This is a genomic window from Nocardioides sp. NPDC000445 (genome assembly GCF_040300245.1).
In the GTDB taxonomy this organism is placed as follows: domain Bacteria; phylum Actinomycetota; class Actinomycetes; order Propionibacteriales; family Nocardioidaceae; genus Nocardioides.
On the sequence record NZ_JBEPDH010000008.1, the window covers coordinates 166728 to 223479 of the forward strand.

Here is a 56752-nt window from a genome sequence, read left to right on the forward strand (position 1 = left end):
CAGCGACACGTCGGGCTCGGCGATCTTGACCATCGCGTGCAGGCCGGGGACCCGGAAAGAGACGTTGCCGAAGTCGGTGGACCCGGCGAGCAGGTCCGGGACGACGCCCGGCGCGAGGACGGTGTGGTTGCGCTCCTGGTAGCGGCGGTTCCACGCTTGCGCCAGCCCGCTGTTGTTGCGGATCGGCAGGTAGACCGGCGACTCGTCCCAGCTGAACTCGACACCGCAGCCCGTCATCAGCGCCGCGCCCATCGCCATCTCCTCCAGCCGCTGGGAGAGGATCTTGAGCGTCTCGGGGTAGGCGGAGCGTACGTAGAACTCGATCGTGGCGTGCTCCGGGATCACGTTGGGACGCAGGCCGCCGTCGGTGATGATCGCGTGCACCCGGTCGGTCGGAGGCATCTGCTGCCGGTTGAGCGCGACGCCGGTGTAGAGCAGGTTGGCGGCGTCCAGGGCATTGCGCCCCATGAACGGCTGGATGGAGGCATGCGCCGGCACCCCGACGTACGTCACCTTCAGCTGCCTGCGGCCCAGGAAGACCGGCTCGGAGCTGTCGTAGGTGAACGGGTGGACCATGATCGCCGCGTCGACGCCGTCGAAGGCACCCTTCTGCGCCATCAGCTCCTTGCCGCCACCGCCCTCCTCGGCAGGGGTGCCGAGCCAGATCACCCGTCCGCCGAGGCGGTCGATCACGCTCGCGATGGCCAGGAACGCGCCCACGCCGACCGTGGCGATCAGGTTGTGGCCGCAGCCGTGGCCGATGCCGGGGAGCGCGTCGTACTCGGAGAGCACGGCGATCGTCGGGCCGTCCTTGGCGCCGCCCGCCGAGGCGTAGAGGGCGGTCGGGAGACCGTAGGCGCCACGGGCCACCTCGATGCCGTGAGCCTCGACGAACTCGGCCAGCCCGGCCGAGCTCCGGTGCTCCTCGAAGCCGGTCTCCGGGTGCTCGGCGAGGTCGTGGGAGACCGCGAGCAGCTCCGGGCCCAGGTCCACGAGCTTGTCGCGGATCGCATCCAGGATCCCCCTCGGCGCACCCGCCGAGGTCGACTCGGCGGCCTTCGTGATGAGCGCCTTGGCGTCCGCTTCGTCGCGGAGCTGGTTGACCAGGAACGGGTTCGGCTGCTGCGGCTGGCTCATGTGGCCAGAGGCTATCGGTGATGTGTCATCGATCGCTGAGGGCCCAGCCGTCGGCGACGATGCGTGCCTCGTCGGCCGGTCGGGAGGAGTCGAACGACGTACGCCGCCCCTCGCTGACCACGATGCCGTCGACGTAGATCCCGCGACCCTGGGAGGACGAGTCGGTCTCGTAGGTCCACCGCACCGTGGTGGTGCCGTCCGGGAGCTCGGCGCGGCCGCACAGCCATCGCCGACCGCCGTAGCCGTTGACCGCCTCGCTGGTCTCCCACCTCCAGTCACCACCCTCGAGCGTCCAGGGAAGCGGGCTGAAGGTGGTGCCGTCGGTGGAGTACTGCAGCCGGCCGAAGTCGAAGCGTGGCTCGGTGTCGAAGTAGTAGTCGAAGCGGAGCCTCGCGCCGTCGGTGGCCGCGAGCGGCACGTCGAGCGTCGCCTTCTTCGCGTTCGTGCGCCCCGAGAACCACGACGTACGTCCCCTCACCGGCCTGACCGCCGAGGCCATGCCGAGCGCGTCGGAGACGGCACGCCGGGAGGGGTTGTTGCTGCCCCAGTCGCGGCTGGGGTGGACGCGGTTGGTCATCAGCACGACGAGCTGGTGGCCGATCGGGTCCATCACGATGCTGGTGCCGGTGTAGCCGGTGTGGCCGAAGGAGACCGGGGACCAGATGGGCCCGTGGTACCAGGTCGTGGCGAGCTCCCAGCCGAGGCCACGGGAGCTGGTGAACCGGGCTCCGGTGTAGTCGCGCAGCGACAGCCTGACCGTCTCCTCCTCGAGGATCCTGGTCCCGTTGTAGACGCCGCCGTTGAGGTACATCTGGCCGAACCTGGCCATGTCGGCCGCGGTCGAGAAGACGCCCGCGTGACCGGCGACGCCACCGAGGGCCCAGGCGTTCTCGTCGTGCACCTCGCCACGGATCATCGGGCGACCGGCCCAGGGCTGGAACTCGGTCGCGGCGACCCGGTCGCGGCGGTCGGCGGGCGGGTTGTACATGGTGTCGCGCATCCCGAGCGGCTCGGTGACGTGGTCGCGGACGTAGACGTCGAGCGTCTTCCCCGAGAGCCGCTCGACCAGGAGCCCGAGGGTGATCAGGTTGATGTCGGAGTAGCGGTAGATCTGCTCGGGCGCATGCGTCGGCGTCGTGTCCATGATCGCCGCGACCCGCTCCTCGTACGTGTCGTAGCCCGCCCACAGCGACGGCGACGGGCCGGCGAGCAGGCCGGAGACGTGGGTGAGGAGGTGGCGTACGAGGATCGCGTCCTTGCCGTGCGGCGCGAACTCGGGCAGGTAGGTGACCACCGGCGCCTCGAGGCCGAGGCTGCCCTGCTCCATCAGCTGGAGGATCGCGGTCGTGGTGAAGAGCTTCGACATCGAGGCGATGTCCCACATCGTGTCCAGCCCGGCTGCGACCTGCTGGTCGGCCGGGAGCTCGACGACGGTGGTGCCGTCGAGGCCGTATCGGAGCGCCTTGCCCACGCTCTCGTGGGCGACGATGACGCCGTCCTTGACCGCGATCGCGGTGGCCCCTGCGTACAGGGGGTGGGCGGGGTTCTCCGTCGTCGGTTCGAGGAACCGGGTCAGCTCGGTGCGGATCCTCGCGATGTGCGCCGGGTCCAGGCCGACCTGGCGGGCGTGCCCGGGACGCAGGACGGTGCGTGGGGTGAAGGTCAGCTCCTCCGGCGTGATCGTCGGCGGCCGGCCGGCCAGCGAGGCAAGTGCCCTGGTTGCCTTGGTGGGGTCCTCCGGGGTCGAGGCCACCGCGGCACCGCCGAGGAGAGTCATCGCGACTCCGCTCAGGGTGCCGCCGAGAAGCGTGCGCCGAGAGGTCATGAGCATGTCCGGAGACGGTGTCATACCCCGATACTGCCGCTCCGGCGCGAGCTTCGTGCGTGAAAGGAAATTTTCTTTCACGGTCTAGGTGTCAGAGCGTCGGCCAGTGCTCCGCCCACGGCTTCGTCTGCTCCAGCTGAGCAGCGACCTGCAGCATCAGACCGTCGTCGCCGAGCTGACCGGAGAGCTGGATGCCCAGCGGAAGTCCGGCGGCGGTCCGGTAGGTCGGCACCGAGATCGCCGGGCGTCCGGTGATGTTGGCGAGCTGGGTGTAGGGCACCCAGCCGAGGTTCTCGGCGACCAGCTGGTCGATCATCCCGGTCGCGCGCATGACCCGCCCGCCGTGCACCTTGTGCAGCACCCGTGCCGCGGTCTGGAGCGCCTTGGGCGTGGTCAGCTGCCCGACCTTCAGCGGCGGCTTCGCCAGCGTCGGAGTCAGCAGCAGGTCGTACGTCTCGTGGAACGCGCTGAGGCGGCGTACATGGTTGCGGCGGTTGATGTGTGCCAGCTCGACGGCGACCACTCCCCCGGCCCGGCCGAGCTCGGCCACGGCAAGGGTGTCGGCCTCGAAGTCGGCGTTCTTGGCTCCGACGCGGAGCTTGGCCTCGGCGACCTCCGCAGCGGCGGAGGCGAACCAGATGGTGAGGAAGTCGCGGCCGAGCTCGGCGGCGTCGTAGGGCGCCTCGACCTCCTCGACGTCGTGGCCGAGTGCTTCGAGGGCCTTGGCCGCGTCCTCGACGGCCGCGATCGCCTCCGGGTCGGGCGTGGTGATGGAGGACGTCGAGGTGAAGCCGATCCGAAGCTTGCGCGGCGCGGCCGCGATCGCCTCGGAGAAGGCCGCGCCGGGGTGCGGCGCGTGGATCATCGCCATCGGCCGGTCACCGATGAGCGCGTCGTAGAGCCCGGCCGCGTCGCGGACCGTGCGGGTCACCACGCCCTGGACGACGAAGCCGTTGGAGGCATCCAGGCTCTGCGGGCCCAGCGGCAGCAGCCCGCGGGTGGTCTTCAGACCGACCAGGCCGTTGCACGCCGCCGGGATCCGGATGGACCCGCCGCCGTCGTTGGCGCCGGCGGCCGGGACGATCCCGGCGCCCACCGCTGCCCCGGAGCCACCCGAGGAGCCGCCGGGCGTGTGGTCGGTGTTCCACGGGTTGCGGGCGGCGCCGAACAGCTCCGGCTCGGTGATCCCCTTCGACCCGAACTCCGGGGTGTTCGTCTTGCCGAAGATCACCAGGCCGGCGTCCAGCGCGCTCTGGGTGAAGTAGGAGTGCTCCTCGGCGACGTCGTCGACGAGCGACCGCGAGCCGTAGGTCGTCGGGTGCCCCTGATACTCCTGAGCCAGGTCCTTCACCAGGAACGGCACCCCGGCGAACGGCCCGCTCGGACCGTCGCCGGCGACCTGGGCGTCGGCCTCGGGAATGTCCGCGACGATCGCGTTGATCCGCGGATTCACCGCCGCCGCCCGCTCCCGCGCCGCGGCCAAGACCTCGGCCGCGGTCACCTCCTTGGCCGCGACCAGCTGCGCCAGCCCGGTGGCGTCGTACGTCAGATACTCATCGACCCGCATGAGCGCAGGTTAGCGGCCGGGGCGAGCTCCGCGCCCCCAAATGGCGTGCCGTTTCCGGAGTGCATGGCTATGTTCCGGGCATGACCATCACCAGCGGCGAAGCCGCCTCGACATCGGACGAGACCGCGATCGAGACGCTGGTGCATGCGTTCTTCTCCGCGTTCACCTCAGGACCGGACGCGGCCGCACGCCTGGACGATCTGCGCCGGATCATGCTTCCGGGCGCGACCGTGGTGCGCACGTGCGGCCTGCCGATCGAGGTCTACGACGTCGAGTCCTTCATCGCCCCGCGCCTCGCGCTCCTGACCAGTGGCGAGATCAGCGAGTTCGAGGAGTGGCCGGAGCCCGGTCGCACCGACGTCTTCGGCGACATCGCCCACTGGTGGGGCGCTTACGGGAAGCGCTGGCGCACGAACGACGAGGTCCACACCGGCAGGGGCATGAAGACGATGTCGTTCGTACGCACCGACGACGGCTGGCGGATCAGCTCCGCTGCCTGGGACGACGAGCGTTGATGGCCGGTCAGTTGAAGATCTCCCGGTAGTCACCCTCGACCCGGTCGCGCTTCCACAGGTCGATGCCGGTGGAAGCGGCGTACTCGTCGATCCTGGCCAGCTCCTCGGAGGTCAGCTCGGGGCCGGAGAGCGCGCCGATGCAGTCGGTGACCTGCTCGGGGCGGGAGGCGCCGATGACGACCGAGGTCATCCGCGGGTCACGCAGCGCCCAGGCGAGCGCCATCTGGGCGAGCGTCTGGCCACGGTCGACGGCGAGGGCATTGAGGGACTCGATGCCGGCAAGCGTCTCGGGCGTGAGTGCCTCCGGGGTCAGGAAGCGGGCCTTGGCAGCGCGCGAGTCCTCCGGGATGCCGCCACCACCGAGGTACTTGTTCGTCAGCAGACCCTGTGCCAGCGGTGAGAAGGAGATCGCCCCGGCCCCGACCTCGTCGAGAGTGTCCAGCAGGCCGTCGGTCTCGAGCCAGCGGTTGAGGATCGAGTAGGACGGCTGGTGGATCAGCAGCGGCGTACCGAGGTCACGCAGGATCGCCGCCGCCTCCCGGGTCAGCGCCGAGGAGTAGGAGCTCAGCCCGACGTAGAGCGCCTTCCCGGACCGCACGATCTGATCGAGGGCGCCCATCGTCTCCTCCAGCGGCGTGCTGGGGTCAGGACGGTGGTGGTAGTAGATGTCGACGTAGTCGAGCCCCATCCGCTTCAGCGACTGGTCGAGGCTGGAGATCAGGTACTTCCGCGAGCCGCCGATCTTGCCGTACGGCCCCGGCCACATGTCCCAGCCGGCCTTGGTCGAGATCACCAGCTCGTCGCGCAGGTGGGCGAAGTCGCCTCGCAGGTGACGCCCGAAGTTCTCCTCGGCGGACCCGTATGGCGGGCCGTAGTTGTTGGCCAGGTCGAAGTGGGTGATGCCCGCGTCGAAGGCCGTACGCAGGATCGCCCGCTGCCGCTCGAACGCCAGGTCGTCACCGAAGTTGTGCCACAGCCCGAGGCTGACCGCCGGCAGATCCAGGCCACTGTTGCCGGTCCGCCGATACTGCATCGCGTCGTAGCGCGACTCCGCAGGAACGTACGTCATGCGCCGGTCCCCTTTCCGGCGCGCAGCGCCACCTTGATCATCGGCCACTGCAGCGGCAGCCGCGCGACCGTACCGGCGAAGAACCCGGCCGACTTGGGCGTCCGCTTCCGGTTCGCCCGCTTCCCCGCGTCGACACTCATCTGCACGTTGGCCGGGAACACACCCACCAGCAGCGCGGCACTCGCGAGCCCCGCGATCCGGCGGGTCTTCGGGTGCAGCAGCCCCAGCCCGCAGACGATCTCCGCGACCCCGGAGACCTCCACCACCTTGCGCGCGTCCGGCAGCGCCGACGGCACGATCGGCTCGAACACCTGCGGCCTCACCAGGTGCAGGGTCCCCGACCCCAGGAACAGTGCGGCCAGCCCGACAAGCGGCAGATCGAGCCGCGAAGAAGATTCAGTGCTCACGGGTACGACTCTTCCACAGGCACAAAGAGGCTCACCTCGAGGCAGTCATCCCCGGGATCCGCTCAGCGCCGCTCCCACTGAACGCCCCGCCCTCAGATTGGCGGTGAAGGCTCGAATGTCCTCGACAAGACCCGGATGGGCGCCGTCGGCTGGAACCTCGACCTCGACGATCTCTGCGATGGCGGCCAGGGCCTCATCGACCAGTGCCTCCGCACCGCGGAGCCGCCACGAGGCGACCTCGGCCACCAGGTCGGCTCGGGTCAAGGCGGCGTGCTGGTAGACCCCGTCGACCGCGAGCGCCAGCTCACCGTCATTCGGCAGATGCCGTTGCGGGACGACGTCGTACGCCGGAGCGATCTCGATCGAGCCGTCCAGATGGTGCAACAACGAGATGTTCTTGGCATGCATGTCGAGGTTGCCGATGGCTGCGGCCAGTACCGTCATCGTGGCCAGCTTCCGCAGCGAGGTGGAGTCACCGAGAGAACTGAGCTCGCCGGCGACCCGCTTCAGGGAGACCTTGCCGCCGTACTTCTGGTACTTCTGGTCACCGCGCGCCCCCAGCACCTGGTTGAAGTCCTCCTGATGCACCCTGCTCGGGACACCATCCGTCCCATCGCCGCGGTCGTACCGTTCGATCACCAGCGCCGGCTCTCCGGCGAACTCCTCGATGAACGTCTCGTACGCGGTCAGCCCCAATGCCTGCGCGAACCGGGCGCCGTACTCCTCGTCGTAGATCATCGACGGGAAGTCGGACGTGACCGGCTTGAGGATATGTGTGGATGGATACCCGTCCAGCGCCCGATGCCAGCCGTCGTCGTTGCGGACCAGGACGATCTTGTCCTGCACGCCAGCGAGCGACGTCTTGCCTCCGGCCGGCTTGTTGGCGAGCGGGAAGGCGCCGACCTCACTGAGAAGATCCGCGACTCCTTGTTCACCGACAGGTTCGAGCTTCGGGGTCCGGGGTTCGCCGGGGACATCGGGGTCCCAGATCTGAAGGGCACCGGCGACATCTCGCCCGTACACCCGCAGCATCCCGATCACATCGCGCTCGTTGACACCGGCCATCGCCGCAAGCCTCGAGAGCATCCGCCCCTCAGGAAGCATCTCCGCGAAGAAGTTCTGTCGCCGTGGCTTGCGTCCCCGCGGTGCGACCGGGGCGAGCGGAACAGCCAGCGACAGGACCGTACTGTCCAGGCCGTACGCCTCGATCGCGTCTGCGGAGGCGACGAAGTCGTACGTCGCGCTCGACCCGACCAGCCGTCCGATCGGCTCGCCGTAGAGCTCGACCACGAGGTCACTCATCGTCATTCCGGGGGGCGATGGTCGCGGTCAGCTCGGTCCCAGTCTCCCGCATCAGAGCGAAGAGACGATCGACGAAGATCGACGGCTTGCCCGCCTCGATCTCCCAGATGTAGCGCTGCGTGGTCCCGATCCGCGACGCGAGCTCGCGCTGGCTCCACCCGTTGAGCAGGCGCGCCTGCTGCAGGATCCGCCCCAGCGACTCCGGGCTCGTGACCTTTCCGGTGTAAGTCATGCACACCTCCTACTACTACGATAACGTATTCAACATTGGTGACTACGAAAACGTAGTCAAACAGGCTGACTTCCTTTTCGTAGTCACGCGGATGGTCACGAAAACCATTCGCCCGCAGGTCGCGAGCGACCTACTGTTCTCGGCAACGGCTCGGCGACACTGAGCGGAATCGAAGGAGGCGAGGACAGTGGGATACGACATGCGCGGCGCAGCGGCGACTGTCCGACGCGTCCCCACGGAGCGATCCCGGTAGGTGCTCAGGCACCCCAGATCGCTTCCTCGACGCGGGCGTCCGGCGACGCCATGGGCCTCATCAGCCCCATGGCCTTGGTACGACTCCAGGCCCCAACGCCCTCGTGGTCCAACGGATCACGACGCCGGTCTACGAAGCCGGAGATGGAGGTTCGACTCCTCCCGAGGGCACAACCGTCTCAATCGGACCTGCGCACCCGTTCGAGAAGCACTCGTGTCACCCGTACCGAGGGGCGCGTAGAGACTCGGTATCCATCGACTTCAGTCGGAAACTCCCGGCCTCGCAACTTCCACACACATGTGCCGAAGCTGCGGCCTCAGACGCACGGGGGTCCGTCACTTCCGTGCATGTGCACGGAATCACCACCGACGATTCACCCAAGACTGATGCGGGAGTCCTGAGGTCAGCCAGTGACCCCAGGACTCCCGCGTCGTTCGACCCATTCGGCTACGCGCCTGCGGCGGCGCGCTCCTCGAGCTTCGTGAGGCAGATGTCGACGATCATGTCCTCCTGGCCGCCGACCAGACCCCGGCGGCCGCACTCCATGAGGATGTCGCGGGTGTCGACGCCGTAGCGGGCGCTTGCGTTCTCGGCGTGGCGAAGGAAGGAGGAGTAGACGCCGGCGTAGCCCATGGTGAGGGTCTCGCGGTCGACGCGTACGGGGCGGTCCTGGAGCGGGCGGACGATGTCGTCGGCGGCGTCCTGGAGCTTGAACAGGTCGCAGTTGTGCTTGAAGTCCGACAGGTTGGCGACCGCGATGAACGCCTCGATCGGGCAGTTGCCGGCACCGGCGCCGTGGCCGGCGAGCGACGCGTCGACGCGGTAGACGCCGTTCTCGACCGCGACGACCGAGTTGGCCACCGACAGCGAGAGGTTCTCGTGGGCGTGGATGCCGATCTCGGTCTCGTCGTTCAGCACGTCACGGTAGGCGCGGGCGCGGTCGCGGACGTCGTTCATCGTCAGGCGGCCGCCGGAGTCGGTGATGTAGACACAGTGGGCGCCGTAGGACTCCATCAGCTTCGCCTGCTGCGCGACGACGTCCACGGGCGCCATGTGGTTGAGCATCAGGAACCCGGAGACGTCCATCCCCATCTCGCGGGCGGCGGCGATGTGCTGGGCCGACACGTCGGCCTCGGTGCAATGGGTCGCGACCCGGACCGAGCGCACGCCGAGGTCATAGGCCCGCTCGAGGTCGTGGATGGTGCCGACGCCCGGGAGCAGCAGGGTGGTCAGGCGGGCGTTCTTGATGACCGAGGCCGCAGCCTCGATCCACTCCCAGTCGCTGTTGGAGCCGGGGCCGTAGTTGACCGAGCCGCCGGTCAGACCGTCGCCGTGGGCGACCTCGATGGCGTCGACGCCGGCCTCGTCGGCGGCGATGACGATCCGCTTGACGTCCTCGGGCGTGATCCGGTGGCGTACGGCGTGCATACCGTCGCGCAGCGAGACCTCTTGGACATAGATCGGGATGCTCACTTGCCAGCCTCCTTCGCAGCGGCGATCCGCTCGGCCATCTGCAGCGCGGCCGACGTCATGATGTCGAGGTTCCCGGCATAGGCCGGGAGGTAGTGCGCGGCGCCCTCGACCTCGAGGAACACCGAGACCTGATGCGTGGGCCGGGTCGTCTCACCCTCGGCGAGCAGGGTCTCGACCGGCTGATCCGACGGGATCGGGTGGACCTGCACCTTCTGCTTGAGCCGGTAGCCAGGAACGTACGCGGCGACGTCGCCGACCATCTTCTCGACGGATTCGGTGATCTCCGCGGTCAGCTCCTCCAGGGAGCGGGACCCGCCCTCGACCAGCGCGAAGACGGTGTCGCGCATGATCAGCGGCGGCTCGGCCGGGTTGAGGATGATGATCGCCTTGCCGCGCTTGGCTCCGCCGACCTGGACGATCGCGCCCGAGGTGGTCTCGGTGAACTCGTCGATGTTGGCCCGGGTGCCGGGGCCGGCGGACTTCGAGGAGATCGAGGCGACGATCTCGCCGTAGGCGACCGGGACGACCCGCGCGACCGCGGCCACGATCGGGATCGTCGCCTGCCCGCCGCAGGTCACCATGTTCACGTTCGGGGCGTCGATGTGCTCGTCGATGTTGACGGCCGGGATGACGTACGGCCCGATCGCCGCGGGCGTGAGGTCGATCAGCCGCTTCCCGTAGGGCTCCAGCGCGGCCGCGTTGGCGACGTGTGCCTTGGCCGAGGTTGCGTCGAAGACGATCTCGATGTCGTCGAACTCGGCCAGGTTGATCAGCCCGTCGACACCCTCGTGGGTGGCCGCGAACCCGAACTTCCGCGCCCGCGCCAGACCGTCGGAGTCGGGGTCGATCCCGACCATCGCGCCCATCTCCAGGTGCTGCGACGTACGCATCACCTTGATCATCAGATCGGTGCCGATGTTGCCCGACCCGATGATCGCCACTTTCGTCTTGTCTGTGCTTTCCGCTGGCATGAAGGTCACTTCCCTACGCTGAAGGCCACCGAGCCGAGGCCCGACACGGTGGAACGAACGGTGTTGCCCGGGGCGATCGGCCGCATCGGCCCGAGCGCACCGGAGAGGATGAGCTGGCCCGCACGCAGCGGCTCACCGAAGTCACGCGCGTAGCGAGCCAGCCACTGGACGGCGTTGACGGGGTCGCCCAGGCAGGCCGCCCCGGTCCCGGTCGAGACCTCCTCGTCGTCGATCGACATCGACATGGTGACCTCGCGAGGCTCGAACTCGTCGAGACGCCGGCGCTCGGTCCCGAGGACGTACGCACCCGCGGAGGCGTTGTCCGCGACGGTGTCGCCGAAGGAGATCTTCCAGTCCGCGATCCGGCTGCCGCAGATCTCGATCGCGGCGACGGCGTAGTCGATCGCCTCCCGGACCTGGTCGTAGGAGAGGTCGCCGTCGGCCAGGTCGGCCGCGAGCACGAAGGCGATCTCGGCCTCGGCCCGCGGCTGCAGGATGGCGTCGGCGGGGAGCACGCCGCCGTCCGGGTAGGCCATGTCGTCGAAGAGCACCCCGAAGTCGGGGGTGTCCACGCCGATCTGCTCCCGCACCGCCTTGGAGGTGAGCCCGATCTTGCGGCCCACGACCTTCGCCCCGCCGGCGAGCCGGGTGGCGGTGAGGCGCTCCTGGATCGCGTACGCCGTCTTCAGGTCGGTCGCGTCCAGCAGGTCCCGCATCGGTGGGACGGGCGTGCCCGTCGCCGAGGCGGTCAGCAGCCGATCTGCCGCGGCATCGACGGCAGCATCGGACGGGGAGGTCACTTCGTTCATGTGGCCACGGTCTCAGCAGATGGGCGAAAGAAGCGGGGTAGGCGTCCCGCTGACCGGTACGGTGATCTCATGCCGCACCAGCCCGCCGATCTCGACACCGTGCTCGGCAAGGCGGTGACCATCTTGCGGGCCTTCACGGTCGACGACCAGGTGCTCTCGCTGGCCGAGCTCGTACGCCGCACCGGACTCCCCAAGGCGACCGCCCACCGCGTCGCCGGTGACCTGGTCACCAACCGCCTCCTGGACCGCACCAACCTCGGCTACCGCCTCTCCGGCGGCCTCTTCGAGCTCGGCATGCGGGCCTCGGTCGAGCGCTCGCTCCTGGAGCTGGCGATGCCGTTCCTCCAGGACCTCTACGAGCGCACCCACGAGACCGTCCACCTGGGCGTACGCGAGGGCCACGACGTCGTCTACGTCGCCAAGATCGGCGGCCACCGCCAGGCGAAGTCGCCCTCCCGGCCGGGTGGCCGGATGCCGGTCCACTGCACCGCGATCGGCAAGGTCCTGCTCGCCTACGCCGATCCCGAGGCGCAGCAGGAGATCCTCAGCAGCCCTCTCGAGCGACGTACGCCTCACACGATCGTGGCGCCAGGCCTGCTGGAGCGGCAGCTCGCCGCCGTGCTCGAGAACGGCGTGGCCTTCGAGCGCGAGGAGTCCGCCGCCGGGCTGCAGTGCATCGCGGCCCCGGTCCTCGCCGACGGCGGCGACAAGGCGCTCGCCGCGATCAGCGTCACCGGCCCGGTGGGACGCTTCCGCCCCGAGGCGCACGTCACCATCGTCCGGGCCGCGGCCCAGGGCCTCTCCAGCCTGGCGAGTCGCCGCCGCTCTCTGTCCAGCTGAGGCAGCTCAGTCCGTGCGCGCCGGCGGCAGGTCGGCCAACCTGGCGTCGGGATGCGCCCGGACCGCGTCGAGGAGCTCCAGCCAGCCGCGGCCGACCTCGTCGAGCCGGTCCTCCGAGACGAGCCGGAAGGCAGCGGCGCGCAGCACCTCGACACCCACCTCGGGCGTACGCCCGGTGCTGCGCAGCGCCGCCAGCACCTCCTCGACCTGCTCGGCAGGTGCGGCGGGATCGCCCGCAAGCGCCCACTCCACCTCCCCCTCGGTCGCGACCCCACTCTCACTCACAGCTTGACCCAGTACCGCCGGGTGAGGCCGTAGCCGTACGCAGCCGCGTCGATGACGTCCTGGAGCTCGCCGCCCTGGGACTCGATGGTGCGCGCCGAGGCGCCGTTGTCCTCGTCGCAGGTGATCAGGACGCGCTCGAGGCCCAGCGCCCGGGCCTCGTCGAGCACGAGGCCCAGCGCTCGCCGGGCGTGCCCCTGGCGGCGGGACGAGGGCCGCACCGAGTAGCCGATGTGCCCGCCCACGTTCTCCAGGAACTCGTTGAGCTCGTGCCGCAGCTGGATGAACCCGACGACCTGGCCGTCGTCGGTGATCCAGAAGGACGAGGCATGCACCCGCCCTGCGGGCGGCGGGATCGTGAGGTTCCGGTCCCGCGCGGTCTTCGCGACCAGCCGCTCGCACGCCTCGCGGCTCACGTCGGCAGCCTCCTCGTCGGGGATGGCGGCGCCGTCGACATGAGCCCCTCCGAACTCGGCGACGGACGCCGCCCAGGAGTCGTAGAGATCGAGCGAGGGAAGGGCAAGTGCTGTCATGTCGCAAGCAGACCAGCCCACAGCCCGCCGGAACAAACCCTTATCGCAGAACGACGGGGATCAGCCGTCGATCACCACTGTCCCCTTCGCACGCGAGACGCACAGGATCATGTGACCATCGCGCTCGTAGTCGGCGAGCGCGTGGTCGCGGTGCTCGACCTCGCCCTCCAGCACCCGCACCCGGCAGGTGCCACAGAACCCCTGCTGACAGGAGTACGCCTGGGTCGGCCGCACCCGGCGGACGGCGGCCAGCGCCGACTCCTCGGCGCCGACCGCCACCTCGACGTCGGAGTCCTCGAGGCGCACCCGGAACGGGCGGCCACCGAGCACCGGTGGCGGCGAGAACCGCTCGTAGTGCAGCGTGTCGATCTGCGGGTCGGGGATCTGCGCGCGGATCGCGTCGATCATCGGCATCGGTCCGCAGCAGTAGAGGGCCGCACCCTCCGGAGCGAGCGAGATGATCTTCGCGGCGTCCGGCGTGCCCATCTCGTCGTCGGGCCACAGCTGGATCTCGTGGTCGCCGACGATCTCCCGGATCTCGGCCAGGAACGGCATCGTCTCGCGCGAGCGGCCGGTGTAGACGAACTCGTACGGCACACCCCGGCGCACCACGTCACGCAGCATCGGCAGGATCGGGGTGATCCCGATGCCACCGGCGACGAAGAGGTAGCCGGCGGGCGAGGCGACGAACGGGAAGGCGTTGCGCGGCCCCTTCAGGACGAGCCGGTCGCCGACGGCAAGGAAGTGCGCCTCGACGGAGCCGCCGCCTCCACCCGCGGTCGGCTCGATCCGCCGCACGCTGATCCGGTAGGCGGAGAGGTCGTCGGGGTCGGAGTTGAGCGAGTACTGCCGCAGCCGGCCGCTGGGCAGCACCACGTCGACGTGCGCGCCCGGATCCCAGGCCGGCAGGTCGGTGCCGTCCTCACGCTCGAACCAGATCGCCCTGACGTCGAGGCCCTCCTCGTCGATCCGGCTGACGCGTACGTGCAGGTCGCGGTCGATCCTGCCGAGCGGCTTGCGGCGCCGCCAGGATCGGTAGGCGGCCTTGGTCCAGTAGCCCCCGACGATCGCCTCGAAGCCCCGGTACAGCCGCGAGTCGGGGATGTCCGGGACCGTGTAGTGCGCAGGCTTGGTCACCCCGCCGTCTCCTGTGCCTCCGCGATGGCGTCGGCCCGAAGCGCCGCGGGCGACTTGGCCAGGTAGCTCACCGCCTGGGCGGTCGAGCCCTCCGCGGACGGGTCGTAGTTGGGCAGGAAGAACTTCCAGGTCGCCCACCCGATGCGTACGACACCCGGCACCAGCCCGCGACGCTCGGCGTCGATCAGCTTGAGCAGCCCCGCCTTCGGCCGCTTCGCCGGGTCGGGCTCGGTGGGGTCGTTGTTCATCAGGTAGCCGGCGCCTCGCCACCACAGGACGAGCAGGGCGGTGCCGCCGAGCAGGTAGGAGCGGATCCGACGGGAGTAGCGCCCATCGACGTGCTGGAAGACGTCGTAGGCCACGTTGCGGTGCTCGACCTCCTCGGCGCCGTGCCAGCGCAGCAGGTCGAGCATCGTCTCGTCGGCGCCGATCTCGTCGAGCGCGGGCGAGTTGAGCACCCAGTTGCCGAGCACGGCGGTGAGGTGCTCGAGACCCGCGATGATCGCGGCGCGCTCGATCAGCCACTCCTCCTTGGCCCGGCCGGTCAGGTCGCGGTCGCCGAGGATCTTGCGGAACAGGGCCTCGATCTCGGCCGCGAACGGACGTACGTCGAGACCGTTGTCGGTGAAGTAGTCCTGCACCTCCTGGTGGGCGGCGGCGTGCACGCCCTCCTGGCCGATGAAGCCGATCACGTCCTCGCGCAGCTGGTCGTCCTCGATCAGCGGCAGGATCTCGGAGAACACCTTGACGAACCACCGCTCGCCCTCGGGCAGCAGCAGATGCAGCACGTTGACGTAGTGGGAGGCGAAGACCTCGCCCGGGATCCACACCAGCGGCAGCTTGCTCCAGTCGAACTTCACGTTCCGCGGGTGGAGGGCGACCTTGGCCGGCTCGTGCCCGCGCTTGGTCTCCTTCGTCAGCTTGCTCATCGCACACCCTCCTTCTCGATGAAGGCCGCGATCTCGCCCGCGACCAGCTCCGGATCCGCGGCCACCACCCAGTGTCCGCCGTCGATGACCTGGGTGACCAGCGATGTCGCGTACGCCCGGGGTGCCTCGGTCTGGAGCGGCACCGTCACGTAGGCGTCGTCACGAGGGGCGATCACCAGCACCGGCACCTCCGTCGACCGCGGCGTCGGACGGAGCAGCTTGCCGAGGAAGTTGGCCCGGTAGAGCTCGACCCCGTTGACCTGGTCCTTCGTCGGCCGATCCTCGCCACCGACGAACTTGGCGAGCAGCCCCGAGCGCACCATGGCCTCGGGCAGCAGCGGCAGCTGGAACGCGAAGACGTACCAGGAGTGGGCCAGCTGCCGCAGCGAGCTCCCCAGGTGGGTCCGCTCGCGCAGCCAGGTGGTCGCCATCCCGAGGTCGGGCCCCGAGATCGAGACGTACGTCGCGATCCGGCTCCTCAGCGCCGGGTCGGTCACCGACTCCCAGGTCTGGATCGAGCCCCAGTCGTGCGCCGCGACGTGCACCGGCGCGTCGGGCGAGACGGCGTCGATGACCGCCTTGAAGTCTGCGGAGAGCTGCGCCAGGCGGTAGCCGGCGGTCGAGTCCGGAACCCCGGACTCCCCCGTGCCGCGTACGTCATAGGCGACGACGTGGAAGCGCTCGGCGAGCACCGTGGCGACCCCGTCCCAGACGGAGTGGTTGTCGGGGTAGCCGTGGACGAGCAGCACGGTCTCGGCATCGGCCGGCCCCTGCTCGTAGACGGCGAGCGCCAGCCCGTCGGTCGTGTCGACCAGCCGTTGTGTCACCTCGGTCACGCTTCCTCCTCCGTTCGCGGGTGTCTCACCGAACAGATTAATGAGACACCGTGTCCGCAAACAATAGCAAGCGCAGATCCGGACTCACCGAAAAGACCGGCCCGCCGCAGACGTGTCTGCGGCGGGCCGGGGAGAGAGCTGCGGCTACGAGGCGCTGTGGGAGTCGGCCAGGCGCGACTCCTCGGCGGCTTGCTCCTCGAGCTCCTTGCGGCGGCGCTCGACCTGCAGAGCGACCTCGGCAGGGTCGTCGATGAGAGCGGCCATGCCGCCTGGGACACGCTCGAGCGCCTCCCGGGCGAAGATCTGCTGCATGGTGGTGGTGCGCTCGGAGCGGTCCTTGCCGATGAACGACATCATCCAGTGCAGGGTCGCGGTGAGCCGGTTGCGGAACCCGGTCATGTAGGCCAGGTGCACTACGAGCCAGCCGAACCAGGCGAGGATGCCGGTGAGCCTGAAGTTGCCCATCATCAGGACCGCGTTGAAGCGCGAGATGGTGGCCATCGAGCCCTTGTCGAAGTACTTGAAGTCGCCGGGCTCCGGCTTGTTCTTCAGGCGGGCCTTGATCGTCTTGGCCGAATGCTTGCCCCCCTGGATCGCGACCTGCGCGACACCGGGCAGGTGGTTGAGGTTGATCATGTCGCCGACCACGAAGATCTCGGGGTGGCCCGGCAGCGTCAGGTCGGGGTTGACCGCGATCCGGCCGGCCCGGTCGAGCTCGGCGCCGGTCTGCTCCGAGAGCGTCTTGCCGAGGGGGGAGGCCTGGACACCCGCGGCCCAGATCTTGGCGATCGAGCCGATCCGCTGGGTCGTGCCGTCCTTGAACTTCATCTCGATGCCGAACTCGTCGACGTGGGTGACCATCGCGCCGAGGACGACCTCGACACCGGCCTTCTCCAAGGCCTTCTCGGCCTTGGCACCGAGCTTCTCGCCGAACGGCGGCAGCACCTGCGGCGCGGCGTCGACCAGGACCACCCGGGCCTTCTCCGACTGGATGTGGGTGAAGTCCTTCTTCAGCACCCGCCGGGAGAGCTCGGCGATCTGGCCGGCCATCTCCACACCGGTCGGGCCGGCACCCACGACGACGAAGGTGAGCAGGTCACCGATCGGCTCGCCGCGCGAGGCGGTCAGCTCGGCGATCTCGAAGGCCCCGAAGATGCGGCCGCGCAGCTCGAGCGCGTCGTCGATCGACTTCATGCCGGGCGCGAACTCGGCGAAGTGGTCGTTGCCGAAGTAGGACTGGCCGGCACCGGCAGCGACGATCAGCGAGTCGTAGGGAACGTCGATCTCCTGGTTGAGAATGCTCGCCTTGACCGTCTTGGCCTCGGTGTCGATCTCGTTGACCTCGCCGAGCAGCACGCTGGCGTTCTTCTGCCGGTGCAGGATGTCGCGGGTCGGCGGGGCGATCTCGCCCTGCGAGAGAATTCCGGTCGCCACCTGGTAGAGCAGCGGCTGGAAGAGGTGATGGGTCGTCTTCGCGATCAAGGTCACCTCGACGTCGTCGCGGCCCTTGAACGCCTTCGCGGAGAAGAGACCCCCGAAGCCTGAACCGATGATGACGACCCGGTGCTTTGCCTGGTCCGCTGACATTGCTTATACCCTCCGCTACCTCAACACAAGAGACCGTTTGAACGTTCCACTCACTATTCTGAACCATCACACCGGTTCTGTTCATCCCGGGGCGCACGACTGCTACGTCACAGTTGCCGCCACGCCGCTGAGCATGCGTACTCACCGCGTGTCCGTCGCTCGGCCGAACCATCTGACTTTAATCTGTGAGGGTGACCGGGACCTTGTGCCCTAGTGGTCCATGGCCCGGATCAGACACCTTCAAGTGCGGAAAATCCTTGCAACGAACAACACACAACGAGATCGTGTGTACGCCGACCCGCGAGATCGGAGGAGACCATGCCGTTGAGCCGGCCAGCTCTCCTGCTCCGCACCGGCTCCCGTGCCGTCCAGGACGCCCGCGTCTGGGTCCGGACGGCCTGCGAGGAGATCGACCGCACCGACCTCGTCGACTGTGCTGAGTTCGGCGTCTCCGAGCTGGTCTCCAACGCGCTCTTCCACGGCACCGCCCCGGTCACGATCCGGATGCGCGGCACCGTCGACCACCCCCGCGTCGAGATCCGGGACGGCTCGACCGAGCCGCCCCTGCTGCCGGTCCCGCTCGCGCTCGACGACGAGGACGAGGTCCTGCTGACGGTCGGTCGCGGCCTCTCGATCGTGGCCAGCGTCTCGGAGGCCTGGGGCGCCGACATCGACACATCCGGCAAGACCGTCTGGTTTACCCCCGCCACCGAGATCGACGAGGGGGACGGAGTCGAGGGCGTGATCACCGGGCCTCCCGGCGCTCCGCCAAAGCCCGAGCGCCTCGGCTCCGAGGCGGTCGAGGTCAGCATCCTCGGCGTACCTCTCTCCCTCTACCGGGGCTTCCAGCACCACTTCCGGGAGCTGAGACGGGAGGTACGCCTCCTCTCGCTCGCCCACGCCAACGACTACCCGCTCGCCGCCAGCCTCTCGGCCCTGTTCGGATCGCTGGAGCGCCAGCTCCTCGACGGCCTCGGCCACGGCCAGCTCTCCGGGGTGATCGGGTCCAGCTCCGGCCGCGACCGGGAGACGGCGGACCTGCACGTACGCATGCCGCGGTCCGCTGCCGAGACGATGCGCCGCTTCCTCGACATGCTCGACCTCATCGACGAGTTCTGCCGCCAGGAGCGGCTGCTCGTCCTGGCCCGCTCGCCCGAGCAGGTCTCCTTCCAGCGCTGGTTCCTCGGCGAATACCTCACCCAGGCCGCCGGCGGCCGCCCCACCCGGTGGAGCGCGGCGCAGATGACCGGGCTCCGTTAGAGGCCGTACGCTGTCGGCGTGCTGCGTGAGCATGGCGACCTGCTCGCCCCCATCGCCGTCGGCGGAGCGCTCGGCTCACTGGCTCGCTGGGGCCTCACCACCGTCCTCCCCCACGGCGGCCACTCCTGGCCGTGGGCGACCTTCCTCACCAACGTCTCCGGCTGCCTGCTGCTGGGCGCGCTGATGGCATTCGTCCTGGGCCCGTTGGCCACTGTCCCGTTCTGGGGCCGCTACCTGCGCCCGTTCCTCGGGGTCGGCGTGCTCGGCGGCTACACCACGTTCTCGACCTACGCGCTCGAGACGTACGTCCTGAGCGGGCCCGCGCCCGCGCTCGCGATGCTCTACGTGCTCGCCTCGGTGGTCTCCGGGATCGGCGCCGCCTGGCTCGGGCTGACGCTCGGCCGGGTGATCGTGCTCGACAGCGGCCGGAAGGTCGTGGTCGACGGCATCGACCCCGACCTCGATCCCGACCCTGCCCGAGGAGAGGACGGATGACCGCGCTCCTGGTCCTGGTCGGCGGCGCGATCGGGGCGCCGGCGCGCTACCTGACCGACCTCTACGTCAGGGAGTGGACCGGCACGGACTTCCCGTGGGGAACGATGGCGGTCAACGCCGTCGGCTCGCTCGTGCTCGGCCTGCTGGCCGGGTCGGCCGCGAGCGGCGTACTTCCCGGGTGGATGCTCACCTTGGCCGGAACGGGCTTCTGCGGGGCGCTGACGACCTTCTCGACCTTCTCCTACGAGACCGTCCGCCTGGCCGAGGACGGCCGGTGGCGTTCGGCCGCGCTGAACGTCCTCGGCTCCCTCGCGGTCGGGACCGCCGCGGTCACCCTCGGCTGGGTTGCGGGCTCGGCGATCTAGGCCCAGCCGGTCAGGCCCAGCCGAGCTGGTGCAGCTTCTCGTCGTCGATGCCGAAGTGGTGGGCGATCTCGTGGACGACGGTGATGCGGATCTCGGCGGCCAGGTCGACCTCGTCCACGCACATCTGCTGGAGGGGCTGGCGGAAGATGAAGATCCGGTCCGGCAGCGTGAGGCCGTAGAGGTCGTTACGGTCGGTCAGCGCCACGCCGTCGTAGAGACCGAGGGTGTCTTGGGGCTCGCCCTCGGGCGGCCACTCCTCGACGAGCACGACGAGGTTGTGCACCTGGGCGGCCAGCTCGTCCGGAATGGCGTCGAGCGCCTGGTCCACGAGTTCGTCGAAGCGCTCTGGGCTTATCTCAATCCCCACAGCAGACATTCTGCCGGGTGACAGTTACCCCTACGCAACTGCTTCCGAAGTATTTTTCCGAAGGTTTGCGCGAGCCTGGCGCTCCAGATCCCGCTGGTGGAGCTCTCCGTTGCGCGGGCGACCGCGGGTGCGCTTGCGCGCGACGACGATCCCCTCGTAGAAGACCTCGCCACCCCACACACCGTGCGGCTCCTGCCGGGCGATCGCGCCCTGCAAGCAGGAGCGCTGCAGCGGACACGTACGACACAGCTCCTTGGCACGGTCCGCGTCCGCGCTGGTCGCGGCGAACCAGAGATCGCCGTCCTCGATCGCGCACGGCAGCTCGCTCCAGTGCACGCCGATCGTCTCTCTTGCCGTCGCCACAGGCGAACCAGTCATCACAGCCCCATCCCCTCGCTGATCCCCCTCGTCAGGGATACCCACTGAAGAGGGTGGTCGGATGGCCTGTCAGTTTTCTGTCAATAGGCAGGTGCTTGGAGCGGTCACGCAGAGTTGAGATGTCATCTACATCAGGGGATTCCACAACATCGCGACCCTGCTGGTACAAACTGTCCACACTAGAGGGTGGAAGGGCTAGGGTTTGCGAACATGCGCTCAATGAGAAGGGCCTCGGCGTCCATCACCGTAGGCCACCGACCCGTGGAGGATTTCCACCGACGGATGGCGCATGATCCCAACAGTCGAGCCATCGCCTCGGAGACCCGCGACTGGCTCCTGGTGAAGTCTCTGCTGCAGCCCGGTGAGGTCCAGTGGGCCCGGGTCGCGGTCAAGTTTCCCCACGAGGGGAACGCCTCGGGTCACGCCTTCCTGACCGACCGCCGGGTGATGTTCGAGTTCCACGAGCGCGTCTTCTCCGTCAACCTGGCCGTCCTCACCTTCATCGGCGTTCCGCCCCCGCCCAGCCTGGGCGACTTCATCATCGAGGCGCTGGTCCCCGGATCGTCGTACTCCACGACGATGAAGATCCGCGACAAGGACGCCTTCCACGACTTCTTCCCGACCCTCGACTACGCCGCGCGAGCCGCCGGTGCGCAGGTGAACGTCGACGCCAGCTGGGGCGGCGAGTACGGCACGGGCAACCCCTACGGCCAGCCCTCCCCGAACAGCTACGGCGTAGCGCCCGCGCCGGGCTCCTACCCGAACCAGGGCTCCTACCCGAACACCGGCTCCTACTACCCCAACCAGGGTTCGTACGGAACCAACACCGGCTCCTACGGCCAGGCGCCGAACACCGGTGCCCAGCGCACCGTCGGCAACGGCCCATACGTCGGCCAGCAGGGCGCCCAGCAGCGTGCCCGCGAGGAGGCCGCGCTGATCGAGGCCAACCTCGCCCACGCGCTGCCCGCCTTCCTGCACGAGGGTGAGTCGATCCTCGCCGGGGCCGACATGATCCAGAACATGACCGACGTCGAGATGAAGGTGATGGCCACCGAGTCGCGCCTGATCGTCGTCGAGGGCAACATCCTGTGGGCCTCCCCGCTGGAGCACACCCACGTCATCTACGCAGGTGGCGAGCGCAGCCACCTGCGGCTGCTGGCCGACCGGGTCACCGAGACCATGGCGCTGACCCCGGGACCGCCGACGGCCAACCCGTCCGACCGGCGCCGCCTCGTACTTCGTACGCTGCGCGACGCCGCTGCCGGCGAGCAGCTGCACAACCACCTGACCACCAACGGTGGCCAGGTCTTCGACGCCTGGCCCGAGTAGCCGGCCGCGGCGTACGAGATCTGCTTCTACCTACGACGAGAGCCCCAGCCACTGGCTGGGGCTCTCGTGCGTGAAGCGGGGTTCAGTCCTGCGGGTTGAAGAACAGCCCGAGCGCGACCGCCCAGACGAGGTGCCACAGGTAGACACCCAGGACGGTGCCCCACCCGAGGTTGATCGAGAAGAAGCCCGGGTCGATGCCGATGACGTCCTCCGGGTGCAGGGCCGGGATCCACCAACCGCAGGACGCGGTGGCGAGGAACATACCCATGCCGAGCGAGCGCGCGAGGTTGCTCGAGGTGGTGTGGGTCTTGCCGAGCCACGGGAAGATCACCAGAGCGTAGGCGAGCGCGAAGACCATGCCGTTGAAGTAGTGGAAGCCCATACCGGCGAACCACTGCGAGACGGCGAAGCCGGCCTCGTTGGCGGTGGCGTTCGGGGTCAGGATGACGCCGTTGAAGAACGCGAAGTCCAGCGGGCCCTCCATGATGCCGAGGCCGTAGATCCAGTAGCCGAACATCGTGGCGAGCTGGGTGGCACCGAAGCCGGCAACGAGCGCGCCGATGAGGCGGTTGTTGTTGACGAACTGCGGCCAGTGCGTTCCGGTGGTCTGCGCCATCACGGCCGGCTGCTGGATCGCCGGCTCCTGGTACTGAGGCTGGGCCTGGGACTGCTGCGGACGCTGGTCCCAACCAAGGGCGGGGGGCTGCTGCTGCGCGGGGGCGGCCGGGGTGCGGTAGGCACCGTTCGTCTGCATCCGTGACGCAAGCTCGTCCGCACTCGCCGCATGGGGCGGCCGATGCGGGTAGTACGACGACATGGTGGTGTTGCCTCCTGAATACCGAACGTCTTAGTCGTTCCCCCGTGCCCTGCCGAATTGCGACGTCGACACAAGCGGCAGAATCCTCTCACGAGAGGACAGCAGCCCGCACGTTACCGCCAAATCGGCTTATATCCCACAGGGACGAACGGCCCGAACCGGGGGTGAGATCCGAGGGATCTCTGGCCCGAGACTCCTGCCGAAGCAGGACGACCACCCTCCCACGCTCGAGGCCCCCCGCGCTCGCCACACCCCGGCGTGTCACGCCGTCCGGGAACAACACCCGACCCACAAGTCACACCGGCAGAAACAAGCCTCTCCAGCCACACCAACCAGAGCGCAAAGCGGCCCGACAGGCTCTACCCGCACCAGAGCGGACGATCCCCCGAGCAACTAAGGGGGTGCGGGGGATATCCCCCGCCGCGCGCGGAGCGCGCCATATAAATCGAGAAACGACGTGGGCTGCTTTGCAGCCACACGTCGTCTTCGTTTCGAGCGACCCTGACGAGACTTGAACTCGCGACCTCCGCCGTGACAGGGCGGCGCGCTAACCAACTGCGCTACAGGGCCTTGTTTGTTTCCGCTGTGTGCGGCAACGGGAAAAACATAGCCCATGGGTGAGGAGGATTCACAATCGGGGAGGGGTCCTACTCCTCGAAGGGCTCTTCGCCCTTGGGTTCCTCGTCGGTGAGGCCCTCCACGAGCCGGTTCTTGACCATGTAGGCCATGGCTCGTTCGGCCGCACGGGCCTTGCGCCGGAGGGCCTCGACACTGGGAGCCTTCTCGTCGCTGTAGGCCGCGAGCCGGGCGACCTCGCGCCCGGTCTGACGCTGGATCTCGGACATCGCGAGCCAGACGCCGAGGTCCTGCTCGAGGCCTTCCCGGGAGCGCAGGATCGCGGCGGTGAGGAGCTGGATGACGGTGACCTCGACGTCCTCGGCGGTGGACGAACTGGAGACGAGGGTGGCGGCGATCGTGCCGGCGCCGGTGGTGGTGATCGCACCGGCGGTGACGAGTCCGCCGACCATCCCGCCGGGACCGAAGGCGGAGAGCGCGCCGATGATCGCCGCTCCCCCGGCGAGCCCGGCGGGGGCGGCGAGGGCGAGCCCGATCGGTCCGGCGACCAGCACGGCGGCGCCGATCCCGATGCCGACCCACAGCTTCCACTGGTCGACCGGGTAGACGGCCTTCGAGGCGGACTGCATCGCGATGTGCAGGTTCTCGCCGAGCCCGCCCCCGAGTCCCATCCAGACCGTCAGGTCGTGGAATGCCTGGCGGCGTACGTCATCGGGCACGTCGATCTCGTAGGGGCGCACCGGGTTGGCGGTCGCCAGCGCGACCAGGGCGAGGACGGCCTCCTCCTTGGAGAGCTGGGTCAGCGGCTTGGGCCGCGGCAGGTCTCGGTCACTCGGGGTGTCTGGTGAGACGCGCAGGTCGAGGAGCTGCTGGGGGATGCGAACGCCGTCGTTGCGGTAGTTCTCGAGCAACCGCTCCAGGACCTCGTGCTGGACGACGCGCAGCGCGGCGCCGAAGCGCTCCTGGGTGGCGCCCTTGAGGTGGTCGCGCAGGAACTGGGCGTAGGCGAGCCACAGGGCCAGGCGGACCTCGAGCGAGTTCAGGGAGACGTCGGGGGTGCCCTCGACGATCGCGAGCTCCTTGGTGAGGGAGCCGAACAGGCCGCGCCCGATCGCGGTGGCGACCGGCTTGGACCGGAGGTAGGTGGTGGTGCGGTGGTCGAGGCCGAGCCCGACCTGGAGGTCGAGCGCCCACGGGAAGTGGCGCCAGATGCCGCGCAGTCCGGTCACCGCGTCGCCGTTGCTCCAGACGTTGACCCACCAGCCGACGTGGTCGACCGGCGCCTTCATCTCCAGCCGGTCGGAGTCCTCGTGGAGGTTGGGGTGGGCGGCCGGGCTGCCGATCGTCACCAGCCCGGTGACCGTCAGCTTCGGAGGGAGCCGGCGCAGCAGGTCGATCGCGATGATCGAACCGAGGCTGTGGCCGACGATGACGATCTCGCCCTCCTCCGGGAGCTCGTCGAGGACCATCCGCAGCGTACGTGCCCGGATGCCGGGCTTGGTCACGTAGTTGTGGGCCTGGCGGAGCACGCGCAGCACGATCGGCGCCAGCGAGTCGGTGACGCCCACCGGCGAGGCGGGCACGGGTTCGCCGAGGATCGACTCCAGCTCGGCGGTCGCGCGCTCGACCCGTCGGCGTACGTCCCGCTGCTCGGCGGCGCTCGGCCTCGGTGTGGTGACCGGCGGGATCTTGATGGTCTTGTCGCCGTCGTCGGTGCGCAGCACGTCGGGATACTTCGGCGCGATCACCTCGACCTCGTCGAGCCCCGGGTAGCCGGCGTCCTGCAGCGCGTTGTCCAGCGCGCGGCGCCAGGCGTCGCGGGGGTCGCCGTTGCCGACGCCGTGAAGGTAGAGAAGCGAGACCACCTCTCGATTCTCTCCCATGCCTGGAGCAGCTCCGGCTATTGGGACGTCGGGGTCAGTCGGCGTCCAGGCCCTGCTCGATGGCGTAGCGGGTGAGCTCGACGCGGTTGTGCATCTGGAGCTTGCGTAGGGTGTTCTGTACGTGGTTCTGGACCGTGCGATGGGAGAGCACGAGGCGGTCTGCGATCTGGCGGTAGCTCAGACCCTTGGCGACGAGCTTGAGGATCTCGGTCTCGCGGTCGGTGAGCGTGGGCTTGTCGCCGCGCACCTCGGTGGCGGCGCTGTGCTGGAACTCGCCCAGGACCAGACCGGCGAGGCCGGGGGTGAAGACCGGGTCGCCGGCCGCGACCCGGCGTACGGCCTCCAGGAGCTCGTCGCGGGAGGCGGACTTGACCAGGTAGCCGGTCGCGCCGGCCTTGACCGCGGCGAGCACGTCGTTCTGCTCGCCCGAGGCGGAGAGGATGAGGACCTTGGCCACCGGGTGCAGCGCGATGATCTCGGTGGTGACCTGGACACCGTCGGGCTCGGGGATGTGCAGGTCGAGCACCACCACCTCCGGCCGGGTCGCGGCGAACCGGGTGATCGCCTCACGGCCGGTGCTGGCGGTGGCCACCACCTCGAAGCCCGCGCCGATCAGGTCGCGCTCGACCGCGTCGCGCCACATCGGGTGATCATCGACGACCATCACTCTTCTCATGCGTGCACTCCTGTTCGAGGGACCGTGAGCTCCCACTCGGTCCCGGTTGCTCCGGTGATGAGTTCAGCCTTGCCGCCGAGGTCCTCGATCCGGCCACGGATCGACTCGCTGATGCCGAGCCTGCCCTGCGCCCCGGCCTCGACGACCCGGCCGTCCGCGATGCCCGGCCCGTCGTCACGCACCGAGACCTCGACGTGGTCGGGGAAGGCCTGCAGGAGCACCCAGGCACAGGCGTCCTCACCGACGTGGCGGCGTACGTTGTCCAGGGCCGCGCGGGTCGCCGCGACGATCTCCTCGGCCGGGCGTGCGGGCATCTCGACGGCGGTCGCGGGTCCGGACACGGTCACGGTCCCCGTCTCGAGCTCGGCGAGAGCGGCGGCCAGGTCGACCATCCCGACGGCCGGGCCCCGGCCGGGCTGTTCGCCGCGGATCAGCGCTCGCAGCTCCCGCTCCTGCTCCCCCGCCAGCCTCCCCAGCTCGGCGGCGTCACCGCCCAGCTCGCCGCCGCGCCGCTGGACCAGGGCCAGGACCTGGAGCACCCCGTCGTGGACGGCCCGAGCCAGCCGTGCCCGCTCCTCGGCCCGCGCTGCCGCGCGCTGTGCCTCGTCCCGCTCCAGCGCCATCCGCTGCACCGACTCGCACATGTAGCCGACCACCGGGCCCCCGATGACCAGCAGGAACGCGTTTCCGTAGATCGACTGGTCGATCTCCTGCCGCAGCACGAGGTCGACGGTCGCCAGCGCCACGCCGGCCAGCAGTCCGCCGAGCCAGCGGTAGTGGATCGCGCACGCGAGCAGCGCGCCGCTCACCCAGAACCCCGGCACGCTCGCCTGGAACCCCGGCCCCTTCACCAGCGGGGTCACGAGCATGAGTCCGAGCGCGATCGCCAGGTCGGCACCGACGAGCACCGCCGTGCGGCGGGCGGGTGCTGCGTACGCCCAGACGGCGAAGGCGGTCCACCCCACCATGACGAGCGCGCAGACCAGCGCGGCCGCGGGCGGGTCGAAGTTGGCGGCCCGGTAGATGGTCAACCCGACCGCGTTGACGAGCACGACCACGCGCAGCACCGCCAGCGCCCGGAAGAGCCGGCTCTCGACCTCGATCGCCGCTGGCGACGTCCACGCACTCACAGTCGGAAGTGTCGCATCTGCGCCGCCGCGTACGCCTCGGATATGAGTATCCGTGCGGATGCCGGGACTGCGCACGGGCACGAGACTCGAAGGCATGGAGAACCAGGCACCCTCGAGCAAGCCGACGACGCTCTTCTTCGCCCAGTCGGCACTCGCCTTCGCGATCGCTCTGGTCACGACACTGGCCGCGATCCTCTATCTGCCCACCGATCCGTGGCCGAAGGCATTCCTCGCTCTCGCGACGATCTTCCTGACGACCTCGGCGTTCGCGCTGGCCAAGTGCGTGCGCGACTCGCAGGAGAGCCAGTACGTCGTCTCGCGGCTCGACCAGGCGCGGGTCGACAAGATCCTGGCCGAGCACGACCCCTGGAAGGAGGTCAGCTGATGCCGAGGACGAACAGTGGTACCCCCTACCGGATTCGAACCGGCGCTACCGCCGTGAAAGGGCGGGGTCCTGGGCCGCTAGACGAAGGGGGCCTGCCGGGACATCCTAGAGGCCTGCGTCCGAGGCCGCCAAAGCGAGGCCGTACGTCCGGTTTCGGGTCCCGATTCGGAACGTCGCGGTCGCTTCCGGTAATGTTTCACCTCGCTTGGGCAGGTAGCTCAGTTGGTACGAGCGATCGCCTGAAAAGTGATAGGTCGGCGGTTCGACCCCGCCCCTGCCCACAAGCAACAACCGGCTTCGACCAGCAGTTATGGGTCGAAGCCGGTTGTCATTCCGGATCAAGTCTCAGCGCACACCCTGCGTTTCCCGCACGCGCTTCGGCGGAACTACGCAAGGATGGTGGGCTGTGAAGTACGCCGATCCTGGTCGCTGCCCCGACTGCCGGGAGGCCTTCGAGCCCGGCACCAGCCCCTGCCCGCACTGCGGGCTGCCGCTGGAGAACGCCGTCGCGCAAGAGCTCTACGGCACCCTGCTGCGGGCCGACGTACTCATGACGCGGTTGCGCTCGATCCGCGAGGAGGCGAGCCGAGCCGCGCGACGGACCCCGCCGCCCGCTCCCCTGCCGGTCGCCGCGCCGCCCGCCGCGCCGCCGCAGATCCAGCCCGAGCCCGAGGCCATCCCGCTCGCGGACCCGGCCGCCACCGCGATGGCCGGACCGGCGCCGTTCCCCGGTGCTCCGGTCGCCCGGCGGGCGCCGATCACGGTACCGCTGATCCTGGTCGGCGTCGGCGTGCTCTTCCTGCTCGTCGCAGGCGTCATCTTCCTCGCGGTCGCCTGGGCCACCATGGGCGTCGGCGGCCGCACCACGATGCTGCTCGTCTTCACCGCGCTCTTCACGATCGGTGGCGCGGTGCTGATGCATCTGGAGCTGCGTGCCGGCACCGAAGGCGTCTGGACGCTCGCGCTGGGACTGCTCGCCCTGGACATAGCCGGCATGAAGTACGCCGGCTGGCTCGACGGAGTCGACTGGGACCGTGGCTTCCTGGTCATCGTCGGTGTGGTCGTCTTCCTGGCGGGCACGGTGATGTCCCTGATCGGCGCGCGCAGCGAGAAGCTCACCGCGGTGATCGGGCCACAGGTGGCGGCCGCCGCCGGCGTACTCACCGCGCTGATCGGTCTCGAGCTCATCTCCGACCTCATCTGGTTCCCGCTGGTCGCAGCGGTCATCGCCCTCCTCGTGGTGATCGTGGCGAGCAAGACCGACCTGCAGGCGCTGACCCTCGGCTCGATGGTCGTGATGGCGGGCTTCTGGTTGATGCTGCTCGTCCGCGGCCTGGCCGATCCGGCCCTGACCGGCTCCGAGCTGCTGCGCGGCGGCACCCTGCCGCTGCTGCTCGGTGCCGCCGCCGTGCTGACAGTCGTGGCGCTGCTGTTCCCGCTGCCCAAGGACGCGAAGGTCGCGATGGTCGGGGTGTCCCTCCTGATCGCCGCCTACACCTTCACCCAGCCCGCTCTCGACGACGGCGCGGTCACCCTGACGGTCGTCGCCGTGGTGGTCACCCTGGTCGCCGCCGGCGCGCTCGTCGCGCTCCCCCGGCCCTGGCGCTGGGCCGCCACCGCGTTGACGCCGTACGCCGTGGGCCTCGGTATCACCATCCTCATCCTGGCGGTCTCGGCCGCCGTCCGGCTCGCGGCCGTGCCCTGGACCGAGTCCGCGTTCTCCCCGGTCACCGGCCCGGAGCCGTTGCTGCCGGGCTGGCTGACGCTGCCGTCGATGCTCGCGATCCTCGCCCTCGGGACCGCCTGGTTCTACCGGTACAACCCGCCCGCGTTCCGCACCTACCGCCCCACGATCGGCTGGATCACCATCGCGGGCGGCGTCTCCGGGCTCGCGATCACGGCCGCCTGCTACGGCGCCCCGCTGCTGTTCCCGGCGCTGCTGCTGCTCGGTGTCGCCGTCGCGCTGGCCTGGTGGGCGGAGCGGTGGCCACGGCTCCTCGCAGCCGGCATCTTCGGGCTGGTCGCGCTCGCCGCGGCGCTGCCCAGCGACCTGCTCACCGTGGTCGTCGCGCTCGCGCTGGCGGCGGTGGCTGCGTACGCGGGTCAGGGTCTGCTCGGCGTCGACCGCGAGGTCGCGGCGAGCTACTCGGTCACGACGCTCACCCTCGGTCTGTGGTCGCTCGCGCCGCTGATCGACGTGGAGCGGCAGTGGGCCGCGTGCGTGATCGTCACGGTCCTCGGGCTGATCACGCTCTTCCGCTTCCGCGGGTCGGGCTGGTGGGCGACCGTGGCCTGCGCCGCGATCTCGATCGGCATCGGCGCCGTGGACGTGACCTGGGCGGCGGTCCTGCTGACCATCGCCACCATCCTCGCCGCGGCCATCGGCCTGCACCATCGCCAGCCTGCCGCGCTGGCCGTGGCGGGCACTGTCGGGCTCGGCGGCGCCACGGCCGCTGTCCTCTCCAACGACGTGCTCGCGCTGACCGTGACCCTCATCCTCACCGCCCTGGGCATCATCGTCGACCGCGTCCAGTCCGGCACGACCAGAGAGGTCGCGACCGCCTACTGGATCCTCGCCCTGACCGCTGCCGTGTGGCAGGCGGCCCGGCTGGCCGACATCGAGCGTCCCTACACCGCGGTGGTGGTCGTCGTGGCAATGGGCGTCATCGTGCTCGTACGCCGCAGCCCCGCCATCGAGGCCGCGGCCGCCACCGGCGCCGCGGTGTCGATCGGCCTGGGTGCCTTCGACGAGACCGGGGCATTCGACACCGACTGGCTGGCGATCCTCCTGCTGATCGCCGGTGTCATGTGCATCGCGACGATCCTGCGTCACGAGCCGCAGCAGTCCGGGCCCCGGCTCACGATCGCCGGGCTGCTCGGCCTCGGGTCGCTCGCCGCCGCCTTCACCAACGAGCTGCTGGCACTGGTCGTGGCCGGCGTGCTCACCGCCGCCGCCGTCGCCGTCGACCGGCTCACCCAGGAGCTGCAGACCAAGGCCGTCACCGCGCCCTACTGGATCATCACGCTGACCGCGTTCTGCTGGATGTTCGCCAACCTCAACGACATCCCCAAGCCGTACGCCGCGGCCGGGATCATCGTCATCCTGGCGATCGTCACCATCTTCCGCCTGCTGCCCTCGGCCGAGATCACGGCCGCCGTCGCCGCGGTCGTCACGATCGTCGTCGGCACGGTCAGCCTCGGCCCCACGATCGTCCTGACCCCGGACGGGCCGACCGCGGTCGGATCTCGCGGAGTCGATCTCCCCTGGTTGAGCATCCTGCTGATCCTGGCCGGAGCCGCGGTCTCCGCGCACGCCATCGCCCACCACGAGCGTCGCTGGCTGGGTTGGGTCGGCGCCGGTCTGGCCACCGTCGCGCTGTGGATCCGGCTGGCCGACACCTCGGTCACGACCTGGGAGTACTACACCCTGCCGCCAGCGATCGCGCTGGTCGTCTTCGGCGTGGTCAAGCTCCGCCTCGACAGAGAGGTCGCCTCACTGCCGGTGCTCGGGCCGGGCGTCTTCCTCGCGCTCATCCCGTCCGTCCCGGCAGCCCTCCAGGACCCGGTCTCGATGCGGACCGCCCTGCTCGGCATCGCCTGCCTGGTCTTCATCCTCGGCGGCGCCTGGCTGCGCTGGGCAGCACCGCTGGTCGGTGGCGCCCTGGTCGCCTCGGTCCTGGCCCTGGCGCAGATGCCGTCGGCGCAGGCGCTGCAGCAGTGGTGGGTGCTCGGCGCGGCCGGACTCCTGCTGCTCTTCCTCGGCATCACGTGGGAGGCACGCCTCCACGACCTGCGCCGGGCCACGGCTTATGTCCGGGGGCTGCGCTAGTCCGTGCCTCACGATCCGGAAGACTGGAGCCGATGTTCCCCGAATTCAAGATCGTACGTCGCCAGCGCCCCGTCACGATCGCGGTCGAGTCCAGCAGCTTCTCCCGGCCCGCGGCCAACGCCGCGATCGAGGCGGCCTGTGACGGCCCGGTCTCGCTGAGCTTCACCTCGGGTGAGGATGTGCTCACCGGGCTCTACGACGGACGGCGGGTGCGGCTCGAGGTGACGACCGGGTCGCGGCGTACCTCTCACACGAGCCGGCGCCACGGCAGGGTCGGCCGCGGAGCGACCCGGTTCGCGCTGACCCTGACCGGGACGATGCTGACCGCGCTGACGTATCAGGAGACGACCGGAGCGAGGTCGAGCGGCGAGCTTGCTCGTCCGCTCGCGCCGAGCGAGGGAGTAATCGCGCGAAGCGCGAACGGCGCGTGGGTGGCCCGAGCGCGCGTCGATCTCACCGAGGTCGGGATCGAGCCGCGAGACGAGTCGTGGCTCGCCGGCCTCGCCGCCGGCCACGAGGGCTCCGCCGAGGACGTACGCAGCGGCGCCTTCGGACAGCTCGGCCTGCGCGACATCCGGGTGGTGACGTACGCCGACGGCTCGCCGTTCCGCGAGGTCGACGGCACCGTGCTGCTCACCGCCACCAGTGCAGGGCCGGGCTTCTTCCCCACGGCGCACACGTCGGTGTGGGCGCTGGACCCGGTGACGTACGACCTCGTCCATCGCGGCGCGCTCTACTTCCGCCGGGACGGACTCGTCTACGGCGACCACGCCACCCACCTCGTGCGCGACGGCGAGGAGTGGCTGGTCACGACGAGCACGTGGGGTGGCTTCAAGGCACCGGACAAGGCCGACCCCAGCAAGCCGTGGAGCCCGGTCGGGGTCACGATCGCCCGCTCACGCGCGGACCTGACCCGAGGCGAGCACGTCCTCGACTCGACACCGCTCGCGCTCCCGACAGACGGGCTCACGTCGGTCGGCGTCTGGGATCCCCACGTTCTACGCCGCGACGACGAGTGGTTGGTCGGCTACGTCAGCGCCAGGAAGTACTTCGACTTCCATACCGTGCTCGCCAGCGGACCTCGCCTGGACGCGCTCAGCCTCCGGGCAGCACGAACCGACCGGACGGCCACCGAGGGCACCACGCTTGTCCCGCTGGGCGGCACAGTCGTCGTCGGCGCAAGCGACGGACGCGACAACCCGCGTCACGTCCGTGCTCGCTACCCGATCTTCGACCTGGACCTCAACGAGGTCGCAGAGCTCCGATCGGCGTACGTCACGAACCTTCCGTGGCCCACGCTGATCCCGGTGGGGGACGAGTGGTTGCACGTCGCCTTCGACGGCACGCCTCACGGCGGCCGGCTACCCGGCTACGGCACTCACGGGGAGGTTGTGATCAGCCGATCAGTCTGAGGGGATGTCGACCACGACGTCGCCGCCGTGGGCCGACAAACCCTAGTCGCGCGAGGATCCCGCGTCGTAGTCCGACCAGTCGTCGTAGTCGTCCGGCTTCGGATCGGACTTCTGACTGGTGTCTTCATCACCGTGAAGTTCGCGCGCAAGGGCCCCGAAGTCCGTCTCATAGGTCCGGTACTTCAGGTCGCGTGCGACCTTCGTCTGCTTGGCTTTCGCTCGGCCGCGCCCCATAGGGTCCAGCCCCCTCGTCGCACTTGGCCGGGATAGTCCCGGGCTGTTCACAGGTTTCTCGTAGGGATAACGCTACCGGTTCATGCCAAGAATCCGCACGCCGGGGTGTCGAAAATCCGTTCGCTAGGAGCGAATGTTACTGAGGTCACACGAATCTGAGCCTGACGACTCGTCATTCGCCGTTCACCCGAGCGACAGATTGAGGGGCCGGACGGTTGTCTCACCGCGCATAGCCTCCCTTCCGATTCTTGGGAGACCTGACAACAACGCGTCTTGAACGGAAATGCAGTGACCGAACTGAGCGACATCCAGACCGACACCGCCTGTCCCTCGTGCAGCGACGAGGCTGCGCCCGCCGTCACCGACGGCCGGCGCTCCATGTTGTCCCTGCTTCCCATGGCCGGACACACCCGCGGCAAGCGCAGCGCGGTGACCTGCGCCCTCAAGTGCGACAGCGCTTGCGCCAAGCCCGCGCCGAACACCTCCGACAACGGCTACTTCCGTGACATCGCCGGCAAGGCGCTCAGCCGCCGCCACGCGCTGGGTCTGGCCGGTGCGGGCGCGGTCGCGCTCGCGGTCGGCAGCAGCGGTCTGGCGGCCGCCGCCAGCCCCGTCCAGGCGGGTCTCGCCGCAGGGCGCGGCCACGGTGGGCGTACGAACCTGCCGTTCAAGGCGATCACCCCCGTCGCGGCCACCGAGGACACGTTCGTGGTGCCCCAGGGCTACACCTGGGAGCCGATCATCCGCTGGGGCGACCCGATCCTGCCCGGCGGCGTTCCGTTCGACGTCACCAGCCAGACCGCCGAGAAGCAGGCGCTCGCCTGGGGCTACAACAACGACTACACCGACGTCATCGTGACCAACAAGGCCGGCACCAAGGGCCTGCTGTGCTGCAACCACGAGTACGTCAACCCCGACATCATGTTCCCGCCGGACCTCGACGCCACCGAGCAGCTCAAGATCGCGATGGCCGCCCACGGCTTCGGGATCGTCGAGCTCGAGCGCTCCGCGCCGGGCGAGAAGTGGAACTACGTGCCGTCGGCTCCGAAGAACCGTCGCATCACGGCCTCGACCCCGTTCGAGTTCACCGGTCCCGCGGCCGGCAGCGACCTGCTCAAGACCGCGGACGACCCGACCGGCACCGTCGCTCTGGGCACGATCGGCAACTGCGCCGGCGGCACCACGCCCTGGGGCACGATCCTGTCGGGCGAGGAGAACTTCAACGGCTACTTCCGCGCGACCGGCACCTCGGCGGCGGAGAAGCGCTACGGCCTGACCGATGCTGCCTCGACGTACGGCTGGGAGGCCGTCGAGCCGCGCTTCGACGCGCGCTCGGCCGACTACGCCAACGAGCCGAACCGGTTCGGCTACATCGTCGAGATCGACCCGACCGACCCGACCTCGACCCCGCGCAAGCACACCATGCTCGGCCGCCTCAAGCACGAGGGCGCGAACGTGGTCATCGCCGACAACGGTCACGTGGTGGCCTACACCGGCGACGACGAGCGGTTCGACTACCTCTACAAGTTCGTCTCCAAGGGCCGCTACGACAAGCACAACCGTCGCAAGAACCTCGAGCTCCTCACCGAGGGCAGCCTCTACGTCGCCCGCTTCCACGGCGACTCCCCCGCCACCGAGATCGACGGCACCGGCAAGCTGCCCAGCGACGGCAAGTTCGACGGCTACGGCCAGTGGATCCCGCTCGTGGTCAACGGCCGCAGCAAGGTCTCCGGGATGAGCGTCGAGGAGGTCCTCGTCCACACGCGCCTGGCCGCCGACAAGGCCGGCGCCACCAAGATGGACCGCTGCGAGGACGTCGAGCCCTCGCCGAAGTCAGGCAAGGTGTACGTCGCCTGCACCAACAACTCGCAGCGCGGCACCACCGGCAAGGCCGGTGTGGACGAGGCCAACCCGCGCAACACCAACCGCGACGGCCACGTCATCGAGATCACCGAGGACGACGGCGACCACACCTCGCGCGTCTTCCGGTGGAACCTCATGATCGTCGCCGGCGACCCGTCGACCAACGCGTCCACCTACTTCGCGGGCTACCCGAAGGACAAGGTCTCGCCGATCTCCTGCCCGGACAACCTGGCCTTCGACTCCGAGGGCAACCTGTGGATCTCCACCGACGGCCAGCCGAGCTCGATCCAGAAGAACGACGGTCTGTTCAAGGTTCCGCTGGAGGGTCGCGAGCGCGGCCACGTCCAGCAGTTCCTCGCGGTGCCTCGCGACGCCGAGACCTGCGGCCCGGTCATCCACGACCGCGACGGTTCGGTCTTCGTCGCCGTCCAGCACCCGGGCGAGGAAGGCACCTGGGACGCACAGAACTCCCTCTTCCCCGACTACGTCGAGGGCACCGCGGGTGAGGGCGAGTTCGCCGGCCCGCGGCCGTCTGTCGTGCAGGTGCTCAAGGCCTGAGAACATCGAGAGGGCGCCGGAGCGATCGCTCCGGCGCCCTTTCGGCTGTTCGGGTCGCTCAGGCAGTCCAGCCCGCGTACGCCCCGGTGAGCTCGACCTTGCCGCCAGGCGTGGCGGTGACCTCACCGGCGGCCCAGGCGCGGATGTCGTAGCCGGCGAGGATGCGTACGGCCTCGTCGACGTCCTCGGGGTCGATCAGCGCGACCATGCCCACGCCGCAGTTGAGGGTCATCTCCAGATCCGCCAGCTCCACGGAGCCGGTGCGGCGGACGAGGTCGAAGACGGGCGCCGGGGTCCAGGTGGTGCGGTCGATGCGCGCGGAGAGCTCCGGCGGCATGACCCGCTCCAGGTTGGCGGCGAGGCCGCCCCCGGTGACGTGGGACATGGCGTGGGTACGGGTCCCGCGGGCCAGGTCCAGACAGGCCTTGGCGTAGACGCGGGTCGGGGTGAGGAGCTCCTCGCCGAGCGTACGGCCGAACTCGGCGACCTGCGCGTCGAGCGTGTAGGCGCCGGAGTTGAGCAGCACGTGGCGGACCAGGGAGTAGCCGTTGGAGTGCAGGCCGGAGGCCTCCATGGCGAGGACGACGTCGCCTTCCTTGACCAGGTTCGCACCGAGCAGGTTGTCGGCCTCGACGACGCCCGTGGCCGCGCCGGCCACGTCGTACTCGTCGGCCGCGAGCAGCCCCGGGTGCTCGGCGGTCTCTCCGCCGACCAGCGCGCAGCCGGCCTCGACACAGGCCTCCGCGATGCCCTTGACGATCGCCGCGACCCGCTCCGGGACGACCTTCCCGGTGGCGATGTAGTCGGTCATGAACAGCGGCTCGGCGCCGCAGACGACGAGGTCGTCGACGACCATGCCGACCAGGTCGAACCCGATGGTGTCGTGCTTGTCCAGCGCCTGCGCGATCGCGACCTTGGTGCCGACACCGTCGGTGGAGGTGGCCAGCAGCGGGCGCTCGTACGCCTTCAGGGCACTCGCGTCGAAGAGACCGGCGAAGCCGCCGACCCCGCCGAGCACCTCGGGGCGCCGGGACTTCTCGATCCAGACCTTCATCAGATCCACGGCGCGGTCGCCGGCGTGGATGTCGACACCTGCTGCGGCGTACGCGTTGGTCGGCTCGGTCTGGCTCACTGGTGGATCTCCGATCACGGGTTGTTCAGGACCGGAAGGGCCTTGCCCTCGGTCGGGGACTGCAGCGAGACCTCGAGGAGGTGCTTGCCGAGCATGCTCTCGTCGGGCAGCTCTACGGGGTATTCGCCGGTGAAGCAGGCCGTGCAGAGCGCGGTGCGCTCCTGGCGGGTCGCCGAGATCATCCCGTCGAGGGAGATGTATCCGAGCGAGTCCGCACCGACGGAAGCGGCGATCTCGTCGACGGAGAGACCGTTGGCGATCAGCTCGGCGCGGGTGGCGAAGTCGATGCCGTAGAAGCACGGCCACTTGACGGGCGGCGACGAGATCCGCACGTGGACCTCCAGGGCGCCTGCCTCACGCAGCATCCGCACCTGGGCGCGCTGGGTGTTGCCGCGCACGATCGAGTCGTCGACCACGACGACCCTCTTGCCGCGCACCATGTGCTCGAGGACGTTCAGCTTGAGCCGGATGCCGAGCTGGCGCAGGGTCTGGGACGGCTGGATGAACGTACGCCCCACGTAGCCGTTCTTCACGAACGCCTGACCGAAGGGCAGGCCGCTCTCCAGCGCGTAGCCGGTCGCGGCGGGGATGCCGGACTCGGGCACCGGGATGACCAGGTCGGCGTCGACGGGGAACTCGCGAGCCAGCTCGCGGCCCATCTCGACCCGGGACTCGTGGACGTTGCGGCCGGCGATGTTGGCGTCGGGGCGGGCCAGGTAGACGTACTCGAAGACGCAGCCCTTGCGGTCGGCCTCGGCGAACCGCACCGAGCGCAGACCGGACTCGTCGATGATGATCATCTCGCCGGGCTCGACCTCTCGCACCACGCTCGCGCCGACGGTGGCCAGCGCGGCGTCCTCGGAGGCGATCACCCAGCCGCGGTCGAGGCGGCCGAGGACCAGCGGGCGGATCCCCTGCGGGTCACGCGCGGCGAACAGGGTGTCCTCGTTCATCCACACCAGCGAGAAGGCGCCGTTGATCGTCGGCAGCACCTCCAGCGCGCGCGCCTCCAGCGAGGAGTCGGGGTGGAAGGCGAGCAGCTCGGTGAGCAGGGAGGTGTCGTTGGTCGAGACCGGGGCGTGGCGGCCCTCGGAGTGCTCGGGCAGCGCCTCGACGGCCGAGCGCATCTCGGCGACGTTGATCAGGTTGCCGTTGTGACCGAGGGCGACGGAGCCGTCCGGCGTCGGCTTGAAGATCGGCTGCGCGTTCTCCCACACCGAGGCTCCGGTGGTGGAGTAGCGGGCGTGGCCGATGGCGACGTGGCCCTTGAGCGACTCCAGGGTCGGCTCGTCGAAGACCTGGCTGACCAGGCCCATGTCCTTGTAGACCAGGATCTGGCGCCCGTTGCTGACCGCGATACCCGCCGACTCCTGGCCACGGTGCTGCAGCGCGTACAGGCCGAAGTACGTCAGCTTCGCGACGTCCTCGCCCGGCGCCCACACACCGAAGACTCCGCAGTGGTCCTGGGGACCCTGGTCGTGGGGGTCGAGGGCGGCGGTGAGCCGGCCGTCGCCACCCTTGCGTCGGGACACGTGCCTACCTGAGCTGGTGAGGTTGACCACGGCATCGAGTGTAAGGGCGTACGCAGGCGATCACCGAACCCTTGACAGTCCTGTAAGGGTGGTCACATGAACGTCTCGGAATCATGAATGTAAAGAACGATCCACGTCTGCCCTACCGCCCGGGACCGACATCCCGGATAATCGATCCGATGACTTCTCCAGCGCCCAAGCCCGCCGGCGGTCACCGACTGACGGTGCCACCGGGATTCGCCCCACCACCGTTGGGCGGGAAACGCGCCAGAAGCGACCTCACCACGACGATGACCACGATCACGACCGATCTGGCCGAGATCGGTGGTCTGCTCACCCCCGGTGAGGATCTCTCCGACCTCCAGCTGATCGCCGACAGCCTGACCGCGCTCGCGGGCTTCGAGATGGCCACGATCAGCGTCGCGCGCGCCGACGGCAACCTCCACATGGTGGTCGTCTCGGGCCAGGACTCCGCCCGAGCCGACCTGCTCGGCACCGTGACCCCGATCGAGCGGCTCGAGGCCGAGCTCGCCCGGGCCGACGACTGGGGGATCTTCAAGTTCGTGCCGGCGGAGCGGCTGGACCCGACCGCCGACGTGTACGGCTGGATCCCGACGATGACGACGGTCGACGCCGCCGGCGCCTGGAACCCGCTCGACCTGCTGGTCGCGCCGCTGCGCGACGACGCCGGCAGGCTGCGCGGCACCCTGATCGTCGACGTACCGACCGACGGCCTCCGCCCCAACCCGGAGAAGCGCGCCGTCCTCGGCCGCCACGCGGTGCAGGCACAGCGCGCCATCCTGCTCGCCCTGGAGCGTGAGGAGCTCTCCGAGCAGGTACGCCTCGCCGAGGCCGCCCGCGACGTGATCCGCCGCGCCGGGCGCGAGCTGGACCCCGACGAGATCCTCAACTCGCTGAGCACCGGGCTGGTCGACGTGCTCGACCTGACCGACTTCTGGCTGCACATGTCCAAGCCGGGCGGTCGCGGCATCCGCACCAAGGTCTACCGGGAGGACTTCAAGCTCCCGATCGAGGACCTGACCAGCCCGTTCATGGTCGACTACGGGCAATACCTCTGGGACCAGCGCAGCATCACCGTGCAGACCCCCGACGGCGCCGAACGGCTCCCCCACCCCGACCCGGACACGCAGCAGCTGATCACCGAGTGGATCCGCCACTACAAGGTCGGCTCGATCGTCGGGGTCCCGATCGGGTCGGGCCAGACGTGGTACGGCGCGATGCTCCTCGGCCGTGGCCCCGACAAGCCGCACTGGAGCGAGCTCGAGCTGATCACGGCCGCCGACCTCGGCCGGGACTTCGGCCGTGTGGTCCACAATTCCAGGGCCTACCTGCGCCAGAAGGCGGCGGTCGACTCCCTGCGTGAGCTCGAAGCCCACAAGAGCCGGCTGATCGCGACGGTCGCCCACGAGCTGAAGAACCCGCTCTCCGCGTTCCGGTGGAACATCGAGTCGCTGCCCTACGCGGAGTCCGAGGAGGAGTACGCCGAGGTGCTGACCGCACTGACGCGCAACCGCGACCGCACCGAGAAGATCGTGGCCGACCTGGCGATGCTGTCGAAGGTCTCCGACCCCGACCACCTGCCGACCACGGTGCCGATCCAGGTCGCGCCCGTGCTCGAGGAGGTCTACAGCCAGCTCAACGCCGAGATGCCCACCAGCGACGCCCACGAGCTCGTCTTCGAGATGCCGTCCGACGACGTCTACGTGACCCTGGCTCCGGGCGATCTGGACCGGGTGGTGATCAACCTGGTCACCAACGCGATCAAGTACAGCCCCGACGGCGGTCAGGTCATCGTGAGCACGCGCACCAGCCCCGGCTGGTTCGAGCTCCGGGTGACCGACCACGGCCTCGGGATCTCGCCGGAGGACCAGGACCGGCTCTTCACCGAGTTCTTCCGCTCGACCAACCCCACAGCCCTCAAACAGCCAGGCACCGGACTCGGTCTGACGATCGTGTCTCGAATCGTCAGCCGACGCGGCGGACTGATATCCGTCGACTCGACCCCTGGCGTGGGAAGCACATTCCGTGTGACGCTGCCCATTGTTTAACCTTACGCACCGGTAACGGGTTGCATTTCCCATCTCGGCGGAGAACTCATGACCAGTACGCCCTCAGAGGGTCCGGACGCGCCAAGCGGCGCCTCCGGGGCGTACCCGAGCCCGGATCCCGGTCTGCAGCTGATCGCCGAGGGGGTCACCGAGCTCGTCGGCTTCGGCGCCGCCGTGATCAACATCCGCCGCGGGGACGAGTTCGAGATCGTCGCGGCGTACGGGGACGAGACCGGCCACACCGTCGAGGGCGAGATGACCGTCGCCGAGATGCTCGGCACCCGGTTCCCGGTCTCGGTGGTCACCGACCTGCTGGAGATGTCCGTGGACTGGGGCGACATCAAGTTCGTCCCCCACGAGAAGAACACCATCGGCGAGGCGGAGGGCTACTGGGTCCCCGACACCGACGAGGACATCCTGAAGGACCCGCAGGACTGGCACCGGCTCGACGAGCTCCTGGCGCCCTTCTACGACGAGAACGGCGAGCTCGTCGGCGTACTCTCGATCGACCGCCCGACCAACGGCCGCAGGCCCGGCCGGCGCCAGCAGCGGATCCTCAACCGGTTCGCCCGCCAGGCGCGGCGAGCGGTGCTGCTCAGCCTGCAGCGTGAATACCTCGAGGAGCGGGCCAACAACCTGCTCGAGGCCCAGAGCTTCCTCCGCGAGGCCAACTCCCAGCTCGGTCTCACCGGTGTGCTCGAGGCGACCCAGGAGGCGATGAGCCGTGGTCTCGACGCCGACGGTCTCTACGTGCAGGCGCAGGACGGCGAGGGCGGGTCCGTTGCGTACGCCTCGCCCGGCCTGGGGTGGACCGCCACCGAGAGCAACATCGCGACCGGTCAGGCCTACCAGAGCACCCGGCTGTGGAACCGGGGCGAGCACGCCATCGTCAACCGCGAGCTGCTCCTCCACACGCTGCATCACGGTGATGCCGAGCAGCGGAAGTTCGCCAGGGTCGGCATCGAGTTCCTCGACGCCGTCGGGGCCGACTCGCTCCTGGTCGTGCCGATCGGCGTGGAGACCACCGCGCTGGGTCATCTGGTGCTGGTGCGTGGCTCGGGCCGGCCGCGCTGGACCGACGCCGAGGGGCGCCTCGCGATGGAGTTCGGTCGCGACTTCGGGCGCATCGTGCTCACCTCCAACGCCTACACCCAGGAGCGTGACCTCGCCCAGCGGCTGGCCACCGCCGACAAGGTGCACAGCCGGCTCATCGAGGCCGTCGCGCAGGAGCTGCACAACCCGCTGACCGCCCTCACCACCGGTATCGACGCGATGCGTCACGAGGACCGCGGATCGCCGACCTGGTTCCAGCAGGTCGGCAACCTGATCAGCAGGTCCGACCAGCTGGTCGCGATGGTCGACGATCTGCTGCTGTTCTCCCGCTTCTCCGACCCCTCCTCGCGCCCGGCGCTCGCCCACGTCGACCTGACGTCCCTCCTGCAGGAGATCTTCGAGCAGAGGACGTACGAGTCGGAGAAGCGTGGCATCGAGGTGAGCATCGACGTGCCCTCGCGCAGCGTCTACGTGATGGGCGACCGCAGCGAGATCAAGGCGGCGATCCTCCGGCTCGTCGACAACGCGCTGGTCTACACCCACCGCGGCGGCCACGTGCGGCTCTACATCGTGGAGAGTGCCAGCGAGGCGGCCATCTCGGTGACCGACAACGGCGTCGGCATCCCCGCGGCCGAGCAGATCCAGGTCTTCACCGAGTTCTACCGCGGGTCCAGCCAGGCGATCGGCGGCCGGAAGGGCGTCGGCCTCGGGCTCAGCATCGTCGACCGGGTCGCACGCCGCCACGACGGCCGCGTCACGCTGCGCTCCGAGCCCGGCACCGGCACCCGCGTCTCGCTCGTCCTTCCGTTGGCCAACGACGCCACCTCGCCTGGTTAACCAAACGTCACAATCTGGTCGAGACGGACGTCTACGGCTGCACAGCGCGCGCGTTTCGTGCAACACTCCGTGGTGCCCAGGTCCTCAGGACTGCCACGCAGTTGCAACACCCGCCCTGACCGACCTACCCGAGAGCAAGGATGCCCCCACCACAGTCAGTCGATGCCCTCGACGTGCCTGCGAGCACGCCGAGCAGGACGTCGCTGCCGGTGGCGGATCCCGCGCTCCAGATGATCTCCGAAGGCATCTGCGAGCTGCTCGGCTTCGGCATCTCCGCGATCAACGTCGTCCGCGGCGATGAGCTCGAGGTGGTCGCGGTCCACGGCTTCACCAGCGGCCTGAACGCACACGGGCGACGGCAGACGGCCGAGGAGATCCTCGGCACCCGGTGGGCCCTCTCCGACCTGCGTGACAACCTCTCCCGCGGCGAGAACTGGGGCTCCTGGCGGTTCATCCCCCAGGAGCGGGTGAACCTTCACGAGGGCAGCTGGGTCTCCACCACCAACATGATCGACGCTCCCGACGCGTGGCATCCCCACGACATGCTGATCGCGCCGATCCTCGGTGACGACGGCTCCATCCAGGGCTGCCTCTCGGTGGACATGCCGGTCAGCGGGCGTCGGCCCGACTTCACCCAGCGCCGGGTGCTCAACCGGTTCGCGAAGCGCGCCCAGCGGGTCGTACACGGCTACCTCGAGCGCGAGCGGCTCTACGAGCGCGCCGCGAACCTCGAGACCGCCAAGGAGTTCCTGCGCGACGCCAGCTCCAAGCTCAGCCTCGCCGACGTGCTCGACGCCAGCCACGACGCGCTGATCCGCGGCTTGGGCGCCGACGGGATCTGGATGGCGACCAAGGGTCCCCACAACGAGATGGTCGTGCACGCGACCCCGGGCCTCAACTGGGATCCCGACCCGGGCCTGGCCGCGCTCACCTCGCGGAACACCTCCCGATACTGGGCGGACGGCACCTACTCGATCCTGAGCCGCGAGCGGATCACGGACTCCTCGGAGTGGAACGAACAGGCCACCGTCGTCAACAAGTTCTTCGAGACCCTGGGAGCGGGGAGCGCCCTGGTCGTACCGGTCGGCGCCGACCACGAGTGGCTCGGCCACATCGTCCTGCTCCGTTCGCCCGGGCGGCCCACCTGGACCGACGCGGAGGGCCGGTTGGCGATGGAGCTGGGCCGCGACTTCGGACGCATCGTGCTCACCGCCAACGCCTACACGCAGGAGCGCGACCTCGCCCAGCAGCTCGCCCACGCCGACCGCGAACGCAACCGGCTGATCGAGGCCGTCGCTCGCGAGCTCCGGATCCCGGTGAACGCGCTCGGCACCTCGCTCAACGCGCTGGCCGGCGAGCAGGCCAACACGCTGCCATGGATCGTCCAGGTGGAGACGCTGACCGTACGCAGCGCCCAGATCGAGGGCATCGTCAGCGACCTGCTGCTCCTCTCCCGGATCCGCGACCCAGCCAACGCCCCCGGCCAGACCACGATCGAGGTCTCCGAGATGCTCGACGACGTGCTGGACGAGCTCGATCCCGACGCAGCCCACAAGGACATCGAGTGCGTCCTGACGACGCCGACCGGGCCTGCGTACGTCGTCGGTGATCCGCGCGAGCTGCGCGCGGCCTTCCTGCACCTGGTGAAGAACGCGCTGACCTACAGCTACCGCGGCTCGCGGGTGCAGGTGATGCTCTACAGCGCCGGCAGCGAGGTCACGATCATCGTCGCCGACGCCGGCGTCGGCATCGCCTACGAGGAGCAGCCGGAGGTCTTCGACCCGTTCTACCGAGGCTCCAACTCCGCGCTGGGTGGTTCGCGCGGAGCTGGGCTCGGGCTGACGCTGGTCGAGCAGATCACCAGGCGCCACCACGGGTTGGTCGAGCTCGACTCACGCCCTGGCGAGGGCACCCGGGTGGCGCTGACGCTGCCTGGAAGCTAGGAGCTGCCCAGCTTCTGGAGCAGCAGCGCCTCGGCGACGACGACCCTCCGGAACTCGGCGAGGTGGAGTCCCTCGTTGGCGCCGTGGGCTCGGGTGTCGGGGTCCTCGACGCCCGTGACCAGCACGCTGGCCTGCGGGAACGCCTCGAGGAACTCCGCGATGAACGGGATCGAGCCGCCCACGCCCATGTCGATCGGAGCGGTGCCGTCCCAGGCCTCGGTGAAGGCGGCACGGGCGGCGTCGTAGGCCGGGCCGGTCGCATCCAGGGCGATCGGCTCACCGGTGTCGACGACCTTCGTGGTCAGCTCGGCGCCCCACGGGACGTGCTTCTCCAGGTGCTGGGTGAGGGCGGCGACGGCGTTCTCACCGGTGTCGCCCGGGGCGATCCGGATGGTGACCTTGGCGCGCGCGGTCGGGGACAGCGTGTTGGAGGCGCCGTCGACCTTGGGGGCGTCCAGACCGGTGATCGTGATCGCCGGCTGCGTCCACATCCGCTCGACCGCGCTGCCCTTGCCGACCCACTGCAGGCCGGCGATGGCCCCGGACTCGGCACGGAGCCGCTCCTCGGGGTAGTCGACGTCGGCCGCCGGGCCGGAGACGAGCCCCTCCACCGCGGGAGCGCCGTCCTCGTCCCAGAGGGTGTTGAGGAGGCGTACGAGAGCCATGATCGCGTCGGGAGCCAGACCGCCCCACATGCCGGAGTGCACCGCGTGACCCAGGGTGCGGAGCTCGACGTCGACGCGGATCAGACCGCGCAGCGACGTCGTCAGCGCCGGGACGCCGATGTCCCAGTTGCCGGAGTCGGCGATGACGATGACGTCGGCCCTCAGCTTGTCCTGGTACTTCCCGAGCAGCTCGGGGAGCGTCGCGGAGGCGACCTCCTCCTCGCCCTCGATGAAGAGGCGCACGGTGACCGGGAGCTCACCGTTGTCGTCGAGGCTGGCCAGAGCCCGGACCGCGCCGATGTGGGCAGCGATGCCGGCCTTGTCGTCGGCCGCACCGCGCCCGTAGAGCCGGTCGCCGACCTCGGTGGGCTCGAACGGCGGGGTGTCCCAGTCGGCATGGTCGTTCTCCGGCTGGACGTCGTGGTGGGCGTAGAGCAGCACCGTCGGGGCCCCCTCGGGGCCCTTCTTCTCACCGACGATGGCCGGCGGGGCACCGTCGAAGGCGCGCACAATCTCCACGTCGAAGCCCTCGGCCGCGAAGAGGTCTCGGGTCTTCTCCGCGCTCTTCTCGACCTCGCTCAGTCGCTCGGGGTCCGCGCTGACCGACTCGATCCGCACCAGGTCCTCGAGGTCCTTGCGGATCCCGGGGAAGAGGTCGTCTACACGGGCCTTGATGTCTTCGGTGGAGTGGCTCATAGGGTGAGATTACAAGGGCAGATACGGCGACAGGTCGGTGCGTTCTCCTGAGGCCCTGACGCGGGCCTGATCGACGGCATCGGACCAGGTCATCGCGCCGGTGGCGAGGGCGATCCAGGTGACCGCGTCGGTCTCGATCACCGCCGGCGGAGTGCCGCGGGTGTGCCGGACCCCTTCGACACACTGCACCGCGGCGTACGGAGGGACGCGCACCTCGACGCTCCTGCCCGGCGCACGCTCCTCGAGCAGGGCGAGGAAGTGCTTGGTGAGGAGGCGGAGATCTGACTTGGCGGGCTCCTCGGCGCGTACGCGATCCAGGGCGTCGGCCACGTCGGCGGCGGCCGCGGGCTTGAGTCGAGCTGGCACGTTCTCACCCTATCTGCGGCAGTTGCCCACCGCGGCGGCGCGCGACCACTACGCTCCGGAGACGTGGGACTGGAGAGACTCGAGTCGGAGATGGTGCTGAAGACCGTCGAGACGCTGCACGGACGGATCGCGGCACGCTTCCCCGACCGGGGTCTGGTGAAGGTCGCCGAGGAGCTGGCCGGCCTGATCAGGGAGTCCTCCGGCGCCGGGGACCGGCTCCGGCAACGGCTGGTGTGGACGCGCGCGGCCTCCCGCGTGCTGATCGTGGCCGTCCTCGCACTGACGCTGGCCGCCATCATCTGGGGCCTGGCGACGGCGTTCGGCGACGAGACGCTCACCGGCGTCCAATGGCTGCCGCTGATGGAGAGCACCGTCAACGACCTGATCTTCGCCGCGGTCGCGATCTTCTTCCTCTACACGATCCCGGAGCGGCTGCTGCGGTCGCGGGCGCTGAAGCTGCTGCACCGGCTGCGTTCGCTGGCCCACATCATCGACATGCACCAGCTCACCAAGGACCCCGAGCGGCTGCGTACCGGGTTCACGCCGACCTCGGCCAGCGTCCGGTTCACCCTCGACGCCGACCAGCTGATCCACTACCTGGAGTACTGCTCCGAGCTGCTCAGCCTCGTCGGCAAGACGGCCGCGCTGTGCGCCGAGGACTCCCAGGACAACGTCGTCCTGGACACGGTCAGCACCGTCGAGGGCCTCACCGTCGATCTCTCGCGCAAGATCTGGCAGAAGATCCAGGTCGTCGGCGAGCTGCGCGAGGAGCAGTCATCCCCGGCTGTTTAGGCTCCGTTGCATGAGTCCACGGACGGAATGGTCGATCCTCGCGGTCGACACCGGCTCTGGTGAGACCCTGGTCGAGTCCGCTTCGGACCTGCTGCTGCCGACCGCGAGCGTCGCCAAGATCTTCCTGCTGCACCACCTCGCCGAGCTGCTCGACGAGGACCGGTCGCTGGGAGAGCTGATGCTGCGCAAGGACAGCGTCGCGCCGGTCGCCGACAGCGGCCTGTGGCAACACCTCGACGTTCCGGCGCTGACCATGAACGACTGCGCCCGGCTGGTCGGCGCGGTCTCGGACAACCTGGCCACCAACGTGCTCCTCGACCACGTCGGCCTGGCTCCGGTCCAGGCCGTCGCCCGGCGGCTGGCCGCGGGCGGGTCGATGCTGAACGACTCGGTCCGGGACGTACGCAGGCCCGAGGACCCGCCGATGCTCTCCGTCGGCTGCGCCGCCGACTGGGTCGCCTACTTCCGTACGCCACACCCGACCGTCATGTCCTGGCTGGCACCGTCCGCGGACCTCTCGATGGTCTCCGCCGCCTTCGGCCTGGACCCGCTGGCCCACGCCGATCCGGAGCAGAACCTGCGGGTGTGGAGCAAGACCGGCACCGACGACGGTGTCCGCGCCGAGGTCGGGCTGCTCGACGTGGGTGGCCGACAGGCGGCGTACGCGGTCATCTGCCGATTCCAGGGTGAGGTCCTCCCGGTGCTGGCTCAGATGCGGGCGTACGGCACGCTCATCCTGGATGCGTTGCAGGGCGGCTACGCTCCAGGCCAGGGTCCGGCACGGTAGGAGATCAGTTGTTCAGCATCGACCTCGGGAACGGCGCGGAGATGGTCCTGCGTGACCGATCGACCGACTTCGCCGTCCACCGGCTCATCAACGCCAACCTCGACCACCTCCGGGAGTGGGAGCCGTGGGCGCACGCGGACCAGAGCATGATCAGCGTGTCGGCCTTCGGCACCTACCTGCTGACCCAGTGGGTCAAGGGCGAGGCGATCCCGTGCGTCATCCGCCAGGACGGCCAGGTCGCCGGAGCCACGACCGCGCGGATCAACCTCTACGAGAAGTCGGCCACGATCGGCTACTGGCTGGGCGAGGCGTACGAGGGCCGCGGGCTGATCACCCGGGCCGTCTCGGCGCTGCTGGACACCCTCTTCAACGAGTACGACATCGCCCGGGCGATCATCGACACCTCGGTGATGAACAAGCGCAGCCGCGCGGTCGCCGAGCGTCTCGGCTTCACCCACGAGGGCACCATGCGCGGCGCGCAGGCCTATCCGGGCGAGCGCCGGGACCTGGTGGTCTATGGACTCCTGCGCGAGGAGTGGCTGACCCGATCAGGACGTGACGGCGCCTGAGCGGACGAACCGCTCCCCCACCTGCTTGACCAGCTCGGCCAGCTCGACCGGCTGCTCGACGGTGAAGTCCGCGTCGACGCCGGCGAGGATCATCATCGGCCAGCTCAGATCGTCGACCTGCATCCGCAGTCGGCAGCCTCCCTCGGCGGGCTCGACCTCACCCCAGCGCCCCACCCGCCGCGCGACCACGTCGGGCTCGACGCCCAAGAGGACGCAGACGTCGAAGGCCGCCGGGCGGGAGCGGATCCCCGCCTGCACGTACGCCGCCGCGTCCCCGCCCGGGATCTCGCGAGGGCGGAACATCTGGCCGGTGGTCATCGGGTCGCTGACCCGGTCGACGCGGAAGGAGCGCCAGTCCTGGCGGACCCGGTCGTAGGCGAGGAGATACCAGCGGTTGCCGAGCGTCACCAGCCGGTGCGGCTCGACGCGGCGCCGGGTCGGCTCGGCCTCGGGCGCCTGATAGGTGAAGGTGAGCGCCTCGTCGTCGCGGCAGGCCTGCGCCAGGACCCCGAGCACGCCGGCGTCCAGCGGCACCCGGCCGCCCCAGGGGATGGAATCGGTCTGCGAGGTGACCGCATCCATCCGCCGCCGCAGCCGCGGCGGCATCAGCGCGACGACCTTCCCCAGCGCCTGGGCGGAGACGTCCCCCATCCCCGCGACCATGCCCGCGGCCGCAGTGCGCAGCCCGACGGCGATCGCGACCGCCTCCTCGTCGTCGAGGAGCAACGGCGGCAGCGCGTTGCCGGCCCGGAGCTGGTAGCCGCCGGCCACCCCTCGGGTGGCGTCCACGTCATAACCGAGATCGCGCAGCCGCTCGATGTCGCGCCGCAGCGTACGGTCGCTGACCTCGAGGCGTACGGACAGCTCCGTGCCTGGCCAGAAACGGTGGGTCTGCAGCAACGAGAGGAGCTGCAGCATGCGGGCGCTCGTACTCATGACACCGACCTTAGGCGCCATTGCGGTCAGTTCATGGCCTGATTCCTGGGGAACCTGGAACCCGCGAGTCGGTCGGCTCGCCCCCTCCTCGAGCCGACCGACGCCGCGCTGCCTCTCTCTTACCCATTCGCCGAGCTTCTAAACCGGAACTCGGAAGAAATTTTCGAAAGCGGACAGAAGCTGACCGGATGAGGTCAGAGGCTGAAGACATGACGAACCACAGCAACCAGCGGCCGGTGATCCGCACTCAGGCGCTGACCAGGCACTTCACCCGAAGCAAGAAGACCGTCGAGGCCGTACGCGGGCTCGATCTCGAGATCCACCAAGGTGAGCTCGTCGCCTTCCTCGGCCCCAACGGAGCCGGCAAGTCGACCACCTTGCGGATGCTGACCACGCTCATCCCGCCCACCTCCGGCACCGCCGAGGTGGCCGGCCACGACGTCGTCCGCTCACGCGGCGCCGTCCGGCGCTCGATCGGCTACGTCGGCCAGGGCAACGCCGCCGCGTTCATCCAGCGCGGCCGCGACGAGCTGATGTCGCAGGCTCGCGCCCACGGCATCCCGCGCGCCGCCGCGAAGGCGCGCATCGAGGAGCTGCTCGTGGCCTTCGACCTCCAGGAGTACGCCGACCGCGCGGTCCAGACGCTCAGCGGCGGCCAGCGGCGGCGTCTCGACATCGCGATCGGGCTGCTCAACCACCCCGAGGTGCTGTTCCTGGACGAGCCGTCGACCGGCCTCGATCCGCAGAACCGCGCCAATCTGCAGGAGCAGATCCGCCGGCTCCACGAGGACGGGACCACGATCGTGCTCACCACCCACTACCTCGAGGAGGCGGACGCGCTCGCCGGACGGGTGATCGTCATCGACCACGGCCTCGTGATCGCCGACGACACCGCCACCCGGCTCAAGGAGAGGCTCGGCGACCTGGTGCTCCTCGGCTTCGGCACCGAGGCGGATGCCACGGCCGCCGCGGCGCGCGCCGAGTCGGCACTGTCCGGTCCGACCGTCATCGAGCGCACCGGCACGCAGATCTCGATCCGCACTCCGCGCGGCGCCGACAGTGCGCCGGCCCTGGCGATCGACCTGGCCGCCCACGGCACCCCCGCGATCCGGATGGAGGTCCACGCCCCCACCCTCGACGACGTCTTCCTCGACCTGACCGGCCGCAGCCTGCGCGAGTCGGCCGAGTCCGCCACCACCCAGACCGAAGGAGCAGCAGCATGACCACTCTCACCGTCCCGACCGCACAGGTCCGCACCTCCACCCGAGTACCGAGCCGACCGACCGGCTTCCTCACCGACACCTGGACCGTGCTGCTCCGTGAGCTCACGCCCAAGCTGCGCCAGCCCGCCTCCATGCTCTTCGCGATGGTGCAGCCGCTGGTCTTCCTGGGTCTCTTCGCACCGCTCCTGCCCGCCGTCGAGAACGGCAGCGCGCTGCAGTGGTTCGTGCCGGGCATCGTCGTCATGACCGCGCTGATGGGCGCCTCGATGACCGGCGCCGACCTGACCGCGGAGATCCGCTCCGGCTCCCACGAACGACTCCTGGTCTCGCCCCTCTCCCGGCCGTCCCTGCTGGTCGGTCGGGCCCTGAAGGAGGTCGTGCCGGTGCTGTTCCAGACGGTGGTCATCCTCGCCGTGGTGACCCCGTTCAGCTTCGACCTCCACCTCGGCGGGGTCCTGGTCGGAGCCGTCATCGTCTCGCTCTTCGCGATCGGGCTGGGCGCGCTCAGCTTCGCCCTGGCCACCGCCGCCAAGGAGCAGGACTGGATCTTCTGGACGGTGCAGCAGATGCTGATCTTCCCGCTGCTGCTCCTCTCCGGCGTCCTCCTCCCGCTCGACGGGGCTCCCGGCTGGCTGCGGTTCCTCAGCGACATCAACCCGATGACGTACGTCGTGGAGGCCGAGCGGGCGCTCTTCGCCGGTCAGTTCCCGGCCGATGTCGTCATCGGCGGCTTCGTCGCGGCCGCTGCCGTCGCGGTGGGCGGAGTGCTCGTCGGCGTACGGACCATGGAGAGGTCGAGCTGACGTCGGGCCGAAACCCCTTGACCTCAAGTTCACTTTAGCTTCCAGACTGGACGCATGACACCCCGACTCCGCACGGCCCCGAGCCCGACAACGATCGTGCTCACCGTCATCGCCGGCACGGTGATGATCCCGATCGACATCACGATCGTCGCGGTCGCGATCGCCCGTCTCTCCCAGGAGACGGGCGCTTCGCTGCCGGTGATCCAATGGGTCGCCACCGGCTACACGCTCGCCCTGGCAACGGTCATCCCGGCCGCGGCCTGGGCGATCAGCCGGTTCGGCGCCCGCCAGGTGTTCCTGACCGCGATCGGCGTCTTCACGATCGGATCCGGCCTGGTCGCGGCGTCGTGGAACGTCGAGTCGCTGATCGCGTTCCGGGTGCTGCAGGGGCTCGGCGGCGGATTCGTGATGCCGGCCGCGATGACCCTGACGCTGCGCTCGGCGCCACCCGAGGAGCGCGGCCGGCTGATGGCCCTGATGGGCCTGCCGGTGCTGGTCGGCCCCGTCTTCGGACCGGTGCTCGGCGGCTGGCTGCTCGACACGATGTCGTGGCGGTGGATGTTCCTGATCAACCTTCCGCTGGGCCTGATCGGTCTGGTCCTCGGGATGCGCAACCTGCCGCGCCTGGAGCGCGGTCCGAGCGCCCGCCTGGACGTACGCGGCCTGCTCCTGCTTCCTCCCGCGATGGCTCTCCTCGTGCTGGGCACCTCGTTCGCCGATGGCACGCTGTTCGAGGCGCAGGTGCTGGTCCCGATCGGGGCGGGGACCGTCCTGGTGGCGCTCTTCGTCCGGCATGCGCTCCGTGCCGCCGCTCCCCTGCTCGACATCCGGCTCCTCGGCCGGCGCCTGACCGGCGGCAGCGCCGCGCTGCTGGTCTGCTTCGCCGGTGGCTACTTCGGCTCGATGATCCTGGTGCCGCTCTACTGGCAGGTCGTACGCGGCGAGTCCGCGACCACCGCGGGGCTGCTGATGGCTCCCGCCGGTATCGCGGCCGGGATCATGATCCAGGTCTCCGGCCGCCTCATCGACCGTTTCCCGCCGCTGCCGGTGATCGGCTCGGGGATCGTGATCTCCACCCTGGGCTTCGGTGCCCTGGCACTCCAGCTGAGCGCGGACGCGCCGATGCTGGCCCTGGCCACGACCCACGCCGTCGCGACCGCGGGCGCCGGGTTCGTGATGCTGCCGACCATGACCATCGCCACCCGCTACCTCGAGGACAGCGCCATCCCGGCCGGCTCCACGATGATCAACGTGCTGAACCAGGTCGCCACCGCCCTGTGCACCGCCGGCGTCTCGGTGCTCCTGGCCGGCGCCCTCTCGTCCCGCCTTCCCGGGCTGGGCAGCGATGGCATCGGAGCGCTCAGCTCCCTCGCTCCCGCCGAGCGAGCAGCCGTCGCGCCGCTGGCCGCCGAGGCGCTGCAGGTCGCGTTCTGGCTGCCGGTCACGATGATGGCGATCTCGGGCGTGGTCGCGTTCCTCGTCTTCCGGCGTACGCCGTCGGCTCGGAGCGTCTCGACCGACAGCCCGCGCCCCGTCGCCGCCGCGGTCGCCGACTAGGTCCTACCAGGGGCGGCGGTCGCCGGGATACTGCGTCGGGCCGCCCGGGTTGGGGCGACCAGGGTTGGGGAGACCAGGGTTCGGGTAACCCGGGTTGGGGCGGCGGCCCGGGTTGGCGTGACCGGGGCCGGGCCCGGCGGGGTGGACCTGGCCCCGATAGACCGGGCCACCACCGGGGTACGGCCCGACGGGCCGGGCGTGCCGAGGGCCCTGCGGGCCAGGCCGGGGCGGTTCGCGGCGCCGGCGCCGGGCCAGGAGCAGAGCGATGAGCAGACCCAGACCCGACAGCGCGAGCAGCCCGACGGCGATCTCGACGAAGCCGATCCCGAACAGCCCGCTCGAACCAGGAGCGGGACCGTCCGAGACGTCGGTGAACGTCACCGGGCCCGCCGTCTCCGAGTCGCCAACGGGCGCGGACGAGGAAGAATCCGACTCAGACGGTGAGGCCGAGGGCGACGTCGAAGGCGACGCGGAGACGGACGCGGAGGGCGTACGCGACGGGGTCGGGGAAGCCGTCGCCGACTTCTTGGGCTTGGCGGTCTGCCGAGGAGTCGGGGCCTTGGTCTCCGCTGGGGTGGTCGGCGCCGGGGCGGTGGTGGCCTTCGGCTTCTCGGTCGGCCGCACGCCCGGCGGGTACTTCGCGAAGACCTGGACGCCCCAGGTGGTGTCGTCGACCTCCACGAAGGCGATCCCGATGTGGGTGTAGTCGCCCAGGATGTTGGCCCGGTGGCCGTCGGAGTTCATCCAGCCCCGGTGCATCTCCGCACCGGTGCGGTAGCCCATGGCGACGTTCTCCCCGATCCCCTGCCACCCCTCCGGCACCTGCTCGGCGAGGTCGGGGTTGTGCGAGAGCGCCCCGTCGGCGCCGATCTTGTAGGCCCACTTCCGCGCCAGAGCGTCGAGGGCCGAGTCGCGCGTCAGCGGGTCGAGGCCCGCTTCGGAACGAGCGGAGTTCGCCAGCCGCTTGATCGTCCCACCCTCCCCCGCGGATGCCGGACCAGCGCTGACGAGCAGCGCGGCAGCAGCCAAAAGCAGAGCGAGGACACAGGACACGGGGCGATGCAGGTGGGGGAACATCCCCGCCAGGGTATCTACCTTTACTTGGGAGTGCTGCGCCGCATGTGGCGCTCGATGTGGGCCGCGATCCCGGCCATCAGCAGGCGCTGCCCGAAAGCCGAGGGGTCGTCGGAGTCGGACTCCTCACCGGGCCCGGCGGGCCGCCAGGTGGCCATCGACTCCATCAGGTTCGGGAAACGCTCCGGATCCGCGTACGTCACGAGCATCTCCTCGAACCTCGCATAGGGGTTCTCCGGGAACCGGGCGGCCTCGATCTCGATCCTCGCCTCACCCAAGGCGTACTGCGAGATGATGCCCAGAATCGCCATCTTCTCCTCGGGGGGCAGCGTCACCTCTCGGAGGTAGTAGAACCCGAGATCGATCCAGGCGAGGCGGTTCGGCCCGGGAAGCGTGCCGACGAGAGGCAGATCGAGGAACCACGGCCGACTCAGCGACAGGTCCACCTGCGCGCGCATCCAGGCTGCCAGACCATCGCGCCAGTCCAGGTCGCGCGACGGCGCCGGTAGCTCCGCACAGAGACGGTCGGCGAGCAGGATGAGCAGCTCGTCCTTGTTCTTCACGTGCCGATACAGCGCCATCGGCGAGCAGCCCAGCGCCTCGGCGACCCGCGCCATCGAGACAGCGGCGAGGCCCTGCTCATCCGCGATGACGTAGGCGGCCTCGACGATCTGGGCAACGCTCAGCGCCGGCTTGGGGCCGCGTCGGCCGGGCGGGGCCTTGCCCCACAGACGAGGGATCAGGTCGGAACTCATCCCCTCCATCATGCCCTGCTCCCTCCAGAAACGGGTTGACCGCCTCCCGCTTCTGCGTACTCTATAAACTGTTAATTGCGTACGCTATTAGATCGGACGGCTCATGAGCACTTCGCAACGACCTATGGCACGCCAGTGGTGGGTCTTCCCGCTGGCCGCCGCGACGGTGATCTTCCTGGTGACGGCGCTGCCGCGGTACGTCGGGCTGGATCCGTCGCAGTCGCTCGTGGAGACCGACCGCGGGCCGGTCTTCTACCCGGCGCTGGTGACACACATCTTCTTCGGCTCGGTGATGCTCTGCTGCGGCGTACTCCAGCTGTGGCCGTGGCTGCGCACCAACCATCCGACGGTGCACCGCTGGACCGGGCGCACCTACGTCGCCACCGCGATCCCCACCGGCGTGGGGGCGCTGGTCACCAGCCAGTTCCCCGCCGCCGGACCGTCCCAGCAGGTCGGCAACACCTTCTTGGCCGTGCTGTTCCTGCTGTTCACCGTGCAGGGCTACCGGGCCGCGCGACAGCGTCGCTTCAAGGACCACCGCGAGTGGATGTACCGCAGCTATGCGATGGCGTTCTCGATCATCGCCAACCGTTTCTGGGGCATGGCCCTGCTGTTGATCTTCGTGCCCGACATCATGACCAACGCCGAGCTCGGCACCGAGGACGCCACGCTCGCCAGCGCGGCCGCGGCCTCAGCGTGGGTCAGCTGGGTCGTGAATCTGCTGATCGCCGAGTGGCTCATTCACCGCAAGCCGCGGCGGCGACGCACCGATCAGGCCAGCGCGTCGCGCAGGGTCGAGCGCCAGACACCGGTGAGCTCCTCGAGCGGGATCTCGACGCTGCCGCCGTCATAGGCGACCTCGTAGGTCGAACCGCCGGTCACACCGAGCTTGGTCGCCGCGACCCCGTGGCGCTCGGCCAGCGAGGTGAGCCGCTCGACGTCGGACGCCTTCACGGTGACGACCGCGCGGGCGACCGACTCCGAGAAGAGCGCGACGAACGGGTCGCCGGCGAGCGTGACCGAGACGCCGATCCCCGACGACATCGCGGGCTCGGCCAGCGCCTGCATCAGGCCACCGTCGGAGAGGTCGTGGGCGGAGGTCACGAACCGCGCCTCCAGCAGCAGCTCGGCCAGCGCCTTCTCGGCCGCCAGGTTCACCTTGGGCGGCAGCCCGCCGAGGTGGCCGTGCACGACGTGGGCCCACTCCGAGCCGGAGAGCTCCTCGTGGGTCTCGCCGAGCAGGACGACGACCTCGTCGGCCGCCTGGAAGTCCGAAGGCGTACGCGTGGTGACGTCCTCGATCACACCGAGCGTCGCGACCACCGGCGTGGGGTGGATGGCGGTCTCGCCGGTCTGGTTGTAGAGGGAGACGTTGCCGCCGGTGACCGGGATGCCGAGCTCGAGGCAGGCGTCCTTCAGGCCGCGGGTGGCCTCGGCGAACTGCCACATCACGTCGGGGTCCTCCGGGGAGCCGAAGTTGAGGCAATCGGAGATGGCCAGCGGCTTGGCGCCGACGGAGGCCACGTTGCGGTAGGACTCGGACAGCGCGAGCTGGGCACCGGCGTACGGGTCCAGCTTGGCGAAGCGGCCGTTGGCGTCGGTGGCGAGCGCGACACCGAGGTTGGTCGACTCGTCGACGCGGATCATGCCGCCGTCGGCCGGCTGGGACAGGACAGTGTTGCCGCGCACATAGCGGTCGTACTGCTCGGTGATCCAGGACTTGTCGCACAGGTTCTCCGAGGCGACCAGCTGGAGGACGGTCGAGCGGAGCTCGTCGGCCGAGGCCGCACGCGGGAGCTTCTCGGCCACGTCGGCCTGCAGCGCGTCCTGCCACGGCGGGCGGGCGTAGGGGCGCTCGTAGACCGGGCCGTCGTGGGCCACGGTGGTCGGGTCGACGTCGACGATGGTCTCGCCGTGCCAGTCGACACGCAGCCGGCCCTCGCCGGTCACGGTGCCGATCACGGCCGCCTCGACGTCCCACTTGGCGCAGATGTCCATGAAGGTCGCCTCGTCCTCGGGCGCGATGACCGCCATCATCCGCTCCTGGGACTCGCTCATCAGGATCTCCTCCGGAGCGAGCGTCGAGTCGCGCAGCGGCACCCGCTCGAGGTGCACGTGCATGCCGCCGTCACCGGCGGCGGCGAGCTCGGAGGTGGCACACGAGATGCCGGCCGCACCGAAGTCCTGGATGCCGCGGACGATGCCGGCGGAGAAGAGCTCCAGGGTGCACTCGATCAGCAGCTTCTCCATGAACGGGTCGCCGACCTGAACGCTCGGGCGCTTGGCCGGACCGTCCTCGTCGAACTCGACACTCGCGAGGATCGAGGCGCCGCCGATGCCGTCACCACCGGTGCGCGCGCCGTACATGATCACCAGGTTGCCGGCGCCGGACGCCTTGGCGAGGTGGAGGTCCTCGTGACGCAGTACGCCGACGCAGAGCGCGTTGACCAGCGGGTTGCCGAGGTAGGAGGCGTCGAAGACCGCCTCACCACCGATGTTGGGCAGACCGAGGCAGTTGCCGTAGTGGCCGATGCCGGACACGATCCCGGGCAGCACCCGGTGGGTGTCCTCCTCGGAGAGCGGTCCGAAGCGGAGCGGGTCCATCACGGCGACCGGGCGCGCGCCCATCGCGAGGATGTCGCGGACGATGCCGCCGACACCGGTCGCGGCGCCCTGGTGGGGCTCGACGTAGGAGGGGTGGT

General features: G+C 69.6%; 51 protein-coding genes and 4 tRNA genes (2 of these 55 only partly in view). 22 read left to right on the forward strand and 33 right to left on the reverse strand.

Annotation, left to right across the window (positions count from 1 at the left end; genetic code table 11):
* The 3 genes from ABT304_RS13080 to ABT304_RS13090 form a co-directional block, all read right to left on the reverse strand.
* Positions 1 to 1137, reverse strand: the 5' portion of a protein-coding gene (locus ABT304_RS13080; protein ID WP_350715713.1) for a M20 family metallopeptidase. Its footprint begins 183 nt before the window's first position; 1137 of the gene's 1320 nt are visible here — the first part of the coding sequence; the start codon lies at positions 1135 to 1137; the stop codon falls past the left edge of the window.
* Positions 1138 to 1162: 25 nt separating this feature from the next.
* A complete protein-coding gene (locus tag ABT304_RS13085; RefSeq protein ID WP_350715715.1) occupies positions 1163 to 2986 on the reverse strand; it encodes a serine hydrolase domain-containing protein in 1824 nt (607 codons plus the stop codon).
* Positions 2987 to 3053: 67 nt separating this feature from the next.
* Positions 3054 to 4529 (reverse strand): amidase, encoded by a 1476-nt coding sequence (locus tag ABT304_RS13090; protein WP_350715717.1) that lies wholly within the window; start codon positions 4527 to 4529, stop codon positions 3054 to 3056.
* Positions 4530 to 4609: 80 nt separating this feature from the next.
* Between ABT304_RS13090 and ABT304_RS13095 the strand changes: the two genes are divergently transcribed.
* Positions 4610 to 5044, forward strand: coding sequence for a DUF4440 domain-containing protein (locus ABT304_RS13095; protein WP_350715718.1), 435 nt, complete (start codon positions 4610 to 4612; stop codon positions 5042 to 5044).
* A gap of 7 nt (positions 5045 to 5051) precedes the next feature.
* Here the strand turns inward: ABT304_RS13095 and mgrA are convergent, their stop codons facing one another.
* From mgrA to ABT304_RS13115, 4 genes are read right to left on the reverse strand one after another with little or no spacing between them, the layout of a single operon-like run.
* Positions 5052 to 6113 carry an L-glyceraldehyde 3-phosphate reductase gene (gene mgrA, locus ABT304_RS13100; RefSeq protein WP_350715720.1) on the reverse strand — a complete coding sequence of 354 codons (1062 nt, stop codon included), beginning with the start codon at positions 6111 to 6113 and terminating at the stop codon, positions 5052 to 5054.
* Complete coding sequence (locus ABT304_RS13105) at positions 6110 to 6520, reverse strand: DoxX family protein (protein WP_350715722.1); 411 nt, start codon at positions 6518 to 6520, stop codon at positions 6110 to 6112. The genes mgrA and ABT304_RS13105 overlap by 4 nt, the downstream gene beginning before the upstream one ends.
* Before the next feature lie 45 nt (positions 6521 to 6565).
* Entirely contained in the window at positions 6566 to 7822 is a 1257-nt protein-coding gene (locus ABT304_RS13110; RefSeq protein ID WP_350715723.1) for a type II toxin-antitoxin system HipA family toxin, read from the reverse strand.
* On the reverse strand, positions 7815 to 8054 hold the full coding sequence (locus ABT304_RS13115) for a helix-turn-helix domain-containing protein (RefSeq protein WP_350715725.1): 240 nt from the start codon (positions 8052 to 8054) through the stop codon (positions 7815 to 7817). The genes ABT304_RS13110 and ABT304_RS13115 overlap by 8 nt, the downstream gene beginning before the upstream one ends.
* A gap of 350 nt (positions 8055 to 8404) precedes the next feature.
* On the opposite strand from ABT304_RS13115, the gene ABT304_RS13120 reads away from it, so the two are divergent.
* Positions 8405 to 8477 (forward strand) — tRNA-Arg (locus ABT304_RS13120).
* A gap of 277 nt (positions 8478 to 8754) precedes the next feature.
* Here ABT304_RS13120 and dmpG read toward each other — a convergent pair.
* The 3 genes from dmpG to ABT304_RS13135 are packed head-to-tail and all read right to left on the reverse strand — an operon-like array spanning position 8755 to position 11560.
* Positions 8755 to 9780, reverse strand: a complete 1026-nt coding sequence (gene dmpG / locus ABT304_RS13125) for a 4-hydroxy-2-oxovalerate aldolase (RefSeq protein WP_350715727.1) — start codon at positions 9778 to 9780, stop codon at positions 8755 to 8757.
* Positions 9777 to 10751 carry an acetaldehyde dehydrogenase (acetylating) gene (locus tag ABT304_RS13130; protein ID WP_350715868.1) on the reverse strand — a complete coding sequence of 325 codons (975 nt, stop codon included), beginning with the start codon at positions 10749 to 10751 and terminating at the stop codon, positions 9777 to 9779. Before ABT304_RS13130 ends, dmpG begins: the two co-directional genes overlap by 4 nt.
* A 5-nt stretch (positions 10752 to 10756) precedes the next feature.
* Positions 10757 to 11560 (reverse strand): 2-keto-4-pentenoate hydratase, encoded by an 804-nt coding sequence (locus ABT304_RS13135; protein WP_350715728.1) that lies wholly within the window; start codon positions 11558 to 11560, stop codon positions 10757 to 10759.
* Between the two features lie 69 nt (positions 11561 to 11629).
* Here ABT304_RS13135 and ABT304_RS13140 point away from each other — a divergent pair, with 69 nt between their 5' ends.
* A complete protein-coding gene (locus ABT304_RS13140) occupies positions 11630 to 12400 on the forward strand; it encodes an IclR family transcriptional regulator (RefSeq protein WP_350715730.1) in 771 nt (256 codons plus the stop codon).
* A gap of 6 nt (positions 12401 to 12406) precedes the next feature.
* Here the strand turns inward: ABT304_RS13140 and ABT304_RS13145 are convergent, their stop codons facing one another.
* The 6 genes from ABT304_RS13145 to ABT304_RS13170 all read right to left on the reverse strand — a co-directional run bounded on the left by ABT304_RS13145 (position 12407) and on the right by ABT304_RS13170 (position 17704).
* On the reverse strand, positions 12407 to 12685 hold the full coding sequence (locus tag ABT304_RS13145) for a hypothetical protein (protein ID WP_350715731.1): 279 nt from the start codon (positions 12683 to 12685) through the stop codon (positions 12407 to 12409).
* Positions 12682 to 13215, reverse strand: coding sequence for a GNAT family N-acetyltransferase (locus ABT304_RS13150; protein ID WP_350715733.1), 534 nt, complete (start codon positions 13213 to 13215; stop codon positions 12682 to 12684). Before ABT304_RS13150 ends, ABT304_RS13145 begins: the two co-directional genes overlap by 4 nt.
* Positions 13216 to 13275: 60 nt before the next feature.
* Positions 13276 to 14352, reverse strand: a complete 1077-nt coding sequence (locus tag ABT304_RS13155; protein ID WP_350715735.1) for a PDR/VanB family oxidoreductase — start codon at positions 14350 to 14352, stop codon at positions 13276 to 13278.
* On the reverse strand, positions 14349 to 15281 hold the full coding sequence (locus ABT304_RS13160) for a metal-dependent hydrolase (RefSeq protein WP_350715736.1): 933 nt from the start codon (positions 15279 to 15281) through the stop codon (positions 14349 to 14351). Before ABT304_RS13160 ends, ABT304_RS13155 begins: the two co-directional genes overlap by 4 nt.
* A complete protein-coding gene (locus ABT304_RS13165; protein ID WP_350715738.1) occupies positions 15278 to 16117 on the reverse strand; it encodes an alpha/beta fold hydrolase in 840 nt (279 codons plus the stop codon). The genes ABT304_RS13160 and ABT304_RS13165 overlap by 4 nt, the downstream gene beginning before the upstream one ends.
* 144 nt (positions 16118 to 16261) lie before the next feature.
* Positions 16262 to 17704, reverse strand: a complete 1443-nt coding sequence (locus ABT304_RS13170; protein WP_160026723.1) for an NAD(P)/FAD-dependent oxidoreductase — start codon at positions 17702 to 17704, stop codon at positions 16262 to 16264.
* 318 nt (positions 17705 to 18022) lie between these two features.
* Between ABT304_RS13170 and ABT304_RS13175 the strand changes: the two genes are divergently transcribed.
* Genes ABT304_RS13175 through crcB form a run of 3 tightly spaced genes read left to right on the forward strand, consistent with a single transcriptional unit; the run spans position 18023 to position 19824 of the window.
* Positions 18023 to 18964, forward strand: coding sequence for an ATP-binding protein (locus tag ABT304_RS13175; RefSeq protein WP_350715740.1), 942 nt, complete (start codon positions 18023 to 18025; stop codon positions 18962 to 18964).
* 18 nt (positions 18965 to 18982) lie between these two features.
* Positions 18983 to 19459: a fluoride efflux transporter FluC gene (locus tag ABT304_RS13180; RefSeq protein WP_350715742.1), complete on the forward strand. Its 477-nt coding sequence runs from the start codon at positions 18983 to 18985 to the stop codon at positions 19457 to 19459.
* Positions 19456 to 19824, forward strand: a complete 369-nt coding sequence (gene crcB, locus ABT304_RS13185; protein ID WP_350715744.1) for a fluoride efflux transporter CrcB — start codon at positions 19456 to 19458, stop codon at positions 19822 to 19824. Before ABT304_RS13180 ends, crcB begins: the two co-directional genes overlap by 4 nt.
* 10 nt (positions 19825 to 19834) lie before the next feature.
* On the opposite strand, the gene ABT304_RS13190 is transcribed toward crcB, so the two are convergent.
* A complete protein-coding gene (locus ABT304_RS13190; protein WP_160026719.1) occupies positions 19835 to 20191 on the reverse strand; it encodes a metallopeptidase family protein in 357 nt (118 codons plus the stop codon).
* Positions 20192 to 20221: 30 nt separating this feature from the next.
* Positions 20222 to 20569: a WhiB family transcriptional regulator gene (locus ABT304_RS13195; protein ID WP_350715746.1), complete on the reverse strand. Its 348-nt coding sequence runs from the start codon at positions 20567 to 20569 to the stop codon at positions 20222 to 20224.
* A gap of 282 nt (positions 20570 to 20851) precedes the next feature.
* Here ABT304_RS13195 and ABT304_RS13200 point away from each other — a divergent pair, with 282 nt between their 5' ends.
* Positions 20852 to 21898, forward strand: coding sequence for a hypothetical protein (locus ABT304_RS13200; protein WP_350715748.1), 1047 nt, complete (start codon positions 20852 to 20854; stop codon positions 21896 to 21898).
* Positions 21899 to 21980: 82 nt separating this feature from the next.
* Here the strand turns inward: ABT304_RS13200 and ABT304_RS13205 are convergent, their stop codons facing one another.
* The 5 genes from ABT304_RS13205 to macS form a co-directional block, all read right to left on the reverse strand.
* Positions 21981 to 22652 (reverse strand): hypothetical protein, encoded by a 672-nt coding sequence (locus ABT304_RS13205; RefSeq protein WP_350715750.1) that lies wholly within the window; start codon positions 22650 to 22652, stop codon positions 21981 to 21983.
* A 559-nt stretch (positions 22653 to 23211) separates the two neighbouring features.
* Positions 23212 to 23285: transfer RNA gene (locus ABT304_RS13210), tRNA-Asp, on the reverse strand.
* A gap of 77 nt (positions 23286 to 23362) precedes the next feature.
* Positions 23363 to 25156: a PGAP1-like alpha/beta domain-containing protein gene (locus ABT304_RS13215; RefSeq protein ID WP_350715752.1), complete on the reverse strand. Its 1794-nt coding sequence runs from the start codon at positions 25154 to 25156 to the stop codon at positions 23363 to 23365.
* A 52-nt stretch (positions 25157 to 25208) separates the two neighbouring features.
* Entirely contained in the window at positions 25209 to 25850 is a 642-nt protein-coding gene (locus ABT304_RS13220) for a response regulator (protein ID WP_350715753.1), read from the reverse strand.
* Positions 25847 to 26980 (reverse strand): MacS family sensor histidine kinase, encoded by a 1134-nt coding sequence (gene macS, locus ABT304_RS13225; protein WP_350715755.1) that lies wholly within the window; start codon positions 26978 to 26980, stop codon positions 25847 to 25849. The genes ABT304_RS13220 and macS overlap by 4 nt, the downstream gene beginning before the upstream one ends.
* Positions 26981 to 27074: 94 nt before the next feature.
* On the opposite strand from macS, the gene ABT304_RS13230 reads away from it, so the two are divergent.
* Positions 27075 to 27365, forward strand: a complete 291-nt coding sequence (locus tag ABT304_RS13230) for a YiaA/YiaB family inner membrane protein (RefSeq protein WP_160026713.1) — start codon at positions 27075 to 27077, stop codon at positions 27363 to 27365.
* 16 nt (positions 27366 to 27381) lie between these two features.
* Here ABT304_RS13230 and ABT304_RS13235 read toward each other — a convergent pair.
* A tRNA-Glu gene (locus ABT304_RS13235) sits at positions 27382 to 27457 on the reverse strand.
* Between the two features lie 115 nt (positions 27458 to 27572).
* On the opposite strand from ABT304_RS13235, the gene ABT304_RS13240 reads away from it, so the two are divergent.
* From ABT304_RS13240 to ABT304_RS13250, 3 genes are all read left to right on the forward strand, one after another.
* Positions 27573 to 27646: transfer RNA gene (locus ABT304_RS13240), tRNA-Phe, on the forward strand.
* 125 nt (positions 27647 to 27771) lie between these two features.
* A complete protein-coding gene (locus ABT304_RS13245) occupies positions 27772 to 31194 on the forward strand; it encodes an SCO7613 C-terminal domain-containing membrane protein (RefSeq protein WP_350715757.1) in 3423 nt (1140 codons plus the stop codon).
* 32 nt (positions 31195 to 31226) lie between these two features.
* Positions 31227 to 32606 (forward strand): hypothetical protein, encoded by a 1380-nt coding sequence (locus ABT304_RS13250; protein ID WP_350715758.1) that lies wholly within the window; start codon positions 31227 to 31229, stop codon positions 32604 to 32606.
* A gap of 42 nt (positions 32607 to 32648) precedes the next feature.
* On the opposite strand, the gene ABT304_RS13255 is transcribed toward ABT304_RS13250, so the two are convergent.
* Entirely contained in the window at positions 32649 to 32840 is a 192-nt protein-coding gene (locus tag ABT304_RS13255) for a DUF3073 domain-containing protein (RefSeq protein WP_160026710.1), read from the reverse strand.
* A 288-nt stretch (positions 32841 to 33128) separates the two neighbouring features.
* On the opposite strand from ABT304_RS13255, the gene ABT304_RS13260 reads away from it, so the two are divergent.
* Positions 33129 to 35261, forward strand: a complete 2133-nt coding sequence (locus ABT304_RS13260; protein WP_350715760.1) for a PhoX family protein — start codon at positions 33129 to 33131, stop codon at positions 35259 to 35261.
* A 58-nt stretch (positions 35262 to 35319) separates the two neighbouring features.
* Here ABT304_RS13260 and purM read toward each other — a convergent pair whose 3' ends face one another.
* Both purM and purF read right to left on the reverse strand, forming a co-directional pair.
* Positions 35320 to 36393 carry a phosphoribosylformylglycinamidine cyclo-ligase gene (gene purM / locus ABT304_RS13265; RefSeq protein WP_350715762.1) on the reverse strand — a complete coding sequence of 358 codons (1074 nt, stop codon included), beginning with the start codon at positions 36391 to 36393 and terminating at the stop codon, positions 35320 to 35322.
* A 14-nt stretch (positions 36394 to 36407) separates the two neighbouring features.
* Positions 36408 to 37925: an amidophosphoribosyltransferase gene (gene purF / locus ABT304_RS13270; RefSeq protein WP_350715763.1), complete on the reverse strand. Its 1518-nt coding sequence runs from the start codon at positions 37923 to 37925 to the stop codon at positions 36408 to 36410.
* Between the two features lie 179 nt (positions 37926 to 38104).
* On the opposite strand from purF, the gene ABT304_RS13275 reads away from it, so the two are divergent.
* The 3 genes from ABT304_RS13275 (at position 38105) to ABT304_RS13285 (ending at position 43827) form a co-directional block, all read left to right on the forward strand.
* On the forward strand, positions 38105 to 39994 hold the full coding sequence (locus ABT304_RS13275; RefSeq protein ID WP_350715765.1) for a sensor histidine kinase: 1890 nt from the start codon (positions 38105 to 38107) through the stop codon (positions 39992 to 39994).
* Between the two features lie 48 nt (positions 39995 to 40042).
* The gene (locus tag ABT304_RS13280; protein ID WP_350715767.1) at positions 40043 to 41884 is read left to right on the forward strand and encodes a sensor histidine kinase; all 1842 of its coding nucleotides are present in this window, start codon (positions 40043 to 40045) and stop codon (positions 41882 to 41884) included.
* Between the two features lie 173 nt (positions 41885 to 42057).
* Positions 42058 to 43827 carry a GAF domain-containing sensor histidine kinase gene (locus tag ABT304_RS13285; RefSeq protein WP_350715769.1) on the forward strand — a complete coding sequence of 590 codons (1770 nt, stop codon included), beginning with the start codon at positions 42058 to 42060 and terminating at the stop codon, positions 43825 to 43827.
* Here the strand turns inward: ABT304_RS13285 and ABT304_RS13290 are convergent.
* Both ABT304_RS13290 and ABT304_RS13295 read right to left on the reverse strand, forming a co-directional pair.
* Complete coding sequence (locus ABT304_RS13290) at positions 43824 to 45188, reverse strand: dipeptidase (protein ID WP_350715770.1); 1365 nt, start codon at positions 45186 to 45188, stop codon at positions 43824 to 43826. The genes ABT304_RS13285 and ABT304_RS13290 overlap by 4 nt on opposite strands.
* 9 nt (positions 45189 to 45197) lie before the next feature.
* Positions 45198 to 45554, reverse strand: coding sequence for a sterol carrier family protein (locus tag ABT304_RS13295; protein WP_350715772.1), 357 nt, complete (start codon positions 45552 to 45554; stop codon positions 45198 to 45200).
* 63 nt (positions 45555 to 45617) lie between these two features.
* On the opposite strand from ABT304_RS13295, the gene ABT304_RS13300 reads away from it, so the two are divergent.
* The 3 genes from ABT304_RS13300 to ABT304_RS13310 are packed head-to-tail and all read left to right on the forward strand — an operon-like array spanning position 45618 to position 47702.
* Positions 45618 to 46346: a hypothetical protein gene (locus ABT304_RS13300; protein ID WP_350715774.1), complete on the forward strand. Its 729-nt coding sequence runs from the start codon at positions 45618 to 45620 to the stop codon at positions 46344 to 46346.
* A gap of 10 nt (positions 46347 to 46356) precedes the next feature.
* Positions 46357 to 47133 (forward strand): serine hydrolase, encoded by a 777-nt coding sequence (locus ABT304_RS13305; protein WP_350715776.1) that lies wholly within the window; start codon positions 46357 to 46359, stop codon positions 47131 to 47133.
* 8 nt (positions 47134 to 47141) lie between these two features.
* Positions 47142 to 47702 (forward strand): GNAT family N-acetyltransferase, encoded by a 561-nt coding sequence (locus ABT304_RS13310; RefSeq protein WP_350715777.1) that lies wholly within the window; start codon positions 47142 to 47144, stop codon positions 47700 to 47702.
* Here ABT304_RS13310 and ABT304_RS13315 read toward each other — a convergent pair.
* The gene (locus tag ABT304_RS13315) at positions 47682 to 48638 is read right to left on the reverse strand and encodes a helix-turn-helix transcriptional regulator (protein ID WP_350715779.1); all 957 of its coding nucleotides are present in this window, start codon (positions 48636 to 48638) and stop codon (positions 47682 to 47684) included. The two genes, ABT304_RS13310 and ABT304_RS13315, sit on opposite strands and share 21 nt — an antisense overlap.
* A gap of 209 nt (positions 48639 to 48847) precedes the next feature.
* On the opposite strand from ABT304_RS13315, the gene ABT304_RS13320 reads away from it, so the two are divergent.
* Genes ABT304_RS13320 through ABT304_RS13330 form a run of 3 tightly spaced genes read left to right on the forward strand, consistent with a single transcriptional unit; the run spans position 48848 to position 52221 of the window.
* Positions 48848 to 49861 carry an ATP-binding cassette domain-containing protein gene (locus tag ABT304_RS13320; protein WP_350715780.1) on the forward strand — a complete coding sequence of 338 codons (1014 nt, stop codon included), beginning with the start codon at positions 48848 to 48850 and terminating at the stop codon, positions 49859 to 49861.
* The gene (locus ABT304_RS13325; protein WP_350715782.1) at positions 49858 to 50664 is read left to right on the forward strand and encodes an ABC transporter permease; all 807 of its coding nucleotides are present in this window, start codon (positions 49858 to 49860) and stop codon (positions 50662 to 50664) included. Before ABT304_RS13320 ends, ABT304_RS13325 begins: the two co-directional genes overlap by 4 nt.
* A 54-nt stretch (positions 50665 to 50718) precedes the next feature.
* Complete coding sequence (locus tag ABT304_RS13330) at positions 50719 to 52221, forward strand: DHA2 family efflux MFS transporter permease subunit (protein WP_350715783.1); 1503 nt, start codon at positions 50719 to 50721, stop codon at positions 52219 to 52221.
* 3 nt (positions 52222 to 52224) lie between these two features.
* Here ABT304_RS13330 and ABT304_RS13335 read toward each other — a convergent pair whose 3' ends face one another.
* Both ABT304_RS13335 and ABT304_RS13340 read right to left on the reverse strand, forming a co-directional pair.
* Positions 52225 to 53298, reverse strand: coding sequence for a CAP domain-containing protein (locus tag ABT304_RS13335; RefSeq protein WP_350715785.1), 1074 nt, complete (start codon positions 53296 to 53298; stop codon positions 52225 to 52227).
* 20 nt (positions 53299 to 53318) lie between these two features.
* On the reverse strand, positions 53319 to 54050 hold the full coding sequence (locus tag ABT304_RS13340; protein ID WP_350715787.1) for a TetR/AcrR family transcriptional regulator: 732 nt from the start codon (positions 54048 to 54050) through the stop codon (positions 53319 to 53321).
* Between the two features lie 124 nt (positions 54051 to 54174).
* On the opposite strand from ABT304_RS13340, the gene ABT304_RS13345 reads away from it, so the two are divergent.
* A complete protein-coding gene (locus tag ABT304_RS13345; protein WP_350715789.1) occupies positions 54175 to 54903 on the forward strand; it encodes a DUF2306 domain-containing protein in 729 nt (242 codons plus the stop codon).
* On the opposite strand, the gene purL is transcribed toward ABT304_RS13345, so the two are convergent.
* A protein-coding gene (gene purL / locus ABT304_RS13350; RefSeq protein ID WP_350715791.1) for a phosphoribosylformylglycinamidine synthase subunit PurL crosses the window boundary here: on the reverse strand, positions 54822 to 56752 show its 3' portion. 358 nt of this gene lie beyond the right edge of the window; the window shows 1931 of its 2289 coding nt (coding positions 359-2289); its start codon lies off the right edge, out of view; its stop codon occupies positions 54822 to 54824. The two genes, ABT304_RS13345 and purL, sit on opposite strands and share 82 nt — an antisense overlap.

Excerpts from the sequence above, each read along its gene's own strand:
- ABT304_RS13340 (WP_350715787.1), bottom strand. The coding sequence starts at position 54,050 with ATGAGTTCCGACCTGATCCCTCGTCTGTGGGGCAAGGCCCCGCCCGGC.
- ABT304_RS13345 (WP_350715789.1), top strand. The coding sequence starts at position 54,175 with ATGGCACGCCAGTGGTGGGTCTTCCCGCTGGCCGCCGCGACGGTGATC.
- ABT304_RS13280 (WP_350715767.1), top strand. The coding sequence starts at position 40,043 with ATGACCAGTACGCCCTCAGAGGGTCCGGACGCGCCAAGCGGCGCCTCC.
- ABT304_RS13150 (WP_350715733.1), bottom strand. The coding sequence starts at position 13,215 with ATGACAGCACTTGCCCTTCCCTCGCTCGATCTCTACGACTCCTGGGCG.
- ABT304_RS13195 (WP_350715746.1), bottom strand. The coding sequence starts at position 20,569 with ATGACTGGTTCGCCTGTGGCGACGGCAAGAGAGACGATCGGCGTGCAC.
- ABT304_RS13230 (WP_160026713.1), top strand. The coding sequence starts at position 27,075 with ATGGAGAACCAGGCACCCTCGAGCAAGCCGACGACGCTCTTCTTCGCC.
- ABT304_RS13255 (WP_160026710.1), bottom strand. The coding sequence starts at position 32,840 with ATGGGGCGCGGCCGAGCGAAAGCCAAGCAGACGAAGGTCGCACGCGAC.
- ABT304_RS13290 (WP_350715770.1), bottom strand. The coding sequence starts at position 45,188 with ATGAGCCACTCCACCGAAGACATCAAGGCCCGTGTAGACGACCTCTTC.
- ABT304_RS13135 (WP_350715728.1), bottom strand. The coding sequence starts at position 11,560 with ATGAACGAAGTGACCTCCCCGTCCGATGCTGCCGTCGATGCCGCGGCA.
- crcB (WP_350715744.1), top strand. The coding sequence starts at position 19,456 with ATGACCGCGCTCCTGGTCCTGGTCGGCGGCGCGATCGGGGCGCCGGCG.
- ABT304_RS13110 (WP_350715723.1), bottom strand. The coding sequence starts at position 7,822 with ATGAGTGACCTCGTGGTCGAGCTCTACGGCGAGCCGATCGGACGGCTG.
- ABT304_RS13250 (WP_350715758.1), top strand. The coding sequence starts at position 31,227 with ATGTTCCCCGAATTCAAGATCGTACGTCGCCAGCGCCCCGTCACGATC.
- ABT304_RS13140 (WP_350715730.1), top strand. The coding sequence starts at position 11,630 with ATGCCGCACCAGCCCGCCGATCTCGACACCGTGCTCGGCAAGGCGGTG.
- ABT304_RS13305 (WP_350715776.1), top strand. The coding sequence starts at position 46,357 with ATGAGTCCACGGACGGAATGGTCGATCCTCGCGGTCGACACCGGCTCT.
- ABT304_RS13325 (WP_350715782.1), top strand. The coding sequence starts at position 49,858 with ATGACCACTCTCACCGTCCCGACCGCACAGGTCCGCACCTCCACCCGA.
- ABT304_RS13205 (WP_350715750.1), bottom strand. The coding sequence starts at position 22,652 with ATGCAGACGAACGGTGCCTACCGCACCCCGGCCGCCCCCGCGCAGCAG.
- ABT304_RS13330 (WP_350715783.1), top strand. The coding sequence starts at position 50,719 with ATGACACCCCGACTCCGCACGGCCCCGAGCCCGACAACGATCGTGCTC.
- ABT304_RS13200 (WP_350715748.1), top strand. The coding sequence starts at position 20,852 with ATGGCGCATGATCCCAACAGTCGAGCCATCGCCTCGGAGACCCGCGAC.
- ABT304_RS13160 (WP_350715736.1), bottom strand. The coding sequence starts at position 15,281 with ATGAGCAAGCTGACGAAGGAGACCAAGCGCGGGCACGAGCCGGCCAAG.
- mgrA (WP_350715720.1), bottom strand. The coding sequence starts at position 6,113 with ATGACGTACGTTCCTGCGGAGTCGCGCTACGACGCGATGCAGTATCGG.
- ABT304_RS13085 (WP_350715715.1), bottom strand. The coding sequence starts at position 2,986 with ATGACACCGTCTCCGGACATGCTCATGACCTCTCGGCGCACGCTTCTC.
- ABT304_RS13090 (WP_350715717.1), bottom strand. The coding sequence starts at position 4,529 with ATGCGGGTCGATGAGTATCTGACGTACGACGCCACCGGGCTGGCGCAG.
- ABT304_RS13335 (WP_350715785.1), bottom strand. The coding sequence starts at position 53,298 with ATGTTCCCCCACCTGCATCGCCCCGTGTCCTGTGTCCTCGCTCTGCTT.
- ABT304_RS13275 (WP_350715765.1), top strand. The coding sequence starts at position 38,105 with ATGACTTCTCCAGCGCCCAAGCCCGCCGGCGGTCACCGACTGACGGTG.
- ABT304_RS13095 (WP_350715718.1), top strand. The coding sequence starts at position 4,610 with ATGACCATCACCAGCGGCGAAGCCGCCTCGACATCGGACGAGACCGCG.
- ABT304_RS13175 (WP_350715740.1), top strand. The coding sequence starts at position 18,023 with ATGCCGTTGAGCCGGCCAGCTCTCCTGCTCCGCACCGGCTCCCGTGCC.
- ABT304_RS13315 (WP_350715779.1), bottom strand. The coding sequence starts at position 48,638 with ATGAGTACGAGCGCCCGCATGCTGCAGCTCCTCTCGTTGCTGCAGACC.
- ABT304_RS13115 (WP_350715725.1), bottom strand. The coding sequence starts at position 8,054 with ATGACTTACACCGGAAAGGTCACGAGCCCGGAGTCGCTGGGGCGGATC.
- ABT304_RS13130 (WP_350715868.1), bottom strand. The coding sequence starts at position 10,751 with ATGCCAGCGGAAAGCACAGACAAGACGAAAGTGGCGATCATCGGGTCG.
- ABT304_RS13170 (WP_160026723.1), bottom strand. The coding sequence starts at position 17,704 with ATGTCAGCGGACCAGGCAAAGCACCGGGTCGTCATCATCGGTTCAGGC.
- ABT304_RS13320 (WP_350715780.1), top strand. The coding sequence starts at position 48,848 with ATGACGAACCACAGCAACCAGCGGCCGGTGATCCGCACTCAGGCGCTG.
- ABT304_RS13220 (WP_350715753.1), bottom strand. The coding sequence starts at position 25,850 with ATGAGAAGAGTGATGGTCGTCGATGATCACCCGATGTGGCGCGACGCG.